Genomic DNA, 57,055 nt, shown 5'->3' with positions numbered 1-57,055 from the left:
GGGGCTGCAGGCGTCTGGGCGGCCTGGGCTGCCGCCGGCGAGAAGGGGTCTGCCACTGCAGCGGCAGGCGTGCCTGCCGCACCACCGCCCTGCATGCCCTTCATCATTTCCTGGGCCATGCCGAAGCCCATGGCCATGGTGGCCGGAATGGTGGCTGCGGCAGCGCCTTCGCCGCCGTTGGCCATGGCCTGGCCCATCTGGTACTTCACATAGTCGTTGAGATTGCCGATGGCGCCCATGCTGGAGCGCTTGTCGATGGCCTGCTCCACCTCGGGCGGCACGGAAACGTTTTCCAGCAGGAAGCTGGTGATTTCCAGGCCGTATTTCTCGCTGACGGCCGGGTTGATGAGCTGCAGCAGTGCATCGCCCAACTCGCTGTAGCGCTGGGCCACGTCGAGTGCCGGCACCTGGGCCTTGGCCAGGGCTTCGGAGAAGATGCTGACAATGCGCGAGCGCATGGTGTCGGCAAACTCGTCGATGCGGAAATTCTGGTCCGTGCCCGCCACTTCCTTGAGGAACAGGGCGGCGTTGGTGATGCGGAAGTCATAGGTGCCGAAGGCGCGCAGACGGATCACGCCAAAGTCCTTGTCGCGCATCATGATGGGGTTGGAGGTGCCCCATTTGTTGCCCGTGAACAAGCGCGTGTTGATGTAGTAGACATCGCACTTGAAGGGAGAGTTGAAGCCGTACTTCCAGCCGCGCAGCGTGGCCAGGATCGGGATGTTCTGCGTGGTCAGCAGATGGCGGCCCGGATTGAACAGGTCTGCGAACTGGCCTTCGGAGACGAACTGCACCTGCTGCGACTCACGCACGATGAGCTGGGCGCCGTTCTTGATTTCCTTGTCTTCATCGGGCCAGCGATACGACAGCGTGTCGCGCGAATCATCGGTCCATTCGATGATTTCGATCAGTTGCTTGGTGATGATTTTCATGAAATCCATGACGTGCTCCGAAAGAGGATGACGGGAAAGGAATCATTCTAGGAGGCAAACCGCAGCGGCCGGTTCCGGGATGCATGGCAGTTGCGCGGAAATTGTTAAAAAGTGAGCGCGTAGCGCATGTCATACAACAGTTTCAGCATCGATTGATGCTGTATTTGCCTGTTCACGGGCGGTAAGCGCTAGCGTTTTGCTTTTCCACATTTTGAAATCACCGACTGGAGCCCTTTCGTGAAAATGCCTGCTGTGGGGCTGCGCAGACAGACTACGTCCGTGATCAGTGGCGCAGACTTAGAATCTACCGCTTATGCGGTCGATACCGCCCAGAACACCTCTTAATGAAGATGCCGCCCGCAATCGCCAGTGATTGCAGACGCGCGAACGTATACAAGTCATGCTGACCTTCCAACAAATCATTCTGAAACTGCAGTCCTACTGGGCCGAACAGGGCTGTGCATTGCTCCAGCCCTATGACATGGAAGTCGGCGCCGGCACTTCGCACACCGCGACCTTTCTGCGCGCCATCGGCCCCGAGCCCTGGAAGGCCGCCTATGTGCAGCCCAGCCGTCGCCCCAAGGACGGTCGCTACGGCGAGAACCCCAACCGCCTGCAGCACTACTACCAGTTCCAGGTGGTGCTCAAGCCCGCACCCGACAATATTCTCGAGCTCTACCTGGGCTCGCTCGAAGCCCTGGGCTTCGATCTGAAGAAGAACGACATCCGCTTTGTCGAGGACGACTGGGAAAACCCCACACTGGGCGCCTGGGGCCTGGGCTGGGAAGTCTGGCTCAACGGCATGGAAGTGACCCAGTTCACCTATTTCCAGCAGGTCGCCGGCATCGACTGCAAGCCTGCCACCGGTGAAATTACCTACGGTCTGGAACGTCTGGCCATGTATCTGCAGGGCAAGGAATCGGTGTACGACCTGGTCTATACCGACGGCCTGTCCTATGGCGACGTGTTCCACCAGAACGAGGTGGAGCAGTCCACTTACAACTTCGAGCATTCGAATGCCGAGTTCCTGTTCAGCGCCTTTGCGGCCCACGAAGGCACGGCCAATCAGCTGATCGATGCCCAGCTGGCGCTGCCCGCCTATGAGCAGGTGCTCAAGGCCGCCCACACGTTCAACCTGCTGGACGCCCGTGGCGCCATCTCGGTGACCGAGCGCGCTGCCTATATCGGCCGTATCCGCAACCTGGCCCGCGCCGTGGGCAAGAGCTATCTGGACAGCCGCGCGCGCCTGGGCTTCCCCATGGCGCCCAAGGCCCATGCCGACGAGGTGCTGGCCGAGCTGGCCAAGGCCGCAGAGCAGGCAGCCAAGAAAGCCGCATAAGCGGCTTCAGGCTTCATTCCGACCCATATCCCAAATTTCAGCGGCCAGCCTGGATCTAGCAAGCGCTGGCAGCTATCAAGATCATCATGAACGCATCGAATCTACTGGTTGAACTGTTTGTCGAAGAGCTGCCTCCCAAGGCGCTGCAAAAGCTCGGCGATGCTTTTGCCGCTGTCATCTTCGAGCAGCTCAAGGCCCAGGGACTGCTGGCATCGACCGAGTCGCGCCTGACGGCCTACGCGTCGCCCCGCCGTCTGGCCGTGCACATCACCGAAGTGCTGCCCCAGGCCGAAGACAAGGCGGTCTCGCAAAAGCTGATGCCTGTCTCCGTGGCGCTGGATGCCGAGGGCAAGCCCACGGCTGCACTGCTGAAAAAGCTGGCGGCCCTGGGTGCCGACGAGTCCGCCGTGGCTGCTCTGAAGCGCCAGGGCGAAGGCAAGGCCGAAGCCCTGTTCTACGAATCCACGGCCAAGGGCGTGCTGCTGACCGATGGCGTGCAAAAGGCGCTGGACGAAGCGCTGGCCAAGCTGCCCATCCCCAAGGTCATGCGCTACCAGTTGCAGGACGGCTGGACCAGCGTGCACTTTGTGCGCCCGGCCCACGGCCTGGTCGTGCTGCATGGCACCCAGGTGCTGATTGGCGTGAAGGCCCTGGGCCTGACGGCCGGTGCCGCCACGCATGGTCACCGCTTTGAAGCCGCTGTGGACCCCGTGGTCATCCAGAACGCCGACAGCTATGCCGAGCAACTGCGCGAAGAGGGCGCCGTGATCGCCAGCTTCACCGAGCGCCGTGCCGATATCGCCCGCCAGCTGCAGGCCGCCGCCGAACGCATTGGCGGCGACGTGCGCCCCATCGACGACCCGGCCCTGCTGGACGAGGTGACGGCCCTGGTCGAGCGCCCCAATGTGCTGGTCTGCGAATTCGAGAAGGAATTCCTGGCCGTGCCCCAGGAATGCCTGATTCTGACCATGAAGGCCAATCAGAAGTACTTCCCGCTGCTGGACGCCAACGGCAAGCTGACGCATCAGTTCCTGATCGTCAGCAACATCCAGCCCCAGGACGCTTCGGCCGTGGTCGGCGGCAACGAACGTGTGGTGCGCCCCCGTCTGGCCGATGCCAAATTTTTCTTCGACCAGGACCGCAAGAAGACCCTCGCCAGCCGCGTCGAGCAGCTGGACAAGGTGGTCTATCACAACAAGCTGGGCACCCAGGGCGAGCGCATCGCCCGCGTACGCGCCATCGCCAAGAGCATTGCCCAGCAACTGGGCAACTCCGAGCTGGGCCGTCTGGCCGATCAGGCCGCCATGCTGGCCAAGACCGATCTGGTCACCGACATGGTGGGCGAGTTCCCCGAGCTGCAAGGCATCATGGGCCGCTACTACGCCCAGAACGACGGCCTGGATGTGGCTGTGGCGGACGCCATCGAAGACCACTACAAGCCCCGCTTTGCCGGCGACGAACTGCCACGCGGCGATGTCGGCGTGATCGTGGCCCTGGCTGACAAGCTCGAAACCCTGGTCGGCATGTTCGGCATCGGCAACCTGCCCACCGGCGATCGCGATCCCTTCGCCCTTCGCCGCCATGCGCTGGGCGTGATCCGCATGCTGGTCGAAAAGGATCTGGAGCTGGATCTGGAAACGCTGCTGGTCAGCACCTTGCCCGCCTTTGGCGACAAGATCCAGGACGCCACGCCCCAACTGGTCGAATTCATCTACGACCGTCTGGCCAACATGTTCCGCGAACAAGGCTATAGCGCCCAGGAAGTGGAAGCCGTGCTGGCCCTGCAACCCCAGCGCCTGTCCGACGTGCAAAAGCGCCTGGAAGCCGTGCGCGCCTTCGCGACCCTGCCCGAAGCTCCGGCCCTGGCTGCGGCCAACAAGCGCGTGGGTAACATTCTGAAGAAGGCCGAAACCGATGTTCAGCCCCAGGTGAACGAAGCGCTGTTGGTGGAGCAGGCTGAAAAAGACCTGTATGCGGTGCTGCAGCAGGTGGCGCCTAAAGCTCAGCAACAGTTTGCAGCAGGTGATTACACCGCCAGCCTGCAAACCCTGGCAGCATTGCGTGCCTCGGTCGATGCATTCTTTGAGCAAGTCATGGTGAATGCTGAAGAGCCGGCTCTCAAGGCCAATCGACTGGGGTTGTTGGCGAGCCTGCACATCGCAATGAATCGAGTGGCTGATCTGGCAAGGCTGGCTGTATGAGCTGAGCTAGGCCTATGCTTGGCAAGGGTCTGCGTAGGTCTATCGGAGGTGATTCAACCGTGATGCGCTACTTTGAATGCCTGCGGTTCCTGAAAATGCTTTTGCAGGTCCCTTCTGAAGCGATGTAACCGCAGATGGTAGCTGACCGGTGATTGTGTATTGAACGCTTTCGGCAACCGGTGGTCCCGCTCGCCCTTCGTGCCATGTGATTGTGTGAGTGACGTGCTTCAGGCTGTATCGTTTTGTCAGATGTCTACGTAGGATTCTTATGATTTTCATGACTGGCGATACGGGGTTGATGGTGGCACTGTTTTTGAGCCATGTCCGTCACAAATAATGAGCTTGTCGCAAATTTCGACGAAGTGGCCAGTTCCAGAAGCTGCAGAGCTTGACCTAATGGAGAAGATGCCGGTGGACGAAGGTAGGCCGCACACAATGCGTTCAAAATCCACGCGGCTGAATCTTTCCGGCGTGCTCGGCCATGCTCTTGCCAGAAGAGCTGGTCGGCATGTATTGCTGGAACTCGGTCAGCGACTTTGTATCCCCATGAAAAGAAATGAGTGCCTGAATGTCTTTGAAGCGCAACACGCTGTGGAATCTGGCGGGCACAGGGTTGCCTTTGTTGCTTGGTGCGCTCACCATCCCTTATCTGATCAGGACGGCTGGCGTAGAAGCATTCGGCGTGCTCACCCTTGTCTGGGCTCTGATCGGTTATTTCAGTCTATTTGATTTCGGCCTGGGTCGTGCACTGACCCAGCAAGTTGCGGCAGTCCGCTCAAGTGGTCTTCTGGCGCAACTGCCGGGTTTGGTGAAGACAGGCTTGTGGTTCACGGCGGCAGCCGGGGTGATCGGTGGACTTGTTCTTGCGTTGCTGGCTGACCAACTGGCTTTTCATTGGCTCAAAGTCAGTGTGACACTTCAACCCAGCACCTATCAGGCATTGCTGGTTGCGAGCATTGGCATTCCTTTAACCACTATTACGACCGGTCTGCGCGGGGTTCTTGAAGCTTATGAGGACTTTAAGGTCGTCAATCTGCTGCGCATTGGCCTCGGTGCAGCTAATTTCGGGCTGCCTGCGTTGAGCGTGATGTTGATCAGCACTTCGCTGGTCTGGATGGTCGCCAGCTTAGTGACCGCGCGGGCGGTGGTACTGGTTGCCCATTTGTGGCTGATGCACCGAAGGCTGCCTGCCGATTGGGTGTCAGGGCAGTTTGAGAAGCACAATCTGAAAGGTCTTTTGTCTTTCGGTGCCTGGATGACAGTTTCCAACATCGTCAGTCCATTGATGGTCACGGCGGACCGGTTTGTGATCTCTGCCGTTTTGGGGGCCAGCATGGTGGCTTATTACACCGTGCCTTACGAAGCGCTCAGTCGCGTATTGATATTACCGTCTGCCTTGACTTCTGCTCTTTTTCCTCGGCTTGCCTTTGTAATGGCGACCGATTTTTCGCAGGCGCGTCGGCTTTATAAGAGATGTCTTTTGGGGGTGACTGCCGCCATGGTGCCTGTCTGCATAGCCATCGCATTGCTGTCCCAATGGGGTTTGACTCTTTGGCTTGGAGCCGATTTTTCTGAGAAATCATGGCTTATCGTGTGCATCATGGCTGCAGGAGTAATGCTCAATGGCATTGCATTCGTACCATTTGCAAGCATTCAGGCCTCCGGCGATGCTCGTAGCACAGCGCTTCTGCATGTGCTGGAGTTGCTGTTCTATATTCCGCTCCTGTTTTTCGGTCTCAAGATGTTTGGACTAGTTGGGGCTGCTGTAGCTTGGGCTGCAAGAGCAGGGGTTGATCTCGTGGCCCTGTTGATCATCGAGAAAAGCAAAGCAAGAATTTTGATGAGCTCGGATTATGATAAGTAACGATACTATCGCAGTAATCATATGCTTTCACCCTGACCATAAGAAGCTGGTCAAAATGATTGGAAGTATCAACCAAAGTGTTTCAAAGATTATTATCTTCGATAATGGAGGTGTTAATCATGAAGAACTACGGAGTGTTTGTAGCAAGGTGGAAATTGTTTCTCATGGAAGAAATGCGGGATTGGGAGTTGCATTGAATCATGGGTGTGACGAGGGTTTTAAGGGGGGCTGCAGATTCGTGGTTTCCTTTGATCAAGACAGCAGCCCTCCGAGCGAGATGATTGACGCCCTCAAGCGTGAGTTGCTTGCTTATCAGAAAAAGGATTCGCGGGCCATTGCGATAGGTCCGCAGCTGATCGACTGCAGAAATGGCCACGATCATGTAATGCCGTTTATCCGTTTTAGTGGCCTGAAGACCGAAAAATGGAGTGGAGAGGGCACGAAGCCGGTTTCACATCTGATTACCTCAGGCTGCATGATTGATGTCAGCCAATGGGATGCCTTGGGTCGCTTTCTTGATGATCTTTTTATCGATTATGTAGACAACAATTGGTGCTGGCGTGCAGAAAGAAAGGGCTATGTGCTTTTGGGGACGTCGCTGGCAAAAATGCCGCATGAGTTATCGGAGAGTATCGAGAAGAGAGGCATTATCTCTGCAAATAAATACAGCCCTTTCAGACGGTATTTTCAGATGAGAAATGCTGCTTATCACCTGTTTCATGAACACCTCGCATTGGCTCAACGTCTTTATGTGTTGCGAGCGATGGCTGTGACATTGGTGTCATCACTGATATCAGATGCGTCTACAGTTAAATCAGTGCGACAATGCCTTCGTGGACTGGGACATGGCATGCTCGGGAAGTTGGGACCATGAAACAGAAAGAGGCAATCTGATGGTTCTTCTGAAAAATATTCAGCGCTTTTTCTTTTTTTTGTTTGCATTAGATATACTTTTCCTTGGAAGCGGCATAAATATTCCAGGATTAGGTATCAGCTCAAGGAAGATTTTTTTTGGAATTTTCTTTTGCCTATCTTTTTTTGTCTATTTTTGTGATTTTTCGGGGCGAGGAAAAATCGATGTTTTGACTATAACAATAGCAGTATTATTTTTATTTACATGGGTTTTCTTCATTCCGTTATTGGGGGGGGAAAGTTTCGCATATGCAATTTCTGATGCGATGCCGCTTATTGCATCGGGCGTTTTTTTACTGACTACGGATTTTTCTGGTTGGAATAATGCATGGAATTACATCAGAAGAATTTTGTTGATTTTTTTGTATGGATTTTCATTGCTGCATGTGATTCTTTATTTAATTTTTCTTGTTCGTCCAGATTTTCTGGGCTTTCTGCAAAGTGCATTTGCAGTAGTTCTTGATGTCGGTACTGGGGATGATGCACGCTATGTTTTCTTTACTCCCCTTGATGGAGGAGGAGTCCGTGTGTATTTCGGGTCGTCGTTCCTGTTACTGATTGGCATTTATTTTCTCTTGTCGGATGATGGTGATTTCTTTGGGCGTGGTCTTCGGTCAAAAATATTTTTTGCGGCTTTATTGGTTGGTGCACTATGGGCAACGAATACGCGTAGCTTTATGATGGGGTCGATTGCGATGTTATTGTCGTTTTCGATATTTCGTTGGCTGATGGCGTATATGAAGAAAAGTTGGTTGACAATATTCACGCTGTTGTCATTGCCATTTATGCTGATTTTTCTTCTTATTCCAACGGTTGATGTGGAAATATTGCAAATTTTCGGCCTTGAAAGAGGGGGAAGCGATGACATACGATTCATTCAACTTTATCCGTTGATGAATGCCTTTTTGGAGAATTATGTTTTTGGCCTTGGTTTTGGTGCCAGTGCTTCGTTTGTGAGAGCAGAAGATGCTCCATATGCATATGAGCTGAGCATATTGGCGTTATTTATGAAGATAGGCCTTGTCGGAGTTATGGTTGCATGTGGTATTTTTGCAACTACTCTTCGAAATATATTGTCCAGAGAGAGTGGTGGCAGCATAAAGAAGATATCGGCTGTTTACGCTTTATATTTTTCATTCATCATAAGTTGTTTTTATAATCCATATATATTTGGATTTTTTGGGACATTTTTTGTATTGTTTGTTTTGTACGAATTTTCATTCTTGGTTAAGGCGCATAAATGATAAGCGTATGCATGGCAACCTATAATGGCGCTAGGTTCATTCGAGCCCAAGTGGATTCGATTCTGGAGCAACTGGGGCCGGAGGACGAGTTGGTGGTGTGTGACGATGGATCCAGGGATCAGACATTGTCTATTCTTGTCGACTATCACGATGCAAGAATCAAGATTCATAGGAATCCAGACCAGTTGGGGCACGTCCGTAACTTTGAACGGGCGATATCACTTGCCGAGGGCGATTACATCTTTCTTTCGGACCAGGACGATGTCTGGACTCCCGACCGTGTGCGCCTGATGATTGATTCCATGAATGCCGCTCCAGAGGCTTTTTTGGTGGCCAGCAACTTCGATCTGATAGATGCACAGGATCAGGAAGTGGGGCAGTTCAGGAAATTGGGAAGGGTGAAGCCGTTCAGATGGTTACAGGTCGCTTCCATATTTGCCGGAAGATCTCCCTACTTCGGTTGCACGTTTTTGCTGAGGCGAGAAGCCTTGAGATACTTCATGCCCATTCCTAGGGGAGTCGAGTCTCATGATATTTGGTTTGCCCTTGTGGCGAGTATGTTAGGGGGCGTCGTCAACCTCCCCGTTGCAACCCTGAAGCACAGGGTGCATGACAGCAATGTGACGGCGCGTAAGCGCCGGGCGTTGACGGTGATACTGAAATCCAGGCTTGTTTTTGCTAGAGCACTTGTATTAAGGATGCCGCTCTTTTTTGGTTTCACGAAATGAAAGAGAAATTACAGATGAAGAAAAATAGCATTTTCAATAACAAGATTCTTCTTATTACGGGGGGGACGGGATCTTTTGGTAACGCGGTGCTGCGCGGCTTCATTGATTCAGATATCAGCGAAATTCGCATATTCAGTCGGGACGAGAAGAAGCAGGACGACATGCGCAAGCGCTACAACAGCGCCAAGCTCAAGTTCTATATCGGAGATGTGCGCGATGCACGTAGTGTGGAGCAGGTCATGCGCGGAGTGGACTATGTATTCCATGCTGCGGCGCTGAAGCAGGTGCCGTCTTGCGAGTTCCATCCCATGCAGGCGGTGCGCACCAATGTACTTGGGACCGAGAATGTGCTGGAGGCGGCCATTCAGGCCGGTGTCAAGCGCGTGGTCTGCCTCAGCACGGACAAGGCCGTCTATCCCATCAATGCCATGGGGATCAGCAAGGCAATGATGGAAAAGGTGATGGTGGCCACTAGTCGGAATCTCGAGGGCTCGGGCACTGTGATCTGTGGAACGCGTTACGGCAACGTGATGGCATCGCGTGGATCGGTGATCCCGCTGTTTGTTCAGCAGGTGATGGCAGGGCAAGCCATCACGATCACGGACCCCGCCATGACGCGCTTCATGATGACACTTGCAGATGCAGTGGATCTGGTGCTGTATGCCTTTGAGCACGGCAATAACGGCGACATCTTTGTGCAAAAAGCGCCAGCTGCCACGATTGAGACTCTTGCTCATGCTGTGACGGGCTTGATGGGTAAGCCTGATCACACGGTGAATGTGATTGGCACACGCCATGGTGAAAAACTGTATGAAGCCTTGCTCAGTCGCGAGGAAATGGCCTGCGCAGAAGATATGGGTGATTATTTCCGTGTACCGGCTGACAGCCGAGATTTGAACTATGGGAAATATGTGGATCAGGGACAGCAGCGCTTGACCCAGACTGCCCATGGTGAAGATTACAACTCTCATAACACCCAGCGCCTGGATGTGGATGGCATGCAAAAGCTGCTGCTCAAGCTTGAGGGGATGCAACGTATTGCCAAGGGCGAACTGGTTGACGTTGAGGAGCACTGAAGCATGAAAAAGGTCTTGATCACCGGCGCCAACGGTTTTGTTGGCAAAAACCTGCAACTGCATCTGGCCGAGCGCAAGGATGTGCAGGTACTGAGCTTTACGCGTGAGAGCGATGTGGCTCAACTGCCCGGTTTGCTGGAGGAGGTGGATTTCGTTTTTCACCTGGCTGGTGTCAATCGACCGCAAGACCCGCAGGAGTTCACCGTTGGCAATGCCGAACTGACACAGGCCTTGTGCCAGGCGGTGGGGGCAGTGGCTGTGGATACGGGGCGAAAGATTCCTGTGGTATGCGCCTCGTCTACCCAGGCGGCGCGTGACAACCCCTATGGGCAGAGCAAGCGCTCTGCCGAAGATGCGCTGTTTGCCTTGCAACGTACGTCGGGCGTGCCTGTGCATGTGTTCCGTTTGCCCAATGTCTTTGGCAAGTGGTGCAAACCGAACTACAACTCGGCCGTGGCTACGTTCTGCCACAACATAGCGCGCGATTTGCCCATTAAGGTAAATGATCCTCAGGCGCCACTGACCCTGGTCTACGTGGACGATGTTGTTGAGCGCTTCATGCAGCTCATGGACGGAGCGGATGCCGTGGTCGATGCCGATGGTTTTGCCGCAGTGGCTCCGCAATACACGACGACCGTGGGTCAGCTTGCCAGCCAGATTCAGGCCTTCAAGGACAGCCGTGGCACGCTGATGACCGAGCGTGTGGGGACTGGCTTGGTGCGGGCGTTGTATGCCACGTACGTGAGTTATTTGCCTGTGGAGGCTTTCACCTATGCCGTGCCCCAGCATGGGGACCCGCGAGGCGTGTTCGTGGAGATGCTCAAGACACCAGATTGTGGCCAGTTCTCCTTTTTTACCGCACACCCGGGCATTACACGGGGCGGCCATTACCACCATACGAAGACCGAAAAATTCCTGGTGATCAAAGGGCAGGCGCGTTTCAAGTTCCGCCATATGCAGACAGGCCAGACTCATGAGCTTGTCACCAGCGGTGACAAGGCCGAGATCGTGGAGACGGTGCCAGGCTGGACTCACGACATAACCAATATTGGCGCTGACGAGATGATCGTCATGCTCTGGGCAAACGAGGTATTCAACCGCGCTCGGCCGGATACCTTTGCCTGCCTGCTGTAACCAGCTTCGCTGAGTGCCCGGTGAGCCCGGGCGTCAGATCACTTTCCTTGCAGATCCCAAATGAAAAAACTCAAAGTCATGACCGTGGTCGGTACCAGGCCTGAAATCATTCGTCTTTCCCGTGTATTGGCTCGCCTGGACGAGAATTGCGAGCATGTTGTGGTGCACACGGGTCAAAACTACGACTACGAGCTGAACCAGATCTTCTTTGACGATTTGGGCATTCGCAAGCCGGATCACTTCCTGAACGCCGCCGGCAGCAGCGCCGCTGAGACCATAGGCAAGATCATTGCTGCCATGGATGCGGTGTTGATAGCCGAGCAGCCAGAGGCGCTGCTGGTGCTGGGTGATACCAACAGCTGCTTGTCGGTAATCCCGGCCAAGCGACGTAAGATCCCGATCTTCCATATGGAGGCGGGTAACCGCTGCTTTGACCAGCGTGTTCCCGAGGAGACTAATCGCCGCATCGTGGATCACACGGCCGATATCAATCTCACTTACAGCAGCATCGCGCGTGAGTATCTGCTGCGGGAGGGCCTGCCGCCCGATCAGATCATCAAGACCGGCAGCCCGATGTTCGAGGTGCTGACGCATTACCGCGAGCGTATCGATGCCTCAGATGTGTTGCAGCGGCTGCGACTGCAGCCAGCAGACTTCTTTGTGGTCAGTGCGCACCGCGAGGAAAACATTGAATCCGACCGTAATTTCGGCAAGCTGGTGCAGGTGCTCAACAAGGTAGCCGAAGTCTATGGCTTGCCCGTTATTGTTTCGACCCATCCACGTACGCAAAAGAGGGTGGAAGCCATGGGGGCGCAGTTTCATCCTCTGGTGCAATTGCTTAAGCCGTTGGGATTTACCGATTACAACAAGCTGCAGTTGTCCGCGCGGGCGGTGCTTTCCGATAGCGGCACTATCAACGAGGAATCGTCCATTTTGAACTTTCCAGCTTTGAACCTGCGTGAAGCACATGAGCGCCCGGAAGGCATGGAGGAAGCGGCTGTGATGATGGTTGGCCTGGAAGAGCAGCGGGTGCTGCAGGGGCTGGCGATTTTGCAGAAGCAGCCTCGGGGCGACGAACGGCTGTTGCGCCAAGTGTCTGACTACAGCATGCCGAATGTGAGTGACAAGGTAGTCCGTATCATTCACAGCTACACCGATTATGTGAATCGGGTTGTGTGGAAGAAATATTGAGACTGGTTGTGAAGAATGAAAATAGCCTTGATCGCTGACACCTTTCCTCCCTTGCGGAATTCCGGGGCAGTGCAGCTAAGGGACTTATCGCGTGAGTTTGTTGCTCAAGGCCATCAATTGACGGTAATTCTTCCATCATGGGAGATCAAGGAGGACTTTCTTCTTGAGAAGATGGAAGGTTTCCAGGTCTTGAGGCTGAAGTCCCCAAAAACCAAGGACGTCAATTACGCGAGAAGAACCTTGTCGGAATTCCTGATGCCATTTTTTATGAAAAGGGGCTATAAAAAGTCCCCTTTGCGTCACGAAAAATGGGATGGCGTTGCTTGGTATGCCCCTTCCATATTTCATGCGCCTTTTGTCAATGAATTGAAGAAAGCCAGTAATTGCAAAGGTTATCTGATAATAAGAGATATTTTCCCTGAGTGGGCTGTTGATATGGGCTTGATGGGAAGGGGGCTTGTTTACCGCTTCTTTAGTGCAGTGGCCCGCTATCAATATTCTGTGGCCGATATCATCGGCGTTCAAACTCTTGGGAATCTCTCGTATTTTGAGGATTGGAAGAAGAGCAAGGGAAAGAAATTGGTGGTGCTTCAGAACTGGCTTGCGGATACGAAGCCAGGTAGTTGCTCGATATCGATAAATGGGACGAATCTGGTCGGGCGAAAGATATTTGTGTATGCGGGAAATATGGGCGTCGCTCAGGGCATGGATATCCTGGTAGATCTCGCAGAAAAGCTTAAAGATCGACGCGATATTGGATTTTTGTTTGTTGGTCGTGGTAGCGAGGCCAAAAGACTGGCTGAGGAAGCTCGCAGAAGGTCATTGGATAACATGGAGTTCAAAGATGAGATTCATCCTGATGAGATTCCTGCACTTTATGAGCAATGCTTCGTAGGTATTGTTTCTTTGGATCAGAGACATAGATCCCATAACATTCCCGGGAAATTTCTTTCTTATATGCAAAGCGGCATTCCCGTTCTGGCAAACATAAACCCTGGCAATGATCTTGCGGAGCTCATAAGGAGCGAAGGTGTTGGTGTGGCTTGCGAGAGCGCTGACATCCTGGATCTCGAACGAAAGGCTAATGCTTTGATCAATTCTGTCGAGACGGATGCCGATTTTCAGAAAAGATGCAGAGCTGTATATGAAAAGATGTTTTCGCCTTCGCAAGCTGTGAGACAAATCGTTCAGGAGCTAGAAAGATAATAATGTCGGTACGAGTTTTCTCTAGGGATTCGATGGGCTCATTGATAGATGAGGCTAAATCCAATCCCAGAAGGCGAAAGCACAAGAACCTGCATGCTGACTACCAAGAGGCATGCCAGCGGTTTTTCAATGCGATTGAGCCCGATAGCTATCTAAGGCCTCACTGCCACGGCCCCTACCAGGGGGCAGAAACGTTGATTGCCATCAAGGGTTTGCTGGCTTTCATGGTTTTTGGAAGCAAAGGGGACGTGCAGGCTGTTCAACTATTCGGCGCAGGAAATCACGCAGAGGAGCAGGGCGTGGCCGTGGGAGTCGAGGTTCAGCCGGGGCAATGGCACACAGTCATTTCACTTGAAAGCGGCTCTATATTGCTTGAGATGAAGGGGGGGCCCTTCGATCCGGAAGCTCCTAAGTATTTCGCCTCCTGGGCTCCCGAGGAAATGACTCAAGAAGGTCAGGTTTACCTGGAGGCCTTGAAGAAGCATGTGTCACTTCTTGGGTAGCCATCTGAAGAATGCCAGCTTTCGATAGAACATCAAATAGCATAAAGAGCTGAGTATGAAAGACGCAGCAGTCAATAGTTTGCTCTGATAGGTCAGGACTGCCAATGTGCAGGGGATTGCTGCATAGATCCAGAGAAAAGGGGCGGTTAACCCGTTTTGCATAGGCTTTGAAAAATTGGAGAATATTTTTCGTGCCCAGCGTTTGTTGGCCAAAGAGTGCAGGTGAAAGAAGTCCGGCTCAGTTGGACTATAGCCTTCTCGGAGAGATCTCCGCAAAATGCTAAAGCCTACTTCAATAATAGGATAGGAGCAAACCAGCAGGCTGGTCCACGGGGAAACAGAATGATTGCGCTCTGGAAGAAGCACGGCAATCCATGCCAGTGTAAACCCAAGAAAATACGCGCCTCCGTCTCCCAAAAATATCTTTCCCTTTGGCCAGTTGACAAAAAAGAAACCTGCAACAGCACCCGCAATAATCAAGCAGGTAAAGGCAAGAGGGATATCCCCCACCAGCCTTGCGATGATACCGAAGGCGGCAAGAATAATCATTGCGGTGCCCGCTGTAAGACCGTTCAGGCCATCAATGATGTTGATAGAGTTGGCAACCCCGCCAACAGCGATGGCAGTAAATATCACGGAGATGATGGTAAAGCCCAGTAAGAAATCAAGGCCAGGAATATCGACGTGGGTGAGCGATGTTCCTGTAATTCCCCAGCCTAGAACGCCAGAGGCCATGGTGGCTAGGAGACGGATTTTTACCGATACCTTTTTTGTCAAATCTTCCAAAAGGCCAAAAATGAAAGCGGGTATCCCTGCCATGAGGATGGCACTAAGAATCATTCGCTTCTCTGCGGCAGCTGCATCATGGCTCGAGGCCGCGAAACCTGCAAAGACGCCTATGGCAATACCGATGCCACCAATTCGTGGAGTCGGGGTGGTGTGAACTTTCTGTACCCCGCTACTGGAGTCCATGGAAAAGCTCCCATGCCATTTTTGGGTGGTAACCAGCAACACGCAGGTGATAAACGAAGCCAAACCTGCAAGAAACGCGTCATACCTGAATAACTCTTGAACAGAGAGAATTATCGAATTCATGGAGTGAGTGGATGTGGAGTCGTTTTATGTTTTATATCGATGGTAGCTGACTCGGGGAAGTTGGCATCTTGCTCGTCTCCAAGAGCATTTGCGGCACAATGCAGCCCATCTGACTTGAACATTGTCCCACGGGACAGAGCCTTGATCTATGACCACCATTGACTCCACCACCCAGATCGCACCCCGCGATAAAGCTGAAATCCTGGCGCAAGCGCTGCCCTATATCCGCAAGTTCCATGGTAAGACCATGGTCATCAAGTATGGCGGCAATGCCATGACCGATCCTGCCTTGCAGGCCGACTTTGCGGAAGATGTGGTGTTGCTCAAGTTGGTTGGGATTAACCCTGTGGTGGTTCATGGTGGTGGACCTCAGATCGAGGCGGCGCTGGGCCGTCTTGGCAAGAAGGGCGAATTCATTCAGGGCATGCGTGTCACGGATGAAGAAACCATGGAAGTGGTGGAGTGGGTGCTGGCCGGGGAGGTTCAGCAGGACATCGTGGGTCTGATCCATCAGGCGGGTGGCAAGGCCGTGGGCCTGACGGGGCGTGATGGCGGCTTGATTCGCGCCAAGAAGCTCAAGATGCTGGACAACAAGGATCCGAGCATTGAGCACGATGTGGGTCAGGTGGGAGATATCGTTGCCATCGACCCCAGCGTGGTGAAAGCGCTGCAGGACGATGCGTTCATTCCGGTGATCAGCCCTATCGGTTTTGGTGAAGAGAACGAAAGTTACAACATCAACGCCGACGTGGTTGCAAGCAAACTCGCAACAGTGTTGCAAGCTGAAAAGCTGGTGCTTTTAACCAACACTCCGGGTGTGCTGGACAAGGCCGGCAATCTGCTGACGGATCTGACGGCGCGCGAGATCGATGGCCTGTTTGCCGACGGCACGATTTCCGGCGGAATGTTACCCAAGATTGCCGGCGCCCTGGACGCTGCCAAGGCTGGTGTGAATGCGGTGCACATCATCGATGGACGCGTGCCGCACTCTATGCTGCTGGAAATTTTGACGGACCAAGCGTATGGCACGATGATCCGCAGTCATTGATGAGCCTGTCTGGCCCTGACATGTGGTTGCTCTTCTCGAGTGACTTTTCACATATGGCGTTAACATCGCCGCAGGGCTTTCCCGGGCGGAGCCGTGCTCGAGACTCTGCCGCAAGCCGCCTTTGGGCGGCTTTTGTTTTTGAGCGAGGTAGGACTTTATGCGTTTGCTTCTGGTGGAAGATGATGTGATGGTGGCCAGCGGTATCAAGCTGGGTCTTTCCGATGCCGGTTATGCCGTGGACTGGGTGGGCAGCGCCGAGCGCGCGCTGGAGGTGCTGGCCCAGGAGGCGTTCGATGTGGCGGTGATCGATATCGGCCTGCCTGGCATCAACGGTCTGGAGCTGACGCGCCGCCTGCGCAGCAGCGATGTGGAGAGCAAGGCCATGCCGGTGCTGATCCTTACGGCGCGCGATGCGCTGCAGGATCGGGTGCAGGGCCTGGACTGGGGCGCCGACGACTATATGGTCAAGCCTTTCGAGCTGCCCGAGTTGCTGGCGCGCCTGCGTGCGCTGATGCGCCGCTCCCAGGCGGCGACTTCGGCAGTGCTGAACTTCGGTTGCATCGAGCTGGATACGGCGGGCCGTCGTGCCGGCGCCCGCCAGTTGCCGCAGGAGGGTGAAGCCGAAGGCCGCTTGCTGCCCATCGATCTGGGGCCACGTGAATGGACGGTGCTGGAGTATCTGCTGCTGAATGCTCCCAAGCCCGCCAGCAAGGAAAAGCTGCTGCAGGCCCTGACCGGCTGGGACCGTGAAATCACGCCGAATGCCGTGGAAGTTTATGTGTCCCGCCTGCGCAGCAAACTGGAGCCTCATGGCGTGGCCCTGCGTTCCATTCGCGGCTTCGGTTATCGGCTGGAGCTGATGCCGGAATCCGTTTGATTCTCTATTTGATAGCTGCTTGCGTCCGATTGATATGGGATTTGGTTATTTATATAGCTGAACTGGTTATTAATGAAGCGCTTGCAGCTATGAAAATAGAATACTCAAAGTTTCATTCAATAAGCATTAATGACCGCCAATCTGCGTTTTCGGCTGCTGGTTCTGCTTTTGGTGCCGCTGATGCTGCTGGCGGCCATGGGCGGCTGGTTCAGCTACAGCGCCGCGGACGAGGCGTCCACCCAGCATGACCAGCGCTTGCTGCGCCTGCTGCCGGCCCTGGCCGACTCGGTGCTCGCGCCTTCGATTGCGGACGGCACGCCGCCGCTGGTGTCGCTGACGCCCAGTGTCGAAGATTTTTTGCGCAATCAGGGCGACGAAGCCGGCTATGCCGTGGGCGATCTGCAAGGCAATGTGGTGGCCGGGGATGCCTGGATCAGCTTCGATGTGCCGGCGACCGGCACGGCGGAATTCCATAGCCAGGAGCATGACGGGGTGACTTATCGCGTTGCCGTGCTCAAGGCCGAAACCTATGGCGCCGGCGAGATGGTCGTCATGCTGGCCGACAGCAGCGATGTGCGCCAGCAATGGGTGCGCCAGCTGCTGATGCATGTGCTGCTGCCCAATCTGCTGCTGATCGCGGGCGCGGCCGTGGCCATTTACTGGTCGGTGAGCCGGGCCTTCAAGCCGCTGCACAAGCTGACCCAGGCGGTGGAGCGCCGCTCGCCGCGCGATCTGAGCCCGATTGACGAGCAGACTTCGCCGGCCGAGGTGCGCCCTTTGGTGCGCTCGCTCAATCGGCTGTTCTCGCTGGTCAATGCGCAGGCCGAGGGCCAGCGCCGTTTCGTCGCCGATGCGGCCCATCAGCTGCGCACGCCGCTGGCGGCCCTGCAGACCCAGGTGGAGGCCTGGGCCCTGAGCGGGCAGGAGGCCAGACGCCTGGCCAAGCGGACCGGGGAGCCGGCACAGGTCGTGCTCACGGTGGAGCAGATCGAGCAGCTGCGTGATGCAACGCGGCGCACCTCGCAGCTGGCGCGTCAGTTGCTAGCCCTGTCGCGTGCCGATGCGCGCAATGCCGAGGTGCAGCCGCTGCAGGAGGTGGATCTCAAGGAACTCTGCGAGAGCATGCTCGAGAGCTTTATCGATCGCGCGTCGATCAAGGAGCTGGACTTCGGTCTGGAGGTCGAGCCGGCATCGGTCTGGGGCCATAGCTGGCTGTTGCGCGAGCTGGTTTCCAACCTGGTGGAAAACGCCATCAAGTACACGCCCCGAGGCGGCAGCGTCACCTTGCGCTGCGGTCTGCGCCCCCGGCCCGTGGGCACGGACGATGCCACCTTGCTGCAGATGGCGGGTGTGCAGCAATGGGCCTTTGTCGAGGTTGACGATGACGGACCTGGCGTGCCCGAGGAAGAGCGTAGTCAGATTACCCAGCGTTTTTATCGCGCCCAGGGCGTGGTCGAAGAGGGAACCGGTTTGGGCCTCGCAATTGCGGACGAAATAACGCAATTGCATCAAGGTGTACTGAGTTTTGCAGATGGAAGTTTCGGTAAAGGCTTATTAGTAAGACTTGAAATTCCGGTTCAATCAGTTTCAGACGGCATTCAAACGGTATCTGAAGCTCTCAAAGGTTAATTTCTCGGTTACGCTTGCGTGTTGGTGAGAGCGGGGGTGAAAGTTGGGGTGGAGACCGCAAGCCTGCTGTTTATTAAGGTTGGTTTGACGCACCTGACGCCTGCCGGTAAGGATAGTCGTGTGCTTAACAGTGCAACTGGCTGTGAGAAAATTGCTAATAAATACTGAGTCGCCTATGTCTGAGTCTGAAGTCCTGTCGCCTGTTTCCAATATTGAAAATCCCGCGGAGGACAGTCCTGCCGCTCCCGCCATGGCTCCCGCGCGCAAGCGTCCCAAGCCCGGCGAACGCCGCGAGCAAATCCTGCAGGCACTGGCCTCCATGCTGGAAAAGCCGGGTGCCGATCGCATTACCACGGCGGCCCTGGCAGCCCATTTGAGCGTGAGCGAGGCGGCGCTGTACCGTCACTTCGCCAGCAAGGCCCAGATGTTCGAAGGCCTGATCGAGTTCATCGAGCAGTCCGTCTTCACATTGGTGCAGCAGATCGTGGGCCGCGATGTGCCCGAGGCTGCGCATGACCCGATCACGGGCGTGCGCAATGCCAACCGCGTAGTGGCATTGCTGCTGCAGTTCGGCGAAAAGAATCCCGGCATGGTGCGCGTGATGGTCGGCGACGCCATTGTTTTCGAACACGAGCGTCTGCAGACCCGCATGAACCAGTTCTTCGACCGCATCGAGTCCACCTTGCGCCAATGCCTGCGTCCTGCGGCCGGCGCCATGGGTTCTGCTGCGCCGACGGCCGAGGCATCGGTCGCGGCCAGTGTGCTGACTTCATTTGCGCTGGGCCGTCTGCAGCGCTATGCCCGCTCGGGCTTTCGCCGCCTGCCTACCGAGCATCTGGATGCCAGCCTGGCCATGATGGTCGTGGTCTGAGTCCCTTCCCGGGCACTTCTTCAAGAACGCCGCAGTCCTCGGACTGGCGGCGTTTTTTGTTGCATCTCGAGGGGCGAGAGCCGGCGAAAACCTGGCAAGAAAAAGCCTAAGTATTTACCCTTGACGAAGTCAAAACAGGCTGGAAACTGTGCAAAATAGAACGAACGTTCGTTTTATTGAGAGTTTCATGGCCTCGTCTCCCGTTTCCCGTTCTTCCACTTCTCCCGCAGTCAGGGATGCGGCGCATAGGGCCGGCCGTTCGGGGCAGCACGGGGAGGCCGGGACTGCGAAGACTAGCGCAAAGTCTCGCAAGCTGCACGCTCCGGCGCAAGCTGCGGTTAGCCCCAGTAAGGCCGCCGAGGCTGCAGCCGCCCGGTCTGCGGGTCGCTCGCTCGCCAAAGGTCAGCAGACCAAGGCCACGATCGTGGAGGCCGCGCTCAATCTGGCAACCCATATCGGCCTGGAAGGTCTGTCCATTGGCGCGATTGCCGAACTCACGGGCATGAGCAAATCGGGCGTGTTTGCCCATTTCGGCTCGCGTGAGGAATTGCAGATTTCCGTAGTGCACGAGTACCACGACCGTTTCGAGCAGGAAGTCTTCTACCCCGCGATCGAGGCGCCGCGCGGCATTCCGCGTCTGCGCGAGCTGTTTGGCAACTGGATGAAGCGCACTTCCATGGAGATCGATTCCGGTTGCATCTATATCAGCGGGGCGGTGGAGTTCGACGATCGTACGGGGCCGGTGCGTGATGCGCTGGCCGAATCCGTCAGCACCTGGCTGGCCGCCATGCGCCGCACCATCGTGCAAAGCCAGGAATGCGGCGATCTGCGTGCCGATGCGGACGCCAGCCAGTTGCTGTTCGAGATTCACGGCCTGATCCTGGCCCTGCACTACGAGGCCCGCTTTCTGCACAGCGAGGGCTCGATCGAGCGGGCCCATGCAGGCTTCAACAATATTCTGGCGCGCTATGCCAGCGAGCCGCCGGCCGCCTGAGGCCGTCCGCAACCCGCGTCAGTTCACAACCCAAAAGCAAACCGTTCAACGCGCAACCATCACAGGAGACGACCCATGCCCAGCTACAACCCGCCACTGCGTGACATGCAATTCCTCATGCACGAGGTCTTCAAGGTCACCGAGACCTACCAGCAGATTCCCAAGTACGCGGAGGTCGATGCCGACACCATCAACGCGGTGGTCGAGGAGGCGGGCAAATTTGCGGCCAATGTCGCGTTTCCCCTGAATATCTCCGGCGATGAAGAGGGCTGCACGCTGAACAAGGAGACCCACGAGGTCACCACGCCCAAGGGCTTCAAGCAGGCGTATGCGCAGTTCATCGAAGGCGGCTGGCCTGCTCTTTCCTGCGATCCGGAGTATGGCGGCCAGGGCCTGCCCTTCGTGCTCAATTCGGCGCTCTATGAAATGCTCAACAGCGCCAACCAGGCCTGGACCATGTATCCCGGCCTGTCGCACGGCGCCTATGAGGCCCTGCATGCCTACGGCACGCCGGAGCAGAAGAAGATCTACCTGGGCAAGCTGACCAGCGGCGAGTGGACCGGCACCATGTGCCTGACCGAGCCCCATTGCGGCACCGACCTGGGGATGCTGCGCACCAAGGCCGAACCTCAGGCAGACGGCAGCTACAAGATCACCGGCAACAAGATCTTCATCTCGGCCGGCGAGCATGACTTCACCAGCAACATCGTGCACCTGGTGCTGGCGCGTCTGCCCGATGCGCCCGTCGGCTCCAAGGGCATCAGCCTGTTCGTCGTGCCCAAGTTCAAGGTGAAGGCCGATGGCTCGCTGGGCGAGCGCAATCCCATCTTCTGCGGTGCGCTGGAGCACAAGATGGGCATTCACGGCAATGCCACGGCCCAGATCAATATCGACGGTGCCATCGGTACCCTGGTGGGCGAGCCCAACAAGGGTCTGCAGGCCATGTTCGTGATGATGAATGCGGCCCGTCTGGGCGTGGGTAACCAGTCGCTGGGGCTGACCGAAGTGGCCTACCAGAATGCGCTGGCCTATGCCAAGGACCGCCTGCAGATGCGCAGCCTGTCGGGCGTGAAGGCCAAGGACAAGCCGGCCGATCCCATCATCGTCCACCCCGATGTGCGCCGCATGCTGCTCACGGCCAAGGCCTATGCCGAAGGCGGTCGCGCGCTGTCCACCTTCTGCGGCCTGCTGCTGGACAAGGAGCTGCACCACCCCGACGAGAAGGTGCGCAAGGACAGCGGCGAGCTGGTGGCATTGCTGACGCCCATCGTCAAGGCCTTCATCACCGACAACGGCTGGACGGCGACGACGCTGAGCCAGCAGGTCTTCGGCGGCCACGGCTTCATCAAGGAATGGGGCATGGAGCAGTTTGTGCGCGATGCGCGCATCAACATGATCTATGAAGGCACGAACGGCATCCAGGCGCTGGATCTGCTGGGCCGCAAGATCCTGGGCAACCAGGGCGCGACGCTCAAGAAGTTCGGCAAGCTGATCGCCCAGCTGGTGGAGGAAGAAGGCGTCAACGAGAAGATGAGCGAGTTCATCACGCCCATCGCCGTGCTGGGCGAGCAGATGACCAAGTTCACCACCGAGATCGGCTTCAAGGGCATGCAGAACCCCGACGAAGTCGGCGCAGCCGCCGTGGACTATCTGCGTGTGGCCGGCCATCTGGTCTTCGGCTACCTGTTTGCCCGCATGGCCCAGGTGGCGCTGCGCGAGATCGCGGCCGGCAATGCAGATCCCTTCTACCAGGGCAAGCTGCAGACCGCGCGCTTTTACTTCGCCAAGCTGTTCCCCGAGACGGCGACGCTGATGCGCACTGCTCGCGCCGGCAGCCAGTCGCTGATGGACAGCGACGCGGCGCTGGCCTGATGTTCCGCAGGCGCGTGCTGTATTGCTATTTAAAGAGTAGCTGCATGCGCTTATTCATACCTTGTTTTGAATATAAAGGACTCGGAAATGAAGAAGATAAAAGCGGTAGCAGCTCTTGTATTGGTAGCGGGCAGCATGTCGGCGGCCTGGGCGCAGATGTCGCCCGTGGGCACCTGGCGCAGCATGGATGAAAAGGAAAACACGCCCAAGGCGCAGGTGAAGATCACCGAGGCCGGCGGCGTGGTCACGGGCAAGGTCGAGGCCCTGCTGCGCAAGGGCGCGGATCCGAATGCGCTGTGCACCGAGTGCAAGGACGAGCTCAAGGACAAGCCTGTGGTGGGCATGACGCTGATCAGCGGCGTCAAAAAGGTCGAAGGCAAGGAAGTCTGGGAAGGCGGCAGGATTCTCGATCCCGAAAACGGCAAGACCTATGCCGTGCGCCTGACGCCCATCGACGAAGGCCAGAAGCTGGAAGTGCGTGGCTCCATCGGTCCTTTCTGGCGTACCCAGACCTGGATCCGCGTTCAGTAATTGAAATGAAGCCCCCTGAGTCGCTGCGCCTGGACGGCTGCGCGCCTTCCCCCCTCTCTTTCGCGCTACGCGCTGGTGGAGTGGACGCAGCCCTCGCTGCGGGGCGGTGCGGCCGGCCGAGGCCCTTGCTCGGCTGCCCTGACCTGGGGCGCGCCAGTTTCATGCGCCGTGCGCATTACGAATAACTGAAATGAATGCAATCATGTCCCGATTCAATGTGAAAAAAGTCGCCGTGCTGGGCGCGGGCGTGATGGGTGCGCAGATCGCCGCCCATCTGGTCAACGTCAAGGTGCCGGTCATTTTGTTTGACCTCCCGGCCAAGGAAGGCCCCAAGAGCGGCATCGCAGAGCGTGCCATTGCCAATCTGAAAAAGCTCAAGCCTTCGCCCATCGGCGTGGCCGAGGATGTGGAGCTGATCCAGCCGGCCAACTACGAAGAGCATATGAAGCTGCTCAAGGGCTGCGATCTGGTGATCGAGGCCATTGCAGAGCGCATGGACTGGAAGCTGGACCTGTATCACAAGATCGCGCCCTTCGTCGCCAAGCATGCGCTGCTGGCGTCCAATACCTCGGGCCTGTCGATCACCAAGCTGTCCGAGGCCTTGCCCGACGCCATCAAGCCGCGCTTTTGCGGCATCCACTTCTTCAACCCGCCGCGCTATATGCAGCTGGTGGAGCTGATCAACACGCCCACCACGCAGGCCGAGGTGCTGGACCAGCTCGAAGCCTTTGTCACCAGCACGCTGGGCAAGGGCGTGGTCCGTGCGCACGACACACCCAACTTCATTGCCAACCGCATCGGTATCGCCGGCATGCTTTCCACGATGAAGGAGGTCGAGAACTTCGGCCTGTCCTTCGATGTGGTGGACGACCTCACGGGCAAGAAGCTGGGCCGCGCTTCCTCGGGCACCTTCCGCACGGCCGACGTGGTGGGCCTGGACACCATGGCCCATGTCGTCAAGACGCTGCAGGACAATCTGAGCCTGGAGACCGACCCCTTCTATGGCAGCTTCGGCACGCCGCCCGTACTAGCCAAGCTGATCGAGCTGGGCAACCTGGGCCAGAAGACCAAGAAGGGCTTCTACAAAAAGGTCGGCCGCGACATCTTCCAGTTCGAGCTCGACAGCGAGGACTACATCCCCGCAGGCGGCAAGGCCGACGAGGTTTACGGCCGCATGCTCAAAAAGCCCGCTGCAGAGCGCCTGAAGCTGCTGCGCAATGCCGAGGGCAAGGAGGGCCAGTTCCTCTGGGCCATTTTGCGCAACAGCTTCCACTATGCCGCCGTGCATCTGCAATCCATCGCCGACTGCGCACGCGATGTGGACCAGGCCATGCGCTGGGGCTTCGGCATGAAGCAGGGCCCGTTCGAGCTGTGGCAGGAAGCCGGCTGGCTGGAGGTGGCCAAGATGGTCCAGGAGGACATCGACGCCGGCAAGGCGCTGTGCAAGGCGCCGCTGCCCCGATGGGTCTTCGAAGGTCCGGTGGCTGAGGCCGGCGGAGTGCATACAGGCAATGGTTCGTGGAGCCCTGCACAGAACAGGTTTGTGCCGCGCCGTGTGCTGCCCGTGTACGAGCGCCAGCTCTTCCCCGAGAAACTGCTGGGTGAAACCGATCTGCCCGACTGGCAGACGGCTGGCACGACGATTGCCGAAACCAGGGCGCTGCGCACCTGGACGCTGGACGGCAAGATCTTGATCGCCAGCATCAAGAACAAGATGCATGCCATCAGCCCCGAAGTCATGGAAGGTCTGATGGAGGCGGTGGATACGGCCGAGAGCGACTTCGACGGCATGGTCATCTGGTCCGGCGATGCGCCCTTCAGCGTGGGCGCCGACCTGGAGGCCACCATGCCTGCCTTTGTGATCGGTGGAGCGGACGCCATCGAGAGCATCGAGCAGGAGCTGCAGAATCTGATGCTGCGCCTGCGTTATGCACAGGTGCCCGTGGTGTCTGCCATTCACGGGCTGGCGCTGGGCGGCGGCTGCGAGATGGCGGTGTACTCGGCGCGTCGCGTGGCCCACATGGAAAGCTATATCGGCCTGGTGGAAGTCGGCGTGGGTCTGGTGCCCGGCGCCGGCGGCCTGACCTATATCGCGCGCCGCGCTGCCGAAAATGCCGCCACCAGCACCGGCAAGGATTTGCTGCCCTTCCTGACCGAAGGCTTCACGGCTGCGGCCATGGCCAAGGTGGGGACCAGCGCGCTGGAGTCGCGCAAGCTCGGCTATTTGCTGGACAGCGACATCGTCGTGGCCCACAAGGACGAGGTGCTGTTCGTGGCCATCAACGAGGCCAAGGCGATGGCAGCCGGCGGCTGGCGTGCGCCGCACAAGCGCAGCTTCCCCGTGGCGGGCCGTAGCGGCCAGGCCACGATCAAGGGCTCGCTGGTCAATATGCGCGACGGCGGCTTCATCAGCGAGTTCGACCAGCATATTGCGGGCCTGATCGCCAATGTGGTCTGCGGCGGCGATGTCGATGCCGGCACGCTGGTGGATGAGGCCTATCTGATGAGCCTGGAGCGCAAGGCTTTCTGTCATCTGATTGCTCACCCCAAGACCCATGAACGAATCCTGGGCATGCTGAACACCGGCAAGCCGGTTCGCAACTGATTTGATATGAGCATCCCCCTGAGTCGCTGCGCGCTTTCCCCCTTCTCTCGCTTCGCGGGAAGGGGGACGCCAGCAACGCTGCGGGGCGGCCCTTGCTCGCTGGCTGCTGGTATGCGCCGTGAAGTAATTGAAGCCTTGCACACAGGGTAAAGAGCTAAGAGACAACCAAGGAATTTGGTCATGAAACAAGTACAAGACGCCTATATCGTTGCTGCCACGCGCACGCCCATCGGTCGCTCGCACAAGGGTTTTTTCCGCAACTACCGTCCCGACGATCTGCTGGCCACCACGCTCAAGGCGGCGCTGGCCCAGGTGCCCGGCCTGGACCCCAAGGCGATCGAGGACATCGTCTGCGGTTGCGCGATTCCCGAAGCCCAGCAGGGCCTGAATGTGGCGCGTATTGGTGCTGTCCTGGCGGGACTGCCCACCAGCATCGGCGGCATCACCGTCAACCGTTTCTGCGCCTCCGGTCTGTCGGCCGTGGCCATGGCGGCGGACCGTATCCGCGTCGGTGAAGCCGATGTGATGGTTGCTGCTGGCGTGGAGAGCATGAGCATGGTGCCCATGATGGGCAATGCGCCCAGCCTCTCGCCCAGCATCTTCGAGCGCGATGGCGATGTGGGCATTGCCTACGGCATGGGCCTGACGGCAGAGAAGGTGGCCCAGCAGTGGAAGGTCTCGCGCGAGGCGCAGGATGCGTTTGCACTCGAATCGCACCGCCGTGCGATCGCCGCGCAGCAGGCCGGCGAGTTCGCCGCCGAGATCACGCCGATCGAAGTCACCGACCGTACGCTGAACATCGCCACGGGCGAAACCGTGGCCAGCACGCGCACTGTGAGCCTGGACGAAGGCCCGCGCCCCGATACCAGCCTGGAAGGCCTGGCCAAGCTGCGCACCGTGTTTGCGGCGCGCGGCACGGTGACTGCGGGCAATAGCTCGCAGACCAGCGACGGTGCGGGCGCGCTGATCATTGCCAGCGGCGATGCCGTCAAGCGTTTTGGCCTGACGCCGCTGGCGCGCTTTGTCAGCTATGCCAGCAAGGGCGTGCCGCCTGCCATCATGGGCATTGGCCCCATCGAGGCCATTCCCGCCGCGCTGCGCTACGCAGGTCTCAAGCAGGACGATATCGACTGGTACGAGCTCAACGAGGCTTTTGCGGCCCAGTCCCTGGCCGTCATCAACACCCTGGGTCTGGACCAGAGCAAGGTCAACCCCATGGGCGGTGCGATTGCACTGGGCCATCCCCTGGGGGCAACCGGTGCCATCCGTGCCGCCACCGTGGTGCATGCGCTGCAACGCAAGCAGCTCAAGTACGGCATGGTGACCATGTGCGTGGGCATGGGCCAGGGCGCGGCTGGTATCTTCGAGCGCGTCTGAACGCCGCAGCCGCCATGCATACCGCCCAGTCGCAAGCCTCTGTGTCGGTTCCGCAGCAGGCCGCCGTGCAATGGACGGAGATGGCCTTGCCCATCTCCGTGGGTTCGGCCCATCTGGCGCTGCGCCAGTGTCAGCCCAGGGCAACAGCGCAGCTGGCGCAGGTGGTGGTGGCTGGCGCCATGGGCGTGCAGCAAAGCTATTACCAGGCCTTTGCCCGATGGCTCGCGGAGCAGGGCTATGGCGTCACCACCTTCGACTACCGTGGCCATGGCCTGTCGCTGCAGGTGCCGCTGCGTGACGCCAGGGCCGACTTGCTGGACTGGGCCAAGGACTGCGAGCTGGTGGCAGCGCAGCTCAAGCAGCAGTTTCCCGAGCAGCCGCTGATCTGGATCGGCCATAGCGTGGGCTCGCAACTGCCGGGCTTGGCTTCCATCCCCCTGCCCATCAACGGCTTGCTGTCCGTGGGCAGCGGCAGCGGCTACTGGCGCGACAACGCGGCGCCCACCCGGCGCATGATCAGGCTGTTCTGGTGGGGTGTCGCCCCGCTGGTCACGGCTTTGTACGGCGCGTTTCCCGGACGCAAGCTGGGCATTGTGGGCGATCTGCCGGCAGGCGTGATCTGGCAATGGCGTCGCTGGTGTCTGAATCCTCTGTACGCCATGGGGGTGGAGGGGCGCTGGGCGGCCGAGGCCTATGCAGCAGCCCACTACCCCTTGCATGCGCTGTATTTCGAGGACGACGAAATGATGTCGCTGGCCAGCGTGCAAGCGCTGGTGGACTGGTACAAAAGTGCGCCCAGCACGCTGGAGCGTGTGGACCCGGGGCTGGCTCCTGCCGGACGCATAGGCCATCTGGGGTATTTCAAGGAAGAGATGCGCGAGCTACTGTGGCAGCCCCTGCTGCCTTTGCTGCAGAGCTGGCGCAACGGTGATCGCGGCCCAGGCAAACCCTTGTTCGGGCCGCATGAGTCACCTGTTTGACGGCTTTCATTCCCGCCCTTGGGCAACACTGCCAATCATGAGCACAGACCTCCACCCCTTTGATCGTGCCGTGGCGCTGAGCGCTACGGGAGTGCCCAATCAGTACCAGGGAACGGCTTCGCCCGATTACTGGAATATGGTCGGCCCTTATGGCGGCATCACGGCGGCCAGTCTGGTGCAGGCCATTCAGCAGCACCCGCAGTGCCTGGGCGATCCGCTGTCCATCACCGTCAACTATGCGGCAGCCGTTGGGCCGGGAGCTTTCGAGATCGAGGCCAAGCCGGTGCGTACCAACCGCTCCACCCAGCACTGGCTGCTGACCATCACCCAGCCCGATGCCGAAGGCCAGCCGCAGATCGTGACCACGGCCACGGCCGTGACGGCGGTGCGTCGCCAGACCTGGAGCGTCAGCGATATGCCCATGCCCGAGGTCCGGGCTGCTGCCGAGGTGGAGCGCGTGCCGCCGCTGTTCAAGGCCTCCGAGTGGCTGACCCGCTACGAGATGCGATTTGTGGACGGGATCCTGCCGCGCGAGGAGGACGGAGCCGAGCGCGACAGTCTGACGCGGCTCTGGGTGAGAGACAATCCGCCGCGTCCGCTGGATTTCGCGTCGCTGGCTGCGGTCTCCGACGTCTTCTTTCCGCGGGCGTGGCTGCGCCGCTCCAGGCGCGTTCCTGCGGGCACGGTGTCCATCACGGTCTACTTCCACGCCGGGCGCGAGGAACTGGCCGAAGCGGGCGACGGACTGCTGCTGGCGCAGGCGCGCGGGCAGGAGTTCCGCAACGGCTTTTTCGACCAGACGGCCCAGCTGTGGAGCCAGTCCGGCCAGATGCTGGCAACCAGCCACCAGATTGTTTACTACAAGGAATAGCGTGCCGAAACCGGCAAGCTGTTCACAACATCATTCACAAGGCAAGACCATGAGCAATACCCAGGATAGCCAGGACATCCTGGTGCACACTGAAGAAGGCGTGTGCACCATCACATTCAACCGTGCGGCGAAGAAGAACTCCTTCACCGAGGCCATGTACACCCAGATGGCGGATGCACTGGCGGCCGCCAAGGTGGACGCAGGCGTGCGCGTGGTGGTGTTTCAGGGCGACATCGCCATCTTCAGCGCAGGCAACGATATTGCGGACTTCCTGAAGCAGGCCTCAACTCCCGGTGCAATGGGGGCCGATGCCCCCGTGTGGCGTTTTCTGCAGGAAGTCTCGGCCTTTCCCAAGCCGCTGATTGCTGCAGTCTGCGGCCCGGCCGTGGGCATCGGCACGACGCTGTTGCTGCACTGCGATCTGGTCTATGCCGGCGACAACGCCGCGTTCTCGCTGCCCTTCATCAACCTGGGCGTATGCCCCGAAGCCGCTTCCAGCCTGCTTCTGCCCCAGATGCTGGGCTACCACCGTGCCGCCGAGGCCTTGCTGCTGGGCGAGCCGTTCATGGCGGAAGCCGCACTGGAAGTGGGTCTGATCAACCGCGTGGTGCCTCCCAGCGAATGCAATGCCGTGGCTCAGGCCCAGGCCAGAAAGCTGGCGCGCAAACCCCTGTCCTCGCTGATCGAGACCAAGCGCCTGATGAAGGGCGGTCAGGCCAAGGCAGTGGGCGAGCGTATTGTGGAAGAGGGCGCGGTCTTCGCCCGCATGCTGCGCGAGCCCGCGGCCAAGGAAGCCTTGACAGCCTTCATGGAAAAACGCCACCCTGACTTCAGCCAGTGCTGAAGTCAGACCTTGCGGAAGCAAGACGAGCGCAGCGATGGGTGGCGATTTCGCCAAAAATGCCACCCTGACTTCAGCCAGTGCTGAAGTCAGACATTGGGGCAGCAGGACGAGCGCAGCGATGGGTGGCGGTTTCGCCAAAAACGCCGCCCGGATTCCGGCAAGTGCCGAATCCAGGCCAGCTTCGCCAGCCTGCACCTGTGCCGATCTGAAAATCGCCCCTTGTCGGGCGATTTTTCTTTGACCAATTTTTCAGGGTTGCCTATGACATCCAGGTCCGTTCCATCCCGCAACTCAGCGCAGCAGGCTGCAGAGTCCGTTCAGTTCGAGCCTGAGTTCATCTCCGGCTTGCGCGAGATCTTTGAAACGCGCGTGGCCTTCAATCAGACGATCGGTCTGAAGATCGGCGAGATCACGCCCACGCTGGTGCAGGGGCATATCGCCATGCGCCCCGATCTGATCGGACATTCGGCCTACCAGCGCATTCATGGCGGCGTGATCAGCGCCGGCCTGGATTCCATGGGCGGGCTGGCTGTGATGGCGGCCATTGCGGCCAAGCATATGGACGATACGCCGGCGCAAAGACTGCATCGGTTTTCCCGGCTGGGAACGATCGATCTGCGTGTGGACTATATGCGCCCCGGCATCGGCAAGGAGTTTCTGCTCACCGCCAGAGTGCTGCGCCTGGGCTCACGGGTGGCGAATACCCAGATGGAGTTTCTGTCCGTGGACGGCGAGTTGCTGTCTACCGGCACGGCCGCCTATATCGTCTCTTGACGCTGTTCAGAAAAGAGAGCGTCTGGCGCTTGCGAAATATGGGATAGAGATCGAAATGCGTAAAAACAAGGCAAGTGAACGCTTGCCCGGATGCAGCCAGATCTTTCATTGTGTGAGATCAGGCAATGCATGCAAGTAACTGAAACTTGTGAAAGCTTTGCTTACCGTTATTGCGAGATAAGGGCAAATGTTGCTGCTTATGCTGCATAGGATGGCGTTTTCTGACTAGGAGATTCCTGCCATGGCTGTGCAAAACCCGTTCTTCGGCAAACGTGAAAACGATAGCTTTCCTCCACGCAATTCCGTCACCGGGCTTTCGACAGCGAATGCCACAGCGACATCGGGTGCCAGCTCTTTGAGCAGTGCAGGCCTTGGCACGGCGCCTTCCAGCTCCATGCGCGCCTCGGCGGCCCCCGCTGCGCCTGTGGCAGAGGAAACCGGTGGCAGCAAGCTTACCGTCGGACCGAACATCAAGCTCAAGGGCGTGGAGATCACGGATTGCGACACCCTGGTGGTGGAAGGAACGGTCGAGGCGACCATGAATTCCCGTGTCATCAAGATCGCCGAGCAGGGTGCTTTTCATGGCACGGCCGAGATCGATATCGCAGAAATCCATGGCAAGTTCGACGGCTCGCTCACCGTCCGTGAAAAGCTGGTGATCTATGGCTCTGGCAAGGTCAGTGGCAAGATCCGCTATGGCAAGGTGGTGATCGAAGAGGGCGGGGAGCTGACCGGGCAGATCGAGGCAGGAACCAGCTCCAGCAACAGCAGTGCCGGCAGCACCTCCGCTTCGGCCTGGAGCAAGAGCAATGCCGGCAGCAGCACGGCGACGGCTGCAGCCAGCAGCAGTGAAACCACGGGTAGCGCTGTAGTCGCCTGAATCTCTGCGCACAGCCCATGAAAAAAGCGACCTTCCGAGGTCGCTTTTTTCATGCTCGATGGCGTGGATTAGCTCTTGGCGGCTGCCTGAGCCTGGATTTTTTCGCGCCAGGCGCGCGTCTGCTCGGTATCCGGCAGAGACTGGGGCTTGCCGGTGGCATCAATGGCCACATAGGTCAGACGGGCTTCGGTCACCTTCACATATTTGCCCTGGTCGGAAAAACGCTCGGCAAAGACCTCCACATCCACAGCGACCGAGGTGCGGCCCACATGCTGCACGCCGGCGTAAAAGGACAGAATGTCGCCCACGCGCACGGGTTGCTTGAAGATGAATTCGTTGACGGCCACGGTCACCATGCGGGTATGGCTGATACGCTGCGGCAGCACCGAGCCGGCCAGGTCCACCTGCGCCATGACCCAGCCACCGAAGATGTCGCCATTGGCATTGACATCGGCAGGCATGGGCACGACTTTGAGAACCAGTTCCTTGTCGGCGGGCAGGGCAACGCTGGGAAGGTCGGGCGAACGGGGGGGCATGGAAATCTGTGACACGAATGGAAAGATTGAATTGTCCCTCAACATCGGGTTTCTACCATGTCGACGGGAGAAAGCCACTAGCGACGGTTCGGGCAAGTAAGTAGGGGGTAACTATGGGACGGTGTTTGTGGTGGATGGGCTTGGGTCTGAGTGTGCTGCTGTCGGCCTGCAGCAGCCATCCGGTAAAAGCCCCAGTATCGGGTAGAGACGATGTGACATCTGCAACGTCGCTCAAGCCACTTGTACAGGCCGTACAGCCCTCTTGCCATCCGGAGCCCTTGACCGGTGCAGCGGCACTGGCGGGGCCGTTCACCGAGCTGTCTCCGCGGCAGGCCTTGCAGGCCGGTGCGCTGAATGCGCGTGTCTGCTGGGCTGGCGGGTTGCGCACCATAGAAGCCGTCAGCGAGCAGCGCGATTGCATGGTTCTGCTGCATGCCGAGTTCAGCGAGCAGGGCTTTCTGTCCTGGCCGCGCGAGGCCGGCTTCTTCAAGGCCTGCGGTGCTGGCCCGTATGACAGACAGTTGCTGCAGCCCTTCACCCTGGTCTGGGTGAGCGCAAAAGTGACGGGACAGGCAGAATTCGCAGGTACCCAGATTCCCGTCATAGAAATAGACGCCCTCTACCGCGGCTCCGACTGCCTGCAGGGCGACACAGCCCCACAATGCGTTCACAGTTACCTGCAACCCCTGAAGAAGCTGCAATAGCGGCAAACCAGTCAGACGGCGCCACGCTGCGTCGCCTCTTTCCCTATATCTGGCGCTACAAATGGCATGCGCTGGCAGCGCTGGTGTTCATGATCTGCGCCAAGCTGGCCAATGTGGGCGTGCCCATCCTGCTCAAGCATCTGGTCGATGCGCTGGATATCAAGCCCGGGCAGGCGCAGGCCGTGCTGGTGGTCCCCGTGGGTCTGCTGGCGGCCTATGGATTGCTGCGCTTTTCCTCCACCATGTTCACCGAGTTGCGGGATCTGGTCTTTTCCAAGGCCACGCAGGGTGCATCGCGCTCGATCGCGCTGTCGACCTTCGAGCATCTGCATGCCCTGAGCCTGCGTTTTCATCTGGAGCGTCAGACCGGTGGCATGACGCGCGACATCGAGCGCGGCGTGCGCAGCACCGAGTCGCTGATCTCGTATTCGCTCTACTCCATACTGCCCACGCTGATTGAGATGGCCCTGGTGCTGGGCATTCTGGCCGTGCGTTTCGACATCTGGTTTGCCGTCATCACGCTGGCAGCGCTGGTGTTCTATATCGGCTTCACGGTCACCGTGACGGAGTGGCGCACCCGCTTCAGAAAAGAGGCCAATGCGCAGGAGTCGGCGGCCCATACCAAGGCCATCGACTCCCTGCTCAATTACGAGACCGTCAAGTACTTCAACAACGAACAGTTCGAGTCCGCGCGCTACGACGAGAACCTCGAGAGCCTGCGCCGCGTGCGGCTCAAGAGCCAGACCACGCTGTCCATGCTCAACTGCGGCCAGCAGCTCATCATCGGTGCTGCGCTGGTGGCCATTCTGTGGCGGGCCACGCAGGGCGTGGTCGACGGCAGGCTGACGCTGGGCGATCTGGTCATGATCAACGCCTTCATGATTCAGCTCTACATTCCGCTGAATTTCCTGGGCGTGATCTACCGCGAGATCAAGCAGAGCCTGACCGACCTGAACCGCATGTTCACGCTCATGGACAAGGAGCGCGAAGTGTCCGATGCGCCTGGCGCCCAGCCCTTGCATATCGACAATCCCCCGCCTGAAGTGCGGTTTGAGAACGTGCAGTTTGCCTACGATAGCGCGCGCCCCATCCTGCACGATGTGAGCTTCACCATTCCTGCAGGCAAGACCGTGGCCGTGGTCGGTCCCTCGGGTTCGGGCAAGAGCACGCTGGCGCGTCTGCTGTTTCGCTTCTATGACGTGCAGGGCGGTCATGTGCGCATTGCCGGGCAAGACATCCGCACGGTGACCCAGAGCAGCGTGCGGCACTGCGTGGGCATCGTTCCGCAGGACACGGTGCTGTTCAACGACACGGTGGCCTACAACATTGCCTATGGGCAACCGGGCGCCTCGCAGGAGCAGGTGGTTGCAGCGGCCAAGGCCGCACGCATCCATGACTTCATCGAGCGCACGCCCCAGGGCTATGCCACGCGAGTGGGCGAGCGCGGCCTCAAGCTATCGGGCGGTGAAAAGCAGCGTGTGGCGATTGCGCGCACCCTGCTCAAGAATCCACCGATTCTGATCTTCGACGAAGCGACTTCGGCACTGGACAGCGCCAACGAGCGCGCCATCCAGAACGAGCTGCGCAGCGCGGCGCAGGGCAAGACCTCTCTGGTCATTGCCCACCGCCTGTCCACCGTGGTCGAAGCGCATGAAATCCTGGTCATGGACAGCGGCCGCATCATCGAGCGCGGCACGCACGAGGAGTTGCTTGCCGCCGGAGGGCGTTACTCCAGCATGTGGAATATGCAGCTCAACCAGGCGGAGTCATCGGAGATTTCCGCCTGAGTACGGTTACCTTTCGCCAGACGTTTGATAAGCCACCTTCGGGTGGCTTTCTTTTTGATCGCTTTGCTTTTATGTATACATGTTGTTAGGTGTTTACCCTTGAATTTGCAATTAAATCGCTGTTTTTTGATTTTTATGTATACATTTCTTCCGTCTACCAAGAACTAAATACCCCGCGAGACATGCCACCCTCCATTGCCACCGCTGCTGCTGCGGAAGAAAACCATTCCCAGGTCGTGAAGGCGCAGCTGCAACTGCGCGAAATGATTCTTGCCGGCGAGATGGCAGCCGGCGAGCGCATCTCCGAGCTGGTGCTGGCCGAGCGTCTGGGTATCTCCCGTACTCCCATACGTGCAGCGCTGATGCGGCTTGAGCAGGAGGGCATGCTGGAAGCCACGGCTGGTGGGCGCGGCTACAAGGTGCGCGTGCTGTCCGAAGCCGATGTGTCGGACGCCATCGAGCTGCGCGGCACGCTGGAAGGCCTCGCGGCACGCATGGCGGCCGAGCGCGGGGTGGATGAAGCCCTGCTGGCGCGGGCCACGCGCTGCCTCGATGCCATCGACCGTGTGCTGGATGCCCAGAACTGGGGCGACGAGGCGTTTTCCGCCTATGTGGCCCTGAACTCCGAATTTCACGACATCCTGCTGGAGATGTCGGGCAGCAGCTTCATGCAGCGCGAGCTGGAGCGGGTCAAGCGCCTGCCCTTTGCCTCTCCCTCGGGCTTTGTGGTGGCCGACTCCGAGTCTCCGCGCGCGCTTCGCAGCCTGATCCTGGCCCAGGAGCAGCACCGTGAAGTGATTGACGCCATCGAGCACCGCGAAGGCGCGCGTGCCGAGGCGCTGATGAAAGAGCACTCGCGCATTGCGCGGCGCAATCTGCGCGAAGCCATGCGCTCGCCCGAGACCACACGCGTACCCGGTGCGCAACTGATTCGCGCCAGCCGCTGAGGGCCGGTCTGCCGCGCCGCAGGCTGCGCCCGGATCAAAACCCCCGACCGATAAATACAAGGAGACATCCACGATGAACCATCAGGCACAAGCCATTTATCCCCGCAACACCTGGTATGTTGCGGCCACCGCAGCCGAGGTCACGGACAAGCCGCTGGGGCGCCAGATCTGTGGCGAGCGCATGGTTTTCTACCGTGCCCTGGAAGGCAAGATGGCCGCCGTCGAAGACTTCTGTCCGCATCGTGGTGCACCGCTGTCGCTGGGCCGCGTCTGCGAAGGCAAGCTGGTCTGCGGCTATCACGGGCTGGAGATGGGCTGCGACGGCAAGACGGTTGCCATGCCCGGCCAGCGCGTGCGCGGCTTTCCTGCCATCAAGAGCTATCCGGTAGAAGAGCGTTACGGCTTTGTCTGGGTATGGCCGGGCGACAAGGATGCGGCCGATGCCGCGCTGATCCCGGATCTCCAATGGCATGACAACCCCGAGTGGGCCTATGACGGCGGCCTGTTCCACATCAAGGCCGACTATCGCCTGATGATCGACAACCTCATGGACCTGACCCATGAGACCTATGTGCATGCCAGCAGCATCGGTCAGGCCGAGATCGACGAGACGCCCTGCAAGACTGAAGTCTTGGGCGACAGCGAAGTGGTCACCAGCCGCTTCATGGAGAACATCGAGGCGCCTCCGTTCTGGAAGATGGCTTTGCGCAGCAATGGTCTGGCCGATGACGTGCCTGTGGACCGCTGGCAGGTCTGCCGCTTCACCCCTCCCAGCCATGTGCTGATCGAAGTCGGTGTGGCACATGCCGGCAAGGGCGGTTATGACGCAGCGGACGAGCACAAGGTCTACAGCATGGTGGTGGACTTCATCACGCCCGAGACCGACGGCAGCATGTGGTACTTCTGGGGCATGGCGCGCAAGTTCAACCCCGGCGATGCATCGGTGACGGCAGCCATCAAGCAGGGCCAGCACAAGATCTTCAGCGAAGACCTGGAGATGCTGGAGCTGCAGCAGCGCAATCTCGAGGACTATCCGCAGCGTCAGCTGCTCAAGCTCAATATCGATGCCGGCGGCGTGCAGTCGCGAAAGATCATCGAGCGCCTGATCGACGAGGAGAAAAACGAGTCGCGCGTTGCGGCGCTGGCTTGAGCGGCGGCAGGCGGGGCAGATCATGTCTGTAGATGGAGTAATCTTGCAGCTCCCCGAATCGGAGTCAGCGCTGTCCACCGTCAGCGCTGCCCTTGCTACGCTGCTGCATGGAATCGCCCACCACACCCAACCCGCTTTCCCTGGATCTCTACGACCAGCCAGGTCATCTGATTCGACGAGCCCAGCAGATTGCTGCGCTGCTGTTTCGAGAAGTGCTGGGCCCCGATGTGACGCCGGTTCAATACGCCATCCTGCGCATGCTGCAGGAGTCTCCCGGTATCGACCAGGTGACGCTGGCGCGTCTTGTCGCGCTGGACAACTCGACCACGGCCGATATCGCTGCGCGTCTGGAAAGCAAGGGCTGGATTCATCGCGAGCTGCTGCCCAGGCGTCAGCGCCGTCTGAGTCTGACCACCGAGGGCGAAGCCATGCTGGCCGCGTTTGTGCCCAATGTCTACGAGCTGCAGCAGCGGATGCTTTCCGCGCTGGAGCCCGAGGAGCAGACGGAGTTCAAGCGTCTGCTGCGCAAGTTCGTGCAGTTGCACGACAGCACTGAAGCCGGCGAGCAAGCGGCGATCAACGGCTAACAGCCCGTTCTGGCTCGGCGGCTTCACCACGATCACGCCGGCCAGCGCCGGCGGTGAACCGGTACGACTAGGGAATTCACTTGTGCTGGATCAAGAGTTCATTCAGTAAACTGAATGTGATTCAGTATGCTGAATGAATGATAAAAAACAAGGAGACAACGATGGAACAGGATTTGCGCGCGCATCTGGACCAGCGGCCCATGACGACCTTCCAATGGTCGGTCATCGCGGTATGCATGGCCCTGAACATGATCGATGGCTTTGACGTGCTGGTGATGGCCTTCACGGCTTCGGCGGTGTCCGGGCACTGGAAGCTCAGCGGCTCGGAACTGGGTTTTTTGCTCAGTGCCGGCCTCTTCGGCATGGCCGCAGGTTCGCTGCTGCTGGCACCCATGGCCGACAAGCTGGGGCGCCGTCCCCTGATCCTGCTGTGCCTGGCCGTGTCCGGGCTGGGCATGCTGGCTTCGGCCTGGAGCCAGACGCCGACGCAGCTTGCGGTGCTGCGCGTGATCACGGGCCTGGGTGTGGGCGGCATTCTGGCGTGCAGCAACGTGATTGCCAGCGAATATGCCTCGCTGCGCTGGCGCAGTCTGGCGGTCACGCTGCAATCGACCGGCTATGCGCTGGGCGCGACCATCGGCGGCAGCATTGCGGTCTGGCTGCTGGCCCACCATGGCTGGCGCTCCGTCTTCATGTTTGGCGGCTTTTCCACGCTCGCGGTGCTGGTTCTGGCCTGGTTCGCCTTGCCGGAGTCCATGGACTTTCTGCTGGTCAAGCGGCCCGCCAATGCGCTGCAGCGTCTCAATGCCCTGATCCGCAAGATGGGCCTGCCCGCACTGGGCTCCCTGCCTCAGGCCGTGGTGGCAGGCAGCGGTGACAGCAAGCGCATGGGGCCTTTGCAGCTGCTGTCTCCCAAGCTGCTGCGCCCCACGTTGCTGGTCTGGCTGTCTTTCTTCTCGGTGATGTTCGGCTTCTATTTCGTGATGAGCTGGACTCCCAAGCTGCTGGCTGCCTCGGGCCTGACGCCCGAGCAGGGCGTGACCACGGGCGTGCTGCTGAGCCTTGGCGGCATTCTGGGCGCGACCTTGCTGGGTCTGCTGGCGGCGCGCTTTGCGATTCACCGTGCGCTGGCGGTCTTCATGCTGGTGACGGCAGTGCTGCTGTGCTTTCTGGTGGGCAGCTCCGGTGCGCTGTGGATGTCGTACACGCTGGCCTTCCTAATCGGCGTGTTCGTGAATGCCTGCGTGGCCGGCCTCTATGCGATTGCGCCGGTGGTCTACGGCAGCGATGTGCGCGCCACCGGTGTGGGCTGGGGCATCGGCATCGGTCGCATCGGGGCGATTGTGTCGCCGCTGGTGGCCGGCGGCCTGCTGGATGCGGCCTGGTCGCCCGACCAGCTGTACCTGGGTTATGGCATGGCGTTTGTCCTGGCTGCCGTCATCGTGTCCATGCACCGTATTGCCGGCCCGCAGGTCGCGCCCAGGCGCACCACGTCCGAAACAGTGGCCGCTCATTGACCAGGGAGACTTCGATGAACCAGATTTCTCACACCATGAGCGCAGTCGCGCCTGCCTTTCCGCTGGATCAATGGTACGTGGCGGGCTTTGCCTGGGAGCTGAAGGACCAGCCGGTGGCGCGTACCTTGCTGGGCCAGCCGGTGGTCCTGTTCCGCACGGAAGATGGCCGGGTCGCGGCGCTTGAGGATCGCTGCTGCCATCGCGAGCTGCCGCTGTCCTGTGGCACGGTGGAAGCCGCGGGTCTGCGCTGCGGCTACCATGGCCTGCTCTTCAGCCATGAGGGGCAGTGCCTCGAAATACCGGGCCAGGAACGGATTCCGGCCAAGGCCTGCGTGAAGTCCTTCGAGCTGCGCGAGCGCGACCAGATTCTCTGGATCTGGATGGGCGCGACGCCGGATTCCGTGCCGGGCACCGAGCCGCCGGCCTATGCCGTGCACAGCGACCCGCAATATCGTTTTGGCGGCGGCGTGTACCACTACGACGCACCGTATCAGCTGATTCACGACAACCTGCTGGACCTGAGCCATCTGGGCTATGTGCACCTCAAGACCATCGGCGGCAACGCCCGCGTGCATATGAACGCGGATCTCAAGGTCAGCCAGGACGGGGACAGCGTGAAGGTGGTGCGCTGGATGCCGGATTCGGACCCTCCACCTACTTATGCACAGGCCTGGCCTTTTCAGGGCCGCATCGACCGCTGGCAGGAAGTGGAGTTTCATCCCTCGCATGTGCGTATCTGGACCGGTGCCATGGATGCGGGCCGGGACAGACTGGACAACCCGGCACGCGAAGGATTCCATATGCGCGGCTTTCACGGCGTGACGCCGGAGACGGAGACCAGCGCGCATTACTTCTGGACGATTGCGACCAATCCGCATCCGCAGATGCAGGACACCACACAGCTGGTGATCGATCAGACGGCGGCCACTTTCGAGGAAGACAAGGTGGTCATCGAAGCCCAGTTCCGCAACCAGCAGCGGTTTGGTTCACGCGCCGTGGTGGATATCCACGTGGATGTGGGGCCCAACCGTGCGCGGCGCGTGATTGAGCGGTTGCGCCAGGCCGGCGCGCAAGCCTCGCAGGCGGTGGCCTAGCGACGCACAAGCAAAAGAGAAGTACCCGAGATGAAGACTGAAACCACGTTCGAGGTGCGCATTGCGCACAAGCAGGAGCAGGCCGCCGGTATCTGCAGCCTGGAATTGCGGGCTCTGGAAGGCGCCAGCCTGGCGCCGTTCAGCGCCGGCTCGCACATCGATGTGCACCTGCCTGGCGGGCTGGTGCGCCAGTATTCGCTGAGCAACGATCCCGCCGAGCTGGATCGCTACGTGATTGCCGTGCTGCGCGAGCCCGCCTCGCGCGGTGGCTCGGCGGCCGTGCACGAGCAGCTGCAGGCCGGCCAGCAGATCACCATCAGCCAGCCGCGCAACCATTTCGAGCTGCATGCTCCGGCCCGCAAGCATTTGCTGCTGGCAGGCGGCATAGGCATCACGCCGATTCTGGCCATGGCGCGCAAGCTGGCGCATGACGGTGCGGAGTTCGCCTTGCACTACTGTGGCCGCTCGCGCGAGCGCATGGCTTTCGCCCAGACCATCGAGACTGCGCAATGGGCTGACAAGGCGCAGATCCATGTGGATGACGCGAATGGAAAGTCGTCGCTGGGTTTGAGCGAATTGCTGCAGCAAAGAGAGCAGGGTCAGCATCTGTATGTGTGCGGACCCAAGGGCTTCATGGACGCCGTGCTCGACACGGCGCGAGAGGCGGGCTGGCCTGCGGAGCAGCTGCACTACGAGTTCTTTGCCGCCGAAGTGGAGCACCGCGACGACGACGAGAGCTTCGAGGTGGAAGTCGCCAGCAGCGGCCAGGTGGTGCGCGTCACGCCGGCGCAGACCGTGGTGCAGGCGCTGGAGTCCATCGGCGTCTGCGTTCAGACCTCGTGCGAGCAGGGCGTCTGCGGCACCTGCCTGACACGCGTCATCTCGGGTCAGCCCGATCACCGCGATATGTATCTGACCGAAGACGAGCAGGCGGCCAATGACCAGTTCCTGCCTTGCTGCTCGCGTGCCAGGTCCGGCCGCCTGGTGCTGGATCTGTGACCAGCGGATTGGGCAGGCTTTGACCATGCGCGGGCAGGGCTAGCGCAGCCTGCTCAAAATAGGCGTTTTCCATGAAAGCGCCGCGTTCCCGCCATGAAGCCTGTCCTGCTAGTTCTGAATCTCCAGGTCTCCGCCCATCTGCAGCAGATGGAGCAGACCTTTGCCGACTTTGATGTGATCTATGCACCCGAGGCCGATCAGGCCGAGGCCGCAATCGCCGCCCACGGCGCGCGCGTGCAATGCGTGTGCACGATTGGTGCGACGGGCCTGTCGGCCGCGCAGATGAAGCGCATGCCCGGGCTTTCGCTGGTCTGCGCCATGGGCGCGGGCTACGAGAACATCGACGTGGCCCATGCCAAGGCGCACGGGATTGCCGTCGGCAACGGCGTGGGCACCAACGACGACTGCGTGGCCGACCACGCCATGGGTCTGCTGATCGCCGCGGTGCGCGGCATCGTCAAGCTGGACAAGGCCACGCGTGCCGGTATCTGGCGCTCGGCCCTGCCGCTGCCGGCCAATGTCTCGGGCAAGCGCCTGGGCATCGTGGGGCTGGGCCAGATCGGCGCCAAGATCGCCAAGCGCGCGGCCGCCTTCGACATGCCCGTCGGCTATCACAACCGCAAGCCACGCGAGGGCGTCGACTACCGCTACTTTGACGATCTGCTGGCGCTGGCTACCTGGGCCGATGTGCTGCTGGTGGCCACGCCGGGCGGCGCGGGCACGCGCCATCTGATCAATGCAGAGGTGCTCGATGCACTGGGCGAAAAAGGCGTGCTGGTGAATATCGCGCGCGGCTCGGTGGTCGATACCGAGGCGCTGGCCGAAGCCGTGCGTGCAGGCCGTCTGGCTGGTGCCGGACTGGATGTCTACGAAAGCGAGCCGCAGCCGCCGCAGCAGCTCATCGATCTGGACGCAGTGGTGCTGACGCCCCATGTGGGCGGCTGGTCGCCCGAGGCCGTGCAGAACTCGGTGGACCGCTTCATCGCCAATATGCGCTGCCATCTGGATGGCAAGCCCTTGGTCTCGCCAGTCTGATGCGCTATTGAATTGAAAGCTGCTTGCGCTTGATGTGCTTGTATTTCAATTTGATTTGATATTGAAATTCACTTATATCAGGCGCTTATAGCTTTGATATTCATAGCAAAAAAATCCCCGCCACGGCAAGCCGTGCGGGGATTTTTACTATCTGCAGCGCCATGAAACTAGCGCGGACCAAACCAGTGACACCAAGCAAGGGCCGCCCCGCAGCGAGGGTGTCGTCCCCCTCCCAAAGAGAGAGGGGGAAGCCGCGGGGCCGCCTAGGCGTAGCGGCTCAGGGGGAGTTTATTTCTGACTAGCAGCAATGGCCTTTTCGGCCTTGTCGACCAGCGGTGCGCCGATCTGGCTCTTCCACTTGTCGTAGACGGGGCGGGTGGCCTTGACAAAGGCTTCGCGCTCTGCAGCGTTAGGTGTGGTCACGGTCACGCCGAGGCCGGTCAGGTCCTTGAGCAGAGGCTTGTCGGCTTCGACCAGGCCCTTGCGAGCGATGGCGATTTCTTCCTTGGCGGCATCCAGCGCGGCCTGCTTGACGATGGCCTGGTCGGCAGGTGTCCAGCTGGCCCACACGTCCTTGTTGACGACGAAGATCAGCGGGTCGTTCATATAGCCCCACATGGTCAGATGCTTCTGGCCCACGGACTGCAGCTTGGCGGCCATGTACACGCCGATGGGGTTCTCCTGGCCGTCCACGGCGCCGCTGGCCATGGCCGGCTGGGCATCGGCCCAGCTCATCTGCGTGGGATTGGCGCCCAGGGCCGTGAAGGTGTCCAGGAACAGGGGCGAGCCCACGACGCGGATCTTCATGCCCTTGAGGTCGGCAGGCGTCTTGATGGCGTGCTTGGAGTTGGAGATTTCGCGGTAGCCGTTCTCACCCCAGGCCAGAGGCACGACGCCGCCTTTTTCCAGGGTCTTGAAGATTTCCTGGCCCACTTCGCCCTGGGTCACGGCGTCCACGGCCTTGAAGTTGGGGAAGAGGAAGGGCATGGAGAACAGGTTCAGCGACTTGACCTGGGGCGACCAGTTGATGGTCGAGCCCACGGCCATGTCGATCACGCCCTGGCGCAGTGCGGAGAACTCACGCGTCTGGTCGCCCTGCACCAGCGATGTGCCGGGGTAGAGCTTGATGTTGATGCGGCCCTGGGTGCGTTCGCGCACCTTGTCGGCCCACAACTCGCCACCCTTGCCCCAGGGGAAGGCCGTGCCCAGCACCAGGGACATGCGGTATTCGCTCTTGTACTTGGCCTGGGCCATGGCCATGGGCGATGCGAAAGCCAGTGCGGCGGCTGTCGCCACGGCAGATGCGAGGAAGGTACGAAGTTTCATTTGGTTTGTCTCCCTTTTAGAAACGAAAAAATGCTTTGCTTGTTAGATGCATTGCACATTGAATAAGCACGGCCCATCTCAGTAGACACCGCGCAAGGGCCGCCCCGCCGCGCTGGTGTCGTCCCCTCCCGAAGAGAGAGGGGATGCGGCAAAGCCGCTCAGGGGAGGCTAGTACCCCATCTTTGCGGGCAGCCACAGAGCGAGCTGCGGGAAGGCAATGACCAGAATCATCACGACGAACATGGACAGCAGCATCCAGCCTACCCAGCGCACGGTGGACTCCATGCGCACGCCCGCGATGCGGCAGCTGACCATCAGATTCACGGCCAGCGGCGGCGTGAACTGGCCCAGTGCCACCTTGAGCGTGAGGATCACGCCAAACCAGACGGGGTCCCACTGGTAGTGATTCATGATGGGCAGCAGCAGCGGCACAAAGATCAGGAAGATCGAGATGCCGTCCAGGAACATGCCCACGGTGATCAGCAGCAGGATCAGCAGACCCAGCACGCCGTATTCGCCGAGACCGGAATTCACGATGGCATTGGCCACCGGATCGATCACGCCCAGGGTGGATAGCGAGAAGGCAAAAATGCCGGCCAGCGACACCACCAGCAGGATCACGGCCGACAGCTCGCCCGCTTCGCGCAGAATCGGGAACAGGTCGCGCACGCCGATGGTGCGGTGAATCACCATGCCGACGAACAGGCCGTAGAACACGGCAACCACGGCGGCTTCGGTGGGCGTGAACCAGCCCATGCGCATGCCGCCCAGGATCAGCACCGGGGCCGCCAGGCCCCAGGAGGCCTCGCGCAGGCTCTTCCAGAACGGCGGGCGGGGCATGGAGGCTTCGAGCGCGCCCATCTTGTGCTTGCGCGACATCCACACGGCGGGAATGATGAGCGCGATACCGGCCAGCACGCCGGGAATCATGCCGGCCGCGAACAGGGCCGGCACCGAAGCGCCTGGCACCAGCACCGAGTAGATGATGAAAGCCACCGAAGGCGGAATCAGGATGTCCGTCGCTGCGGCTGCTCCGACCACGCTGGCCGAGAAGCTCTTGGGATAGCCCGCGCGGCTCATGGCGGCAATCATCACGCCGCCCACGGCCGCCGCATTGGCCGGCCCGGAGCCGGAGATACCGCCCAGAAACATGGCCACGGCAATCGCCACCAGCGGCAGCATGCCGGGGCCGCGGCCCACGATGGCCACGGCAAAGTTCACCAGCCGCAGGGCAACGCCCGAGCGATCGAAGATGGAGCCCACGAGCACGAACATGGGAATCGCCAGCAGCGGATATTTGCCCAGCCCGGCATAGAAATTCTGCGGCACGGCCAGCAGGCCGAACCACTGCGTATCGGCATTGGCCAGGGCAATCGCGGCCGCCCCGGCCAGGCCGAGGGCCGCGCCTATGGGCACGCCGATGAACATCAGGCCCAGAAAGGCCACGAACAGCAAGGTGGCGATCATGCGATCTCCTTGCTGTGGTCTTTTTCCACGGGCTCGTCAGGGAAGGCGCCGGGCTTGCCCTGGCGGATGAACAGGCCGATGGCGCGCAGCGTGATCAGGGCGGAGACCACGGGCAGCCAGATCGAATACCACCACTGCGGCAGGCCGATGCCGGGCGAGGTTTCCTCGAAGCGGAAGTCGTCCCAGACCACGCGTACGCTGAGCACGGCAATGATGGCAAACAGCAGCGCCACCATCAGCGAGCCGAAACGGGCCAGAGCCTTGCGGCGCTGGACGGAGCCGCTGTCCGAGAAGAACTCGATGCGGATATGCTGATTGCGCGCCACGGCGGCAGAGCCTGCGACCAGGGCCAGCAAGATCATCAGAAAGACCGAGATTTCCTCGGTCCAGGCAAAGGAGGAGTTGGTGAAATAGCGCACCAGCACATTGGCAAAGGTGATCAGGGCCAGAGCGGCCATGATGATCACGGTCAGCCAGTCTTCAATGCGCAGGGAGCGAGGCTCGTCCGGGCGCGCGCCGATATCGGCGCCACCATCGGTCTCGGGAGGAGTGGAGGACATGAACGCGGAAAGTCAGAAAAACACACAGGGGTCAGGGCAGCTCGCCTGAATGGCGTGATCCGCGCGCACTCGATGAAAATGCCCTTATGTTCACGACTTACGCAAAACGGGTTAAAGCAAGACGATTGCCTCAGGAGGCAGGCCGTTGTTGCATTCTGGTTTGCGTAAGTCCTTATGTTGTTCCTTGACCTTCACGGCGTTGTGCACCGGGATGGCTTGGAGCGAGTAGACACACCGGATAGATGTGAGCAAATATTATCAAGGTATCTATGTCGCATGGCTTACGTCGTGCAGCAGGCATTACCCTAGGGTCTGACGAGCACGGCGGGCTTGGCGCCGAGTCCGTGCTGCATCCCGTTTAGCAGCCAACAAGGATTACCTCCGTTGCACAGCTTTGGTGCAGGGCAGCGGATAATGAGAGTCTATGGAAACCAAATGGCTTGAAGATTTTGTCAGCCTTGCTGAAACCCGCAGTTTCAGCCGCTCGGCCCAGCTGCGCCACGTGACGCAGCCTGCGTTCTCGCGCCGCATCCAGGCGCTGGAGGCCTGGGCGGGCACGGATCTGGTCGACAGAAGCTCGTACCCGACGCGACTGACACCAGCAGGCAAGACCATGTACGAGCAGGCGCTGGAGATTCTGCAGTCCCTGCAGAGCACCCGGACCATGCTGCGTGCCCACGTCAGTGCCGGCAAGGGCATGGTGGGCTTTGCCGTGCCGCATACGCTGGCGTTCACGTTCTTCCCGAACTGGGTGTCGGCCGTGCATGAGAAGTTCGGCCCTTTCCGCAGCCGTCTGTTCGCCCTCAATGTGCACGATGCGGTGATGCGCCTCGTGGAAGGCGGCTGCGATCTGCTGATTGCCTACTACCACTCTTCCCAGCCTTTCCAGCTGGACCCATCGCGCTATGAAATGGTGAGCTTGGGGCATGAGGTGCTGGCTCCCTACTCCAAGCCCGACGAGAACGGCAACCCCATCTTTGCGCTGCCCGGCCGCCAGGGCCAGCCGCTGCCATACCTGGGCTATGCCGCTGGCGCCTATTTAGGCCGCGTGACGGAGCTGATCCTCAAGGAAGCGTCCGAGGCCGTGCACCTCGAGCGTGTCTATGAAACCGATATGGCCGAAGGCCTCAAGGCCATGGCGCTTGAAGGTCATGGCGTGGCCTTTTTGCCCTATAGCGCGGTGCGTGGCGAGCTGGAGTCCGGCCGCCTGGTGCGCGCCGTGCCCGAGGGCGTGACCGGTTTCCAGATGGACATGGAAGTGCGAGCCTATCGGGAAAAACCCACGGGCGATGCGCCACAGGGAGGAGCTGCCGCGCTCTGGAACTTCCTCAAGGAGCAGGGCGAGATTGCGGGTGGCGAGGTCAAGGCTGTGTAACCCGACCGAGTGTTGCTTTTCTTCCAAAAGGGCCAATTGGCCCTTTTCTTGCTTGTGTGACCGGGTTTGAGTGATTTTGGGCGTTTTACTGGTGAAAACCCTAATGTTATGCATCGGGTAAATACTGAATATGCAAGTTGCGCATAAGGATTTTTGCCATCGGCATTGGCTTGTGAAATCACGAAAGCATTAGAGTTCGCAGCTTGCACAAAAAGAGGTGCTGCTTTGCAACACAAGATTGAGGCGGTGAGTAGGTGGTTGCCTTCCTGAATTCCCTACGGGAAAAGTCTTAGAAATGATTGCAATTCAGTCATCTTCATGACTGCACAATGTGTGCGGTACATTTGTTAACGCAACCTGTCCACCCTCACAAAGGGCGATGCGTTAAGGAGTGGCAAGCGTTTTTGGTCCTTACCAATAGGAGATCCGTATGAAGAAGCATTTGTTGGCCATCGCCGTAACCGCACTGGCAACTGGCACCGTGTTTGCACAGGCCAATGACACCCTGGCCAAGATCAAGTCCACCGGCAGCGTCACCCTGGGCGTGCGTGAGTCGTCCGGCCTGGGCTATACGCTGGGCAATGGCAAATATGTGGGCTTCCATACCGAAATGGGTGAGCGCATCCTCAAGGACATCCAGAAGCAACTGGGCCTGACAGCGCTGGAAGTGAAGTACCAGCCCGTGACTTCGCAAAACCGTATTCCTCTGGTGCAGAACGGCACCGTGGACATCGAGTGCGGCTCCACCACCAACAACACGGCTCGTCAGAAGGACGCAGCCTTTGCCTTCACCACCTATGTGGAAGAAGTGCGCATCGCCACCCGTGCCAACTCGGGCATCACCGGCATCAAGGACCTGAACGGCAAGACCATCGTGACCACGACGGGCACGACTTCCGTGCAGACCCTGCGCAAGAACAAGCGCGCCGACGGCCTGACCTTCAAGGAAGTCATGGGCAAGGACCACGCCGACAGCTTCCTGATGCTGGAAACCGGCCGTGCCGACGCCTTCATCATGGACGGCTCCATCCTGGCCGCCAACATCTCCAAGTCCAAGGCCCCCAACGATTACAAGATCGTGGGTGAAGTGCTGTCGGTGGAACCCATCGCCTGCATGATGCGCAAGGACGATCCCGCCTTCAAGAAGGCCGTGGACGAATCCATCGTGCGTCAGATCAAGGATGGCTCCCTGACCAAGCTGTACGACAAGTGGTTCCTGCAGCCCATTCCTCCCAACAACGTGAAGGTGGGTCTGCCACTGTCGGCTGCCACCAAGGATGCGTGGGCTCACCCCAACGACAAGCCCATGGAAGCTTACGAAGTCAAGTAATCCCGCCCAATAGGTGTACCGCCCCTTCTGCCAAGCGGTTAGAAGGGGCTTTTTTGTTGCGAGGGCCGGTGTGAGCGTTTGCCCTCATAAACCAAGAATGAAAGAGGTGCTCGTATGAGTTGGGATTGGCAGGTGTTCTGTGAGGACACCATTACCCAAGAGGTCGGGCAGAGTTGTTTTGGCAAGAACGGTGACATCACCTATCTGGACTGGATGATGTCGGCCTGGGGCTGGACCGTGGCGGTGGCTTTGCTGTCGCTGGTCATTGCCCTGGTGCTGGGCGCAGTCATTGGTACCTTGCGTACCTTGCCCGACCGTCCGTGGATCGTGCGCCTGGGCAATGCCTGGGTGGAGTTGTTCCGCAATATTCCCTTGCTGGTCCAGGTGTTCATCTGGTATCACGTGGTTCCGGCCATCTTCCCTGCAATGAAGTCCCTGCCGGGCTTTGTGCTGGTGGTGTTTGCCATCGGTTTCTTCACCTCGGCGCGTATTGCCGAGCAGGTGCGATCCGGTATTCAGGCTCTGCCGCGAGGCCAGCGCTACGCCGGTATGGCTGTGGGTTTCACGACCTTCCAGACCTACCGCTATGTGCTGCTGCCGATGGCGTTTCGCATCATCATCCCGCCGCTGACCAGCGAGGCCATGAACGTGTTCAAGAACTCGTCCGTGGCATTTGCCGTGTCCGTGGCCGAGCTGACCATGTTCGCCATGCAGGCACAGGAAGAAACGGCGCGCGGCGTCGAGATCTATCTGGCTGTCACGGGTCTGTATGTGATTTCTGCCTTCATCATCAACCGCATCATGGCCTTCATCGAGAAGCGTTCTCGCGTTCCCGGCCTGATTGCAGCCAGCGGTGGAGGCCACTGATATGAATCTCAACCTCGACTGGTCGTTTTTCTCGTTGGAACTGTTCAGCAACTTTGTGCTGAAGGGTCTGTATTTCAGCGTGTTCCTGACTGTGGTCGCCACGCTGGGCGGCATCTTCTTCGGCACCTTGCTGGCGCTGATGCGCCTGTCGGGCAAGAAGTGGCTGGAGCTGCCCGCCACCATCTATGTCAACGGCATGCGTTCCATCCCGCTGGTGATGGTGATCCTGTGGTTCTTCCTGCTGATGCCCATGCTGATCGGCAAGCCCATCGGCGCGGAGACTTCGGCCATCATCACCTTCGTGGCCTTCGAAGCCGCATATTTCTCTGAAATCATGCGTGCCGGCATCCAGTCCATTCCACGTGGACAGGTGTTTGCGGGCCAGGCACTGGGCATGACCTATGGTCAGAACATGCGTCTGGTGGTGCTGCCTCAGGCCTTCCGCAACATGCTGCCCGTGCTGCTGACCCAGACCATCATCCTGTTCCAGGATACTTCGCTGGTCTATGCGATCGGCGCCTACGACATGCTCAAGGGCTTCGAAATTGCCGGCAAGAACTATGGCCGACCCATCGAGTCCTATCTGGCGGCTGCCGTGACCTATTTTGTGATCTGCTTTGCACTGTCTTGGTTCGTCAAGCGTCTGCACAAGAAGATCGCCATCATCCGTTAAGCCGGCTCCCTTTGAGGAATTGCAATGATTGAACTCAAGAACGTTTCCAAGTGGTACGGCAGCTTTCAGGTGCTGTCCGATTGCTCCACCAATATCAACAAGGGCGAGGTGGTGGTGGTGTGCGGCCCTTCGGGCTCTGGCAAGTCCACGCTGATCAAGACCATCAATGCGCTGGAGCCCTTCCAGAAGGGCGAGATCTTTGTGGACGGCACGGCAGTGCACGATCCCAAGACCGATCTGCCCAAGCTGCGCAGCCGCGTGGGCATGGTGTTCCAGCACTTTGAGCTGTTCCCCCATCTGTCGGTGACGGAGAACCTGACCATCGCGCAGATGAAGGTGCTGGGCCGCAGCGCGGCCGATGCCAAGACCCGTGGCCTCAAGATGCTGGACCGCGTGGGCCTGACCGCTCACAAGGACAAGTTCCCCGGTCAGCTCTCGGGTGGCCAGCAGCAGCGCGTGGCCATTGCGCGCGCTCTGTCCATGGACCCCATCGTGATGCTGTTCGACGAACCCACTTCGGCGCTGGATCCGGAAATGGTGGGCGAAGTGCTGGACGTAATGATGGGCCTGGCCAACGAAGGCATGACCATGATGTGCGTGACCCACGAAATGGGTTTTGCGCGCAAGGTGGCCAGCCGTGTGATCTTCATGGACGTGGGTGGCAAGATTCTGGAAGACTGCAGCAAGGAAGAGTTCTTCGGCCATCCCGAAAACCGTCAGCCGCGTACCAAGGAATTTCTCAACAAGATCCTGCAGCATTGATGCCGCAGGCAAGCCGAAAAAAGGCGCTCCCAGGAGCGCCTTTTTTCATGGCCTCTCGCCAGACTCAGACTGAGTCGCTCAGCATTGCAGCACGCCGCGAGGCTCGCGCATCAGCGTGCTCTGACCAAACAGGCTTTGCACCAGATCCACCACCAGCTCCGCCGTCTGGTTGCGCAGGTCCAGTGCCGGATTCAGCTCCACGATGTCCAGCGATGCAAGGCGACCGGTGTCGGCAATCATTTCCATGCACAGTTGGGCCTCGCGGTAGGTGGGGCCGCCGCGTACCGGCGTTCCCGTGCCGGGGGCAATATCGGGGTCCAGGAAGTCCACGTCGAAACTCAGATGCAGATGGATGTCCCTGTCGTTGCGCCCCAGCAGGCTGACCAGGGAGCGGCGCATCACTTCACGCATGCCCAGCTCGTCGATGGCGCGCATGTCGTAGACCTCCAGCCCCAGCTCGCGAATCATGTGCTTCTCGCTCTCGTCCACGCTGCGCAGCCCGATCTGGCAGAACGATGAAGCGGGCAGGGCGGGAGTTGCCCCGGACAGCGCAGCCAGCTGCGCCGGCCCCAGTCCGCAGAGGCTTGAAACCGGCATGCCGTGCAGATTGCCCGTGGGCGAACTGTCGGGGGTGTTGCAGTCCGAATGGGCATCCAGCCAGAGCACGCGCAGCTGCTTGCCCGTGGCGCGGCAATGGCGGGCCACGGCGCTGATGGAGCCCGTGGCCAGCGTGTGGTCGCCGCCCAGCACTATGGGCAGCCGGTTTTGCTGCAGCACCTGCAGTACCGCGTCATGGGCGATCTGGTTCCAGCTCAGGCATTCGGCCAGATTGCGCAGGCCCTGGGCATCGCGCGCGCCACGCGGATTGCCGGGGCCGGCCAGGTTGCCCAGATCGCTGACCTGCACGCCCAGTCGTTCAAGCGCCGGACCGAGCTGGGCCACGCGCAGTGCGTCGGGCCCCATGGCGGCGCCCAGGCGTGAAGCGCCGACATCGGTGGGCAGGCCTATCAGTGTGGACAAAGTGTGTGTCATAAGCCGCTCCGCTTCAGGCCGTTCTGCGCGCTGCAAGATTGATGATCTGAGGGCTGGCTGCCTGTCTCACCATGGCAAACAAATCCTTGGGGTCGGCGAGTTCAGGCACCAGCTCGATCTGCGACAGCAGGCCCGCCTCGCCTGCCAGGCGGTGCATGGTGCGTAGCGCCGAGTAATCCTCCAGCGCGAAGCCCACGGAGTCGAACAAGGTGATCTGGACGTCCGATGTCCGGCCCGGCGCCAGCTTCTGCAGCACGCGCCACAGCTCGGTCACGGCAAAGTCGGCCGGCATCTGTTGCAGCTCGCCTTCGACGCGCGTCTGCGGCTCGTACTCGACGAAGACTTGCGCGCGCTGCAGGGCACTGGCATCGAACTCCGTCTTGCCGGGGCAGTCGCCGCCCACGGCATTGATATGCATGCCGGGCTCCAGCAGATGGCCGGGGATGATGGTGGCGCGGGTCTTGTCGGCGGTGGCGGTGGTCACGATGTCGGTGCCGGCCACGGCATCCCGCACGCTGGTGCAGACAATGGCCGTGGCAGAGAAGCCGGGCAGGAACGGCTGCAGGTTGCGCAGCAGCTTTTGCGAGGCGGCCGGGTCGATGTCGAACAGGCGCAGTTCGCGCACGCCCAGCAGCTCCATGAAGGCCAGTGCCTGAAATTCGCTTTGCGAGCCATTGCCGATCAGCGCCATGCTGCGGTTGCCAGAGCGTGCCAGATGGCGCGCTGCCATGGCCGATGTGGCAGCGGTGCGCAAGGCCGTGGTCAGCGTCAGCTCGCTGACAAAACGCGGCATGCCGGTGGCGACATCGGCCAGCGCGCCGAAAGCCATCACCGTGGGCAGGCCCAGGCGCGGATTGTGCGGGTGGCCGTTGACGTATTTGAAGGCGTAGTCCCGTGCATCGGCCACAGGCATCAGCTCGATCACGCCGCTGGCCGAATGGGCGGCCGTACGTGCGCTTTTGTCGAAGTCCTGCCAGCGGCCGAAGTCGGCCTCCAGGGCTTCGCTGACCAGGCGCAGCACCTGGGTGATGCCGATGCGCGCGACCAGCCGGGCAGCGTCGCTGGCGCTGAGAAAGTCGGTGCGCAATGGTGTGTTGGCCAGAGCTTGAGGAACAGACATAAGACCTCCTCCTTGGCTTCATTTTTGAGGATTTTTGCGCCAAATGCCAGAGAGAAGAGCCTGTGACCGCCGTGGGAGCACTGCTCTTGCGGAGTCGGGTGCGGCCTTGCCGCCAGGGAAGATGGGACAATATCGGCCATGACTCAGACCATCACGATTACCCGCCCCGATGATTGGCACTTGCATGTGCGCGATGGCGATGCCATGCGCTGCGTGGTGCCGCACACTGCCCGCCAGATGGGCCGTGCCATCATCATGCCCAACCTCAAGCCCCCGGTCACCACGGCGGAGATGGCAGCGGACTACCGCGCCCGCATTCTGTCGGCCGTGCCCGCAGGCAGCCGGTTCCAGCCGCTGATGACGCTGTATCTGACGGACAACCTGGGCCCCGAGGAAATCGTGCGAGCCAAGGCGGCCGGCGTGGTGGCCTGCAAGCTGTACCCCGCAGGTGCCACGACCAATTCCGACCATGGCGTGACCGATCTGCGCAAGATCTACCCGACGCTGCAGGCCATGCAGCGCGAAGGCCTGGTGCTGCTGGTGCACGGTGAAGTGACCGATCAGAGCATCGACCTGTTCGACCGCGAGGCCGTGTTCATCGAGCAGCAGCTCAAGCCTCTGCGCAAGGATTTCCCCGAGCTCAAGATCGTCATGGAGCATGTGACGACCAAGGAAGCCGCCGAGTACGTGGCCGCCGCCGACGATTTCCTGGCGGCCACCATCACGCCCCAGCATTTGCTGTTCAACCGCAATGCCATCTTCCTGGGCGGCGTGCGCCCGCACTTCTATTGCCTGCCGGTCCTCAAGCGCGAAACCCATCGCCTGGCACTGGTGCAGGCCGCCACCAGCGGCAGCAGCAAGTTCTTCCTGGGCACGGACAGCGCTCCCCATGCCGCGCATCTGAAGGAAGCCGCGACCGGCTGCGCCGGCTGCTACAGCGCCCACGCCGCCATCGAGATGTATGCGGAGGTGTTTGACGGCGTTGGCGCCCTGGACAAGCTGGAAGCCTTTGCCTCCTTCAATGGCGCCGATTTCTACGGCCTGCCCCGCAACACCGACACCATCACCCTGGTCAAGGAAAGCTGGACACCTCCCGTGAGCTTTGAATACGGCGAAGGGGCGCAGCTCAAGCCTCTGCGCTTTGGCGAAGCCTTGCCCTGGAAGATGCTGGATTAAAAACAGTAGCTGCAAGCGCCTGTGTTCACTTGAATTGAAGGCGTTTTCGGTCTGAAATCAAGAAAGGAGTTGCGCAAGCTGCTCCTTTTTTAATTTGGCTTTACGCAAGGCCTCGGTTAGGCTTGGCCAAACAGCGCTCAGGAGATTGCATGCCCAACGATGTCCAGCCCAAGATTGCCTTGCTGATCGATGCGGACAACGCGCCCGCGGAGATGATTGACGAGATATTGACCGAGCTGTCCACCTTCGGCCTGATCAATATCCGCCGTGCCTATGGCAACTGGACCAAGGCCGGTCTGCATGGCTGGCAGAGCAAGCTGCTCGAATATGCCGTGCGGCCCATGCAGCAGTTCGATTACTCCAAGGGCAAGAACGCGACCGACATGGCCATGACGGTGGATGCCATGGAGCTGCTCTATACCGAAAAGCCCGATGCCTTCGGAATCGTCTCGTCGGATGCCGACTTCACCCCGCTGGTCATGCATTTGCGCGCCAAGGGCGCTGCTGTCTATGGATTCGGGGCGGAGCAGACGCCCAAGGCTTTCGTCAACGCCTGCTCGCGCTTTCTGTATTTCGATGCGCTCAAGGAGCTGGGCGACGGCATTGTCAGTCGCAGCGAGCGCCGCGAGGCTCTGGAAGCAGAAGCCGTACCGCGTGCCGTTCCCGCGGCAAGCCAGCCGCAGGGATCGAACCCCAACGCCGGCAATGGCCGGGTGGCTGGCGGCACCGGTGTGGCCGCACCGGCCTGCACCACGCTGCGCGTGCCCTCGCATATGCTCAAGGAAGACAGGCAGCTCATCGCCATGCTGCGCGATGCCGTCAAGGCGACGCAGGACGAGGCCGGCTGGGCGCGTGTGGCGGCGGTGGGTACGCATATCGGCAACAAGCTGTCCTTCGATGCACGCAACTATGGTTATGCATCGCTGACCAAGCTCATGGCCGCGACCCAGGTGTTCGAGCTGCGCGACGAAGGCACGGCCCGCGTCGCGGTGCGCGATCTGCGTGGTCTGCAGCCTTGACGCAGCCCACTGCAATGCAGACGGTGGATTGGGCCATTGACTGGCAGGCGCCCTGGCTGGCCCCGCTGCAGGTGTTGGGCCGCCAGGTGCATGACCGGGTGCTGGACGGCGCCGGCGTGGCCCGGGCCTTGCAGGAGGTGGCTGCCGCCCACGGACTGCTGCCGGGCTGGCAGTTCGTCGATCAGCTGCAGCTGCCTGCCGGTCAGCCCTATGAGGCATTTATCCACAGCCGGCGCTGCATTCCCACCCGCGACAATCTGCATGATTTCTTCAACGGCCTGATCTGGCTGCACTGGCCGCTACTGAAGCAGCGGCTCAATGCATTGCAGGCGGCCGAGATCGCGCGCCAGGGCGTGGGCGCGCAGCGCGGGCGCCTGCGCGACTCGATCACGGTGCTGGACGAGAACGGCGGCCTGCTGCTGGCGCCTCAGGCTCTGTGCGATGCGCTGCGCGACAAGCGCTGGCAGGAGCTGTTCGTGGGCCGGCGGGCGCTGTGGCAGCAGGCGCGCTTCCTGCCCATAGGCCATGCCCTGCTGGAAAAGCTGGTCCAGCCGCGCAAGGCCATCACGGCGCATGTGATCTGTGTACCGACTGAGCAGGCGCCGCGCCTGATGTTGCCGGCCGAGGCCGATGGCTGGTTGTGCGAACAGCTGCGCACACAGTCTTGCAATCTGGCCGACAAGCCATATCTACCAATTCCCATATTGGGAATCCCGGACTGGTGCCTGCAAAACCAGAACTTTTCCTTCTATGATGACTCTCTAGTTTTCCGAGCCCCACGTACCGCACAAACAACACAACAACGGGTACCGCCAGAAAGAGAACTGGCTTGATGCGCATTCGCCCTGCACAGGCGGTGCCTCAGGGGTTCTGGTCATTTTGTCCCCTGTGTGGAGTACACCCTCGATGAAACGTATTGCCTTATTTCTACTGACCAATATCGCCGTGGTGGCGGTATTGGGCATCGTCGCCAGCTTGCTGGGCGTCAACCGCTACCTCACTGCCAACGGCCTCAATCTGGGCGCCCTGCTGGGCTTTGCCTTCATCATGGGTTTTGGCGGCGCCATCATCTCGCTGCTGATCTCCAAGCCCATGGCCAAGTGGACGTCGGGCGTGCAGGTCATCAACGAGCCGCGCAATGCCGATGAGGCCTGGATCGTCAACACCGTGCGCGGCTTTGCCGAGAAGGCCGGCATCGGCATGCCCGAAGTCGGCATCTATGAGGGCGAGCCCAACGCCTTTGCGACCGGCGCCTTCAAGAACTCGGCCCTGGTGGCGGTGTCCACGGGGCTGCTCGAAGGCATGACGCGCGAAGAGGTCGAGGCCGTGATCGGTCACGAAGTGGCACACATCGCCAATGGCGACATGGTGACCATGACGCTGATCCAGGGCGTGATGAACACCTTTGTGGTCTTCCTCTCGCGTGTGATCGGCTATGCGGTCGACTCCTTTCTGCGCCGCAACGACGAGCAAAGCTCGGGCCCCGGCATCGGCTACATGATCACCACCGTGGTGCTGGATATCTTGCTGGGCTTTGTCGCCGCCATCATCGTGGCCTGGTTCTCGCGTCAGCGCGAGTTCCGTGCCGACGCGGGTGCTGCACAGCTCATGGGTCGCAAGCAGCCCATGATGAATGCGCTGGCCCGTCTGGGCGGCATGCATCCGGGCGAGCTGCCCAAGAGCGTCGCAGCCATGGGCATTGCCGGCGGCATCGGCCAGCTGTTCTCCACCCACCCGCCCATCGAGCAGCGCATTGCTGCACTGCAAAACGCCCGTTAAGCGTACACATGTGTAAACGGCAGTAGCCGGTCTTTACCGCTGCTTCACAAGCCCCTGTCAACAACCGGCAGGGGCTTTTGCGTTGTAAGAGCATATACATGTCCCCGGACTTTCAGGAGTTGTGATGTCCTTCATCTCTCAAACCATGACCCGCCGTTTGCTGCCGGTCTTGCTGCTGGGCGGCTCGGCCGCCCTGCTTACGGGCTGCGTGGTGGCCCCGGCCTATCCGGCTTATGGAGGCGAGGTGGTTGCGGGCGACGTCTATGCACCCATGGCCCCGCCTCCCCTGATCAACGAGGTGATCCCGGTGGCTCCCTCGCCGGCCTATGTCTGGATCGGCGGCTCCTGGGGCTGGGGCGGCGGACGCTACAACTGGCGTCCCGGTCGCTGGGCCATGCCGCCACGTCCCGGTTACGGATGGCATGAAGGGGGCTGGAACCATGGCCCTGGCGGCTGGCATCATGGCGGTGGCCATTGGGGGCCGCGCCGCTGAGGGCGTCCGCTAGGTGACAAGAGATGGCATAAGCCCGCTAGGCGGGCCATGCCGGCATCGCTAGAGTCGGATGCAGGAGGTTTGCCGTGAATCCTGCTCTTGTCACCCGCCGCGAAGGCGCTGTTCTCGTTCTCTCCAACAA

52 protein-coding genes are annotated in these 57,055 nt (G+C 59.9%); 44 read left to right on the top strand and 8 right to left on the bottom strand.

What is annotated here, in order from left to right:
* Nucleotides 1–941, bottom strand: a 941-nt coding sequence (locus ACLBXN_RS13815) for an SPFH domain-containing protein (protein ID WP_447612485.1), incomplete at its 3' end; no start/stop codon positions are given.
* Nucleotides 942–1,332: 391 nt separating this feature from the next.
* Between ACLBXN_RS13815 and glyQ the strand changes: the two genes are divergently transcribed.
* From glyQ to ACLBXN_RS13760, 11 genes are all read left to right on the top strand, one after another.
* On the top strand, nt 1,333–2,271 hold the full coding sequence (gene glyQ, locus ACLBXN_RS13810; RefSeq protein WP_003068041.1) for a glycine--tRNA ligase subunit alpha: 939 nt from the start codon (nt 1,333–1,335) through the stop codon (nt 2,269–2,271).
* Between the two features lie 86 nt (nt 2,272–2,357).
* Nucleotides 2,358–4,472 (top strand): glycine--tRNA ligase subunit beta, encoded by a 2,115-nt coding sequence (gene glyS, locus ACLBXN_RS13805; protein ID WP_447612484.1) that lies wholly within the window; start codon nt 2,358–2,360, stop codon nt 4,470–4,472.
* A gap of 568 nt (nt 4,473–5,040) precedes the next feature.
* A complete protein-coding gene (locus ACLBXN_RS13800; RefSeq protein ID WP_279873223.1) occupies nt 5,041–6,336 on the top strand; it encodes a flippase in 1,296 nt (431 codons plus the stop codon).
* 55 nt (nt 6,337–6,391) lie between these two features.
* Nucleotides 6,392–7,210, top strand: coding sequence for a glycosyltransferase family 2 protein (locus ACLBXN_RS13795; RefSeq protein ID WP_447612483.1), 819 nt, complete (start codon nt 6,392–6,394; stop codon nt 7,208–7,210).
* A 19-nt stretch (nt 7,211–7,229) separates the two neighbouring features.
* Nucleotides 7,230–8,492, top strand: a complete 1,263-nt coding sequence (locus ACLBXN_RS13790) for a hypothetical protein (RefSeq protein WP_447612482.1) — start codon at nt 7,230–7,232, stop codon at nt 8,490–8,492.
* Complete coding sequence (locus tag ACLBXN_RS13785; RefSeq protein WP_447612481.1) at nt 8,489–9,220, top strand: glycosyltransferase family 2 protein; 732 nt, start codon at nt 8,489–8,491, stop codon at nt 9,218–9,220. The genes ACLBXN_RS13790 and ACLBXN_RS13785 overlap by 4 nt, the downstream gene beginning before the upstream one ends.
* Before the next feature lie 29 nt (nt 9,221–9,249).
* Nucleotides 9,250–10,296: a polysaccharide biosynthesis protein gene (locus ACLBXN_RS13780; protein ID WP_447612494.1), complete on the top strand. Its 1,047-nt coding sequence runs from the start codon at nt 9,250–9,252 to the stop codon at nt 10,294–10,296.
* A gap of 3 nt (nt 10,297–10,299) precedes the next feature.
* Nucleotides 10,300–11,430 (top strand): UDP-2-acetamido-2,6-beta-L-arabino-hexul-4-ose reductase, encoded by a 1,131-nt coding sequence (gene wbjC / locus ACLBXN_RS13775; protein ID WP_447612480.1) that lies wholly within the window; start codon nt 10,300–10,302, stop codon nt 11,428–11,430.
* A gap of 60 nt (nt 11,431–11,490) precedes the next feature.
* Complete coding sequence (gene wecB / locus ACLBXN_RS13770; protein WP_447612479.1) at nt 11,491–12,621, top strand: non-hydrolyzing UDP-N-acetylglucosamine 2-epimerase; 1,131 nt, start codon at nt 11,491–11,493, stop codon at nt 12,619–12,621.
* Nucleotides 12,622–12,636: 15 nt separating this feature from the next.
* Complete coding sequence (locus tag ACLBXN_RS13765) at nt 12,637–13,827, top strand: glycosyltransferase family 4 protein (protein ID WP_447612478.1); 1,191 nt, start codon at nt 12,637–12,639, stop codon at nt 13,825–13,827.
* Between the two features lie 32 nt (nt 13,828–13,859).
* Nucleotides 13,860–14,330 carry a WbuC family cupin fold metalloprotein gene (locus tag ACLBXN_RS13760; protein WP_447612477.1) on the top strand — a complete coding sequence of 157 codons (471 nt, stop codon included), beginning with the start codon at nt 13,860–13,862 and terminating at the stop codon, nt 14,328–14,330.
* On the opposite strand, the gene ACLBXN_RS13755 is transcribed toward ACLBXN_RS13760, so the two are convergent.
* Complete coding sequence (locus tag ACLBXN_RS13755) at nt 14,316–15,425, bottom strand: MraY family glycosyltransferase (RefSeq protein ID WP_447612476.1); 1,110 nt, start codon at nt 15,423–15,425, stop codon at nt 14,316–14,318. The genes ACLBXN_RS13760 and ACLBXN_RS13755 overlap by 15 nt on opposite strands.
* Before the next feature lie 148 nt (nt 15,426–15,573).
* On the opposite strand from ACLBXN_RS13755, the gene argB reads away from it, so the two are divergent.
* From argB to ACLBXN_RS13685, 14 genes are all read left to right on the top strand, one after another.
* Entirely contained in the window at nt 15,574–16,473 is a 900-nt protein-coding gene (gene argB / locus ACLBXN_RS13750) for an acetylglutamate kinase (protein WP_343677198.1), read from the top strand.
* 157 nt (nt 16,474–16,630) lie between these two features.
* The gene (locus ACLBXN_RS13745) at nt 16,631–17,350 is read left to right on the top strand and encodes a response regulator transcription factor (protein ID WP_043006793.1); all 720 of its coding nucleotides are present in this window, start codon (nt 16,631–16,633) and stop codon (nt 17,348–17,350) included.
* A gap of 129 nt (nt 17,351–17,479) precedes the next feature.
* Entirely contained in the window at nt 17,480–18,979 is a 1,500-nt protein-coding gene (locus ACLBXN_RS13740; protein ID WP_447612475.1) for a sensor histidine kinase N-terminal domain-containing protein, read from the top strand.
* Between the two features lie 175 nt (nt 18,980–19,154).
* Nucleotides 19,155–19,850, top strand: coding sequence for a nucleoid occlusion factor SlmA (gene slmA, locus ACLBXN_RS13735; RefSeq protein ID WP_019044025.1), 696 nt, complete (start codon nt 19,155–19,157; stop codon nt 19,848–19,850).
* Between the two features lie 187 nt (nt 19,851–20,037).
* Complete coding sequence (locus tag ACLBXN_RS13730; protein WP_167004217.1) at nt 20,038–20,844, top strand: TetR/AcrR family transcriptional regulator; 807 nt, start codon at nt 20,038–20,040, stop codon at nt 20,842–20,844.
* Between the two features lie 75 nt (nt 20,845–20,919).
* Nucleotides 20,920–22,716 carry an acyl-CoA dehydrogenase C-terminal domain-containing protein gene (locus ACLBXN_RS13725; protein WP_043006788.1) on the top strand — a complete coding sequence of 599 codons (1,797 nt, stop codon included), beginning with the start codon at nt 20,920–20,922 and terminating at the stop codon, nt 22,714–22,716.
* Nucleotides 22,717–22,803: 87 nt separating this feature from the next.
* Entirely contained in the window at nt 22,804–23,247 is a 444-nt protein-coding gene (locus ACLBXN_RS13720; protein ID WP_043006786.1) for a DUF2147 domain-containing protein, read from the top strand.
* A 202-nt stretch (nt 23,248–23,449) separates the two neighbouring features.
* Nucleotides 23,450–25,852 (top strand): 3-hydroxyacyl-CoA dehydrogenase NAD-binding domain-containing protein, encoded by a 2,403-nt coding sequence (locus ACLBXN_RS13715; protein ID WP_447612474.1) that lies wholly within the window; start codon nt 23,450–23,452, stop codon nt 25,850–25,852.
* A gap of 180 nt (nt 25,853–26,032) precedes the next feature.
* Nucleotides 26,033–27,229 carry an acetyl-CoA C-acyltransferase gene (locus ACLBXN_RS13710; protein WP_003081295.1) on the top strand — a complete coding sequence of 399 codons (1,197 nt, stop codon included), beginning with the start codon at nt 26,033–26,035 and terminating at the stop codon, nt 27,227–27,229.
* A 14-nt stretch (nt 27,230–27,243) separates the two neighbouring features.
* Nucleotides 27,244–28,209, top strand: coding sequence for an alpha/beta hydrolase family protein (locus tag ACLBXN_RS13705; protein ID WP_447612473.1), 966 nt, complete (start codon nt 27,244–27,246; stop codon nt 28,207–28,209).
* Between the two features lie 37 nt (nt 28,210–28,246).
* Nucleotides 28,247–29,080 (top strand): acyl-CoA thioesterase, encoded by an 834-nt coding sequence (locus tag ACLBXN_RS13700; RefSeq protein WP_447612472.1) that lies wholly within the window; start codon nt 28,247–28,249, stop codon nt 29,078–29,080.
* A gap of 49 nt (nt 29,081–29,129) precedes the next feature.
* A complete protein-coding gene (locus ACLBXN_RS13695; RefSeq protein WP_003068064.1) occupies nt 29,130–29,924 on the top strand; it encodes an enoyl-CoA hydratase in 795 nt (264 codons plus the stop codon).
* Between the two features lie 261 nt (nt 29,925–30,185).
* Entirely contained in the window at nt 30,186–30,698 is a 513-nt protein-coding gene (locus ACLBXN_RS13690; protein WP_447612471.1) for a thioesterase family protein, read from the top strand.
* Between the two features lie 241 nt (nt 30,699–30,939).
* Entirely contained in the window at nt 30,940–31,578 is a 639-nt protein-coding gene (locus ACLBXN_RS13685) for a bactofilin family protein (protein WP_407714306.1), read from the top strand.
* Nucleotides 31,579–31,646: 68 nt separating this feature from the next.
* Here the strand turns inward: ACLBXN_RS13685 and ACLBXN_RS13680 are convergent, their stop codons facing one another.
* Nucleotides 31,647–32,114 (bottom strand): acyl-CoA thioesterase, encoded by a 468-nt coding sequence (locus ACLBXN_RS13680; RefSeq protein WP_029158370.1) that lies wholly within the window; start codon nt 32,112–32,114, stop codon nt 31,647–31,649.
* 212 nt (nt 32,115–32,326) lie between these two features.
* Here ACLBXN_RS13680 and ACLBXN_RS13675 point away from each other — a divergent pair, with 212 nt between their 5' ends.
* From ACLBXN_RS13675 to ACLBXN_RS13635, 9 genes are all read left to right on the top strand, one after another.
* A complete protein-coding gene (locus tag ACLBXN_RS13675; protein WP_447612470.1) occupies nt 32,327–32,818 on the top strand; it encodes a hypothetical protein in 492 nt (163 codons plus the stop codon).
* The gene (locus ACLBXN_RS13670) at nt 32,776–34,605 is read left to right on the top strand and encodes an ABCB family ABC transporter ATP-binding protein/permease (protein ID WP_211457133.1); all 1,830 of its coding nucleotides are present in this window, start codon (nt 32,776–32,778) and stop codon (nt 34,603–34,605) included. Before ACLBXN_RS13675 ends, ACLBXN_RS13670 begins: the two co-directional genes overlap by 43 nt.
* Nucleotides 34,606–34,787: 182 nt before the next feature.
* Complete coding sequence (locus ACLBXN_RS13665; protein WP_211457132.1) at nt 34,788–35,552, top strand: GntR family transcriptional regulator; 765 nt, start codon at nt 34,788–34,790, stop codon at nt 35,550–35,552.
* A gap of 73 nt (nt 35,553–35,625) precedes the next feature.
* Complete coding sequence (locus ACLBXN_RS13660; protein WP_447612469.1) at nt 35,626–36,702, top strand: aromatic ring-hydroxylating dioxygenase subunit alpha; 1,077 nt, start codon at nt 35,626–35,628, stop codon at nt 36,700–36,702.
* Nucleotides 36,703–36,809: 107 nt separating this feature from the next.
* Nucleotides 36,810–37,289 carry a MarR family winged helix-turn-helix transcriptional regulator gene (locus ACLBXN_RS13655; RefSeq protein ID WP_012839886.1) on the top strand — a complete coding sequence of 160 codons (480 nt, stop codon included), beginning with the start codon at nt 36,810–36,812 and terminating at the stop codon, nt 37,287–37,289.
* 161 nt (nt 37,290–37,450) lie between these two features.
* Nucleotides 37,451–38,806, top strand: coding sequence for an MFS transporter (locus ACLBXN_RS13650; RefSeq protein ID WP_447612468.1), 1,356 nt, complete (start codon nt 37,451–37,453; stop codon nt 38,804–38,806).
* 14 nt (nt 38,807–38,820) lie between these two features.
* Entirely contained in the window at nt 38,821–39,900 is a 1,080-nt protein-coding gene (locus ACLBXN_RS13645; RefSeq protein ID WP_447612467.1) for a Rieske 2Fe-2S domain-containing protein, read from the top strand.
* 30 nt (nt 39,901–39,930) lie between these two features.
* A complete protein-coding gene (locus ACLBXN_RS13640) occupies nt 39,931–40,899 on the top strand; it encodes a PDR/VanB family oxidoreductase (protein ID WP_447612466.1) in 969 nt (322 codons plus the stop codon).
* Between the two features lie 93 nt (nt 40,900–40,992).
* Nucleotides 40,993–41,934 carry a 2-hydroxyacid dehydrogenase gene (locus ACLBXN_RS13635; protein WP_447612465.1) on the top strand — a complete coding sequence of 314 codons (942 nt, stop codon included), beginning with the start codon at nt 40,993–40,995 and terminating at the stop codon, nt 41,932–41,934.
* A 288-nt stretch (nt 41,935–42,222) separates the two neighbouring features.
* Here the strand turns inward: ACLBXN_RS13635 and ACLBXN_RS13630 are convergent, their stop codons facing one another.
* The 3 genes from ACLBXN_RS13630 to ACLBXN_RS13620 all read right to left on the bottom strand — a co-directional run bounded on the left by ACLBXN_RS13630 (nt 42,223) and on the right by ACLBXN_RS13620 (nt 45,287).
* The gene (locus ACLBXN_RS13630; protein ID WP_003081260.1) at nt 42,223–43,260 is read right to left on the bottom strand and encodes a DctP family TRAP transporter solute-binding subunit; all 1,038 of its coding nucleotides are present in this window, start codon (nt 43,258–43,260) and stop codon (nt 42,223–42,225) included.
* Nucleotides 43,261–43,428: 168 nt separating this feature from the next.
* Nucleotides 43,429–44,727: a TRAP transporter large permease gene (locus tag ACLBXN_RS13625; protein WP_043008640.1), complete on the bottom strand. Its 1,299-nt coding sequence runs from the start codon at nt 44,725–44,727 to the stop codon at nt 43,429–43,431.
* A complete protein-coding gene (locus ACLBXN_RS13620) occupies nt 44,724–45,287 on the bottom strand; it encodes a TRAP transporter small permease (protein ID WP_447612464.1) in 564 nt (187 codons plus the stop codon). The genes ACLBXN_RS13625 and ACLBXN_RS13620 overlap by 4 nt, the downstream gene beginning before the upstream one ends.
* A 424-nt stretch (nt 45,288–45,711) precedes the next feature.
* Between ACLBXN_RS13620 and ACLBXN_RS13615 the strand changes: the two genes are divergently transcribed.
* From ACLBXN_RS13615 to ACLBXN_RS13595, 5 genes are all read left to right on the top strand, one after another.
* Nucleotides 45,712–46,662: a LysR substrate-binding domain-containing protein gene (locus ACLBXN_RS13615; protein ID WP_003051111.1), complete on the top strand. Its 951-nt coding sequence runs from the start codon at nt 45,712–45,714 to the stop codon at nt 46,660–46,662.
* Nucleotides 46,663–47,092: 430 nt separating this feature from the next.
* Nucleotides 47,093–47,992, top strand: coding sequence for a transporter substrate-binding domain-containing protein (locus ACLBXN_RS13610; protein WP_003051113.1), 900 nt, complete (start codon nt 47,093–47,095; stop codon nt 47,990–47,992).
* 114 nt (nt 47,993–48,106) lie between these two features.
* Complete coding sequence (locus tag ACLBXN_RS13605) at nt 48,107–48,859, top strand: amino acid ABC transporter permease (protein ID WP_043008634.1); 753 nt, start codon at nt 48,107–48,109, stop codon at nt 48,857–48,859.
* 1 nt (nt 48,860) lies between these two features.
* Complete coding sequence (locus tag ACLBXN_RS13600) at nt 48,861–49,532, top strand: amino acid ABC transporter permease (RefSeq protein WP_043008631.1); 672 nt, start codon at nt 48,861–48,863, stop codon at nt 49,530–49,532.
* Between the two features lie 24 nt (nt 49,533–49,556).
* Entirely contained in the window at nt 49,557–50,294 is a 738-nt protein-coding gene (locus ACLBXN_RS13595) for an amino acid ABC transporter ATP-binding protein (RefSeq protein ID WP_003051120.1), read from the top strand.
* A gap of 78 nt (nt 50,295–50,372) precedes the next feature.
* Here the strand turns inward: ACLBXN_RS13595 and rocF are convergent, their stop codons facing one another.
* Together rocF and ACLBXN_RS13585 are read right to left on the bottom strand one after the other, a co-directional pair.
* Nucleotides 50,373–51,326, bottom strand: a complete 954-nt coding sequence (gene rocF / locus ACLBXN_RS13590) for an arginase (RefSeq protein WP_447612463.1) — start codon at nt 51,324–51,326, stop codon at nt 50,373–50,375.
* Nucleotides 51,327–51,339: 13 nt separating this feature from the next.
* Nucleotides 51,340–52,446, bottom strand: a complete 1,107-nt coding sequence (locus ACLBXN_RS13585; protein ID WP_447612462.1) for an ornithine cyclodeaminase — start codon at nt 52,444–52,446, stop codon at nt 51,340–51,342.
* A 129-nt stretch (nt 52,447–52,575) separates the two neighbouring features.
* On the opposite strand from ACLBXN_RS13585, the gene pyrC reads away from it, so the two are divergent.
* The 5 genes from pyrC to ACLBXN_RS13560 all read left to right on the top strand — a co-directional run bounded on the left by pyrC (nt 52,576) and on the right by ACLBXN_RS13560 (nt 56,913).
* A complete protein-coding gene (gene pyrC, locus ACLBXN_RS13580; protein ID WP_043008166.1) occupies nt 52,576–53,622 on the top strand; it encodes a dihydroorotase in 1,047 nt (348 codons plus the stop codon).
* A 149-nt stretch (nt 53,623–53,771) separates the two neighbouring features.
* The gene (locus ACLBXN_RS13575) at nt 53,772–54,641 is read left to right on the top strand and encodes an NYN domain-containing protein (protein WP_447612461.1); all 870 of its coding nucleotides are present in this window, start codon (nt 53,772–53,774) and stop codon (nt 54,639–54,641) included.
* A 14-nt stretch (nt 54,642–54,655) separates the two neighbouring features.
* Complete coding sequence (locus ACLBXN_RS13570; protein ID WP_447612460.1) at nt 54,656–55,474, top strand: DUF3025 domain-containing protein; 819 nt, start codon at nt 54,656–54,658, stop codon at nt 55,472–55,474.
* A 73-nt stretch (nt 55,475–55,547) separates the two neighbouring features.
* Nucleotides 55,548–56,420: a protease HtpX gene (htpX, locus tag ACLBXN_RS13565; RefSeq protein WP_003051126.1), complete on the top strand. Its 873-nt coding sequence runs from the start codon at nt 55,548–55,550 to the stop codon at nt 56,418–56,420.
* Between the two features lie 124 nt (nt 56,421–56,544).
* The gene (locus ACLBXN_RS13560) at nt 56,545–56,913 is read left to right on the top strand and encodes a YXWGXW repeat-containing protein (protein WP_034373244.1); all 369 of its coding nucleotides are present in this window, start codon (nt 56,545–56,547) and stop codon (nt 56,911–56,913) included.
* Nucleotides 56,914–57,055 lie beyond the last annotated feature (142 nt).

The organism is Comamonas sp. C24C (assembly GCF_053345995.1).
The sequence above is the reverse complement of the archived record's forward strand: the minus strand, read 5'-3'. Positions and strand labels throughout refer to the sequence as shown.

Excerpts from the sequence above, each read along its gene's own strand:
- glyQ (WP_003068041.1), top strand. The coding sequence starts at position 1,333 with ATGCTGACCTTCCAACAAATCATTCTGAAACTGCAGTCCTACTGGGCC.
- glyS (WP_447612484.1), top strand. The coding sequence starts at position 2,358 with ATGAACGCATCGAATCTACTGGTTGAACTGTTTGTCGAAGAGCTGCCT.
- ACLBXN_RS13800 (WP_279873223.1), top strand. The coding sequence starts at position 5,041 with ATGTCTTTGAAGCGCAACACGCTGTGGAATCTGGCGGGCACAGGGTTG.
- ACLBXN_RS13795 (WP_447612483.1), top strand. The coding sequence starts at position 6,392 with ATGATTGGAAGTATCAACCAAAGTGTTTCAAAGATTATTATCTTCGAT.
- ACLBXN_RS13790 (WP_447612482.1), top strand. The coding sequence starts at position 7,230 with ATGGTTCTTCTGAAAAATATTCAGCGCTTTTTCTTTTTTTTGTTTGCA.
- ACLBXN_RS13785 (WP_447612481.1), top strand. The coding sequence starts at position 8,489 with ATGATAAGCGTATGCATGGCAACCTATAATGGCGCTAGGTTCATTCGA.
- wbjC (WP_447612480.1), top strand. The coding sequence starts at position 10,300 with ATGAAAAAGGTCTTGATCACCGGCGCCAACGGTTTTGTTGGCAAAAAC.
- wecB (WP_447612479.1), top strand. The coding sequence starts at position 11,491 with ATGAAAAAACTCAAAGTCATGACCGTGGTCGGTACCAGGCCTGAAATC.
- ACLBXN_RS13765 (WP_447612478.1), top strand. The coding sequence starts at position 12,637 with ATGAAAATAGCCTTGATCGCTGACACCTTTCCTCCCTTGCGGAATTCC.
- ACLBXN_RS13760 (WP_447612477.1), top strand. The coding sequence starts at position 13,860 with ATGGGCTCATTGATAGATGAGGCTAAATCCAATCCCAGAAGGCGAAAG.
- ACLBXN_RS13755 (WP_447612476.1), bottom strand. The coding sequence starts at position 15,425 with ATGAATTCGATAATTCTCTCTGTTCAAGAGTTATTCAGGTATGACGCG.
- argB (WP_343677198.1), top strand. The coding sequence starts at position 15,574 with ATGACCACCATTGACTCCACCACCCAGATCGCACCCCGCGATAAAGCT.
- ACLBXN_RS13745 (WP_043006793.1), top strand. The coding sequence starts at position 16,631 with ATGCGTTTGCTTCTGGTGGAAGATGATGTGATGGTGGCCAGCGGTATC.
- ACLBXN_RS13740 (WP_447612475.1), top strand. The coding sequence starts at position 17,480 with ATGACCGCCAATCTGCGTTTTCGGCTGCTGGTTCTGCTTTTGGTGCCG.
- slmA (WP_019044025.1), top strand. The coding sequence starts at position 19,155 with ATGTCTGAGTCTGAAGTCCTGTCGCCTGTTTCCAATATTGAAAATCCC.
- ACLBXN_RS13730 (WP_167004217.1), top strand. The coding sequence starts at position 20,038 with ATGGCCTCGTCTCCCGTTTCCCGTTCTTCCACTTCTCCCGCAGTCAGG.
- ACLBXN_RS13725 (WP_043006788.1), top strand. The coding sequence starts at position 20,920 with ATGCCCAGCTACAACCCGCCACTGCGTGACATGCAATTCCTCATGCAC.
- ACLBXN_RS13720 (WP_043006786.1), top strand. The coding sequence starts at position 22,804 with ATGAAGAAGATAAAAGCGGTAGCAGCTCTTGTATTGGTAGCGGGCAGC.
- ACLBXN_RS13715 (WP_447612474.1), top strand. The coding sequence starts at position 23,450 with ATGTCCCGATTCAATGTGAAAAAAGTCGCCGTGCTGGGCGCGGGCGTG.
- ACLBXN_RS13710 (WP_003081295.1), top strand. The coding sequence starts at position 26,033 with ATGAAACAAGTACAAGACGCCTATATCGTTGCTGCCACGCGCACGCCC.
- ACLBXN_RS13705 (WP_447612473.1), top strand. The coding sequence starts at position 27,244 with ATGCATACCGCCCAGTCGCAAGCCTCTGTGTCGGTTCCGCAGCAGGCC.
- ACLBXN_RS13700 (WP_447612472.1), top strand. The coding sequence starts at position 28,247 with ATGAGCACAGACCTCCACCCCTTTGATCGTGCCGTGGCGCTGAGCGCT.
- ACLBXN_RS13695 (WP_003068064.1), top strand. The coding sequence starts at position 29,130 with ATGAGCAATACCCAGGATAGCCAGGACATCCTGGTGCACACTGAAGAA.
- ACLBXN_RS13690 (WP_447612471.1), top strand. The coding sequence starts at position 30,186 with ATGACATCCAGGTCCGTTCCATCCCGCAACTCAGCGCAGCAGGCTGCA.
- ACLBXN_RS13685 (WP_407714306.1), top strand. The coding sequence starts at position 30,940 with ATGGCTGTGCAAAACCCGTTCTTCGGCAAACGTGAAAACGATAGCTTT.
- ACLBXN_RS13680 (WP_029158370.1), bottom strand. The coding sequence starts at position 32,114 with ATGCCCCCCCGTTCGCCCGACCTTCCCAGCGTTGCCCTGCCCGCCGAC.
- ACLBXN_RS13670 (WP_211457133.1), top strand. The coding sequence starts at position 32,776 with ATGCGTTCACAGTTACCTGCAACCCCTGAAGAAGCTGCAATAGCGGCA.
- ACLBXN_RS13665 (WP_211457132.1), top strand. The coding sequence starts at position 34,788 with ATGCCACCCTCCATTGCCACCGCTGCTGCTGCGGAAGAAAACCATTCC.
- ACLBXN_RS13660 (WP_447612469.1), top strand. The coding sequence starts at position 35,626 with ATGAACCATCAGGCACAAGCCATTTATCCCCGCAACACCTGGTATGTT.
- ACLBXN_RS13655 (WP_012839886.1), top strand. The coding sequence starts at position 36,810 with ATGGAATCGCCCACCACACCCAACCCGCTTTCCCTGGATCTCTACGAC.
- ACLBXN_RS13650 (WP_447612468.1), top strand. The coding sequence starts at position 37,451 with ATGGAACAGGATTTGCGCGCGCATCTGGACCAGCGGCCCATGACGACC.
- ACLBXN_RS13645 (WP_447612467.1), top strand. The coding sequence starts at position 38,821 with ATGAACCAGATTTCTCACACCATGAGCGCAGTCGCGCCTGCCTTTCCG.
- ACLBXN_RS13640 (WP_447612466.1), top strand. The coding sequence starts at position 39,931 with ATGAAGACTGAAACCACGTTCGAGGTGCGCATTGCGCACAAGCAGGAG.
- ACLBXN_RS13635 (WP_447612465.1), top strand. The coding sequence starts at position 40,993 with ATGAAGCCTGTCCTGCTAGTTCTGAATCTCCAGGTCTCCGCCCATCTG.
- ACLBXN_RS13630 (WP_003081260.1), bottom strand. The coding sequence starts at position 43,260 with ATGAAACTTCGTACCTTCCTCGCATCTGCCGTGGCGACAGCCGCCGCA.
- ACLBXN_RS13625 (WP_043008640.1), bottom strand. The coding sequence starts at position 44,727 with ATGATCGCCACCTTGCTGTTCGTGGCCTTTCTGGGCCTGATGTTCATC.
- ACLBXN_RS13620 (WP_447612464.1), bottom strand. The coding sequence starts at position 45,287 with ATGTCCTCCACTCCTCCCGAGACCGATGGTGGCGCCGATATCGGCGCG.
- ACLBXN_RS13615 (WP_003051111.1), top strand. The coding sequence starts at position 45,712 with ATGGAAACCAAATGGCTTGAAGATTTTGTCAGCCTTGCTGAAACCCGC.
- ACLBXN_RS13610 (WP_003051113.1), top strand. The coding sequence starts at position 47,093 with ATGAAGAAGCATTTGTTGGCCATCGCCGTAACCGCACTGGCAACTGGC.
- ACLBXN_RS13605 (WP_043008634.1), top strand. The coding sequence starts at position 48,107 with ATGAGTTGGGATTGGCAGGTGTTCTGTGAGGACACCATTACCCAAGAG.
- ACLBXN_RS13600 (WP_043008631.1), top strand. The coding sequence starts at position 48,861 with ATGAATCTCAACCTCGACTGGTCGTTTTTCTCGTTGGAACTGTTCAGC.
- ACLBXN_RS13595 (WP_003051120.1), top strand. The coding sequence starts at position 49,557 with ATGATTGAACTCAAGAACGTTTCCAAGTGGTACGGCAGCTTTCAGGTG.
- rocF (WP_447612463.1), bottom strand. The coding sequence starts at position 51,326 with ATGACACACACTTTGTCCACACTGATAGGCCTGCCCACCGATGTCGGC.
- ACLBXN_RS13585 (WP_447612462.1), bottom strand. The coding sequence starts at position 52,446 with ATGTCTGTTCCTCAAGCTCTGGCCAACACACCATTGCGCACCGACTTT.
- ACLBXN_RS13575 (WP_447612461.1), top strand. The coding sequence starts at position 53,772 with ATGCCCAACGATGTCCAGCCCAAGATTGCCTTGCTGATCGATGCGGAC.
- ACLBXN_RS13570 (WP_447612460.1), top strand. The coding sequence starts at position 54,656 with ATGCAGACGGTGGATTGGGCCATTGACTGGCAGGCGCCCTGGCTGGCC.
- htpX (WP_003051126.1), top strand. The coding sequence starts at position 55,548 with ATGAAACGTATTGCCTTATTTCTACTGACCAATATCGCCGTGGTGGCG.
- ACLBXN_RS13560 (WP_034373244.1), top strand. The coding sequence starts at position 56,545 with ATGTCCTTCATCTCTCAAACCATGACCCGCCGTTTGCTGCCGGTCTTG.